This is a genomic window from Streptomyces poonensis (assembly GCF_014650915.1).
Lineage (GTDB): Bacteria > Actinomycetota > Actinomycetes > Streptomycetales > Streptomycetaceae > Streptomyces > Streptomyces poonensis.
Genome location: NZ_BMVW01000012.1, coordinates 1 through 57,671 on the forward strand (window position 1 = coordinate 1; position 57,671 = coordinate 57,671).

General features: G+C 71.2%; 30 protein-coding genes and 2 pseudogenes (1 of these 32 running past the window's edge). 18 read left to right on the top strand and 14 right to left on the bottom strand.

The window, feature by feature from the left end:
* Nucleotides 1–50: 50 nt before the first annotated feature.
* The 6 genes from cysC to IE242_RS25380 all read right to left on the bottom strand — a co-directional run bounded on the left by cysC (nt 51) and on the right by IE242_RS25380 (nt 6,007).
* Nucleotides 51–602 (bottom strand): adenylyl-sulfate kinase, encoded by a 552-nt coding sequence (gene cysC / locus IE242_RS25355; RefSeq protein WP_189863090.1) that lies wholly within the window; start codon nt 600–602, stop codon nt 51–53.
* A gap of 64 nt (nt 603–666) precedes the next feature.
* On the bottom strand, nt 667–1,974 hold the full coding sequence (locus IE242_RS25360) for a glycosyltransferase family 4 protein (RefSeq protein WP_189863092.1): 1,308 nt from the start codon (nt 1,972–1,974) through the stop codon (nt 667–669).
* The gene (locus tag IE242_RS25365; protein WP_189863094.1) at nt 1,971–2,432 is read right to left on the bottom strand and encodes a hypothetical protein; all 462 of its coding nucleotides are present in this window, start codon (nt 2,430–2,432) and stop codon (nt 1,971–1,973) included. Before IE242_RS25365 ends, IE242_RS25360 begins: the two co-directional genes overlap by 4 nt.
* The gene (locus IE242_RS25370; RefSeq protein ID WP_189863096.1) at nt 2,429–3,340 is read right to left on the bottom strand and encodes a sulfotransferase family protein; all 912 of its coding nucleotides are present in this window, start codon (nt 3,338–3,340) and stop codon (nt 2,429–2,431) included. Before IE242_RS25370 ends, IE242_RS25365 begins: the two co-directional genes overlap by 4 nt.
* Before the next feature lie 101 nt (nt 3,341–3,441).
* Entirely contained in the window at nt 3,442–4,293 is an 852-nt protein-coding gene (locus tag IE242_RS25375; RefSeq protein WP_189863098.1) for a PaaX family transcriptional regulator, read from the bottom strand.
* Nucleotides 4,294–4,348: 55 nt separating this feature from the next.
* Nucleotides 4,349–6,007 (bottom strand): AMP-binding protein, encoded by a 1,659-nt coding sequence (locus tag IE242_RS25380; RefSeq protein ID WP_189863100.1) that lies wholly within the window; start codon nt 6,005–6,007, stop codon nt 4,349–4,351.
* Nucleotides 6,008–6,531: 524 nt separating this feature from the next.
* On the opposite strand from IE242_RS25380, the gene IE242_RS25385 reads away from it, so the two are divergent.
* Nucleotides 6,532–7,056, top strand: coding sequence for a hypothetical protein (locus IE242_RS25385; protein ID WP_189863102.1), 525 nt, complete (start codon nt 6,532–6,534; stop codon nt 7,054–7,056).
* A 53-nt stretch (nt 7,057–7,109) separates the two neighbouring features.
* Here the strand turns inward: IE242_RS25385 and IE242_RS25390 are convergent, their stop codons facing one another.
* From IE242_RS25390 to IE242_RS25415, 6 genes are all read right to left on the bottom strand, one after another.
* On the bottom strand, nt 7,110–8,255 hold the full coding sequence (locus IE242_RS25390) for an RNA polymerase sigma factor (RefSeq protein ID WP_189863466.1): 1,146 nt from the start codon (nt 8,253–8,255) through the stop codon (nt 7,110–7,112).
* Between the two features lie 41 nt (nt 8,256–8,296).
* Nucleotides 8,297–8,704 carry a YciI family protein gene (locus IE242_RS25395; protein WP_189863104.1) on the bottom strand — a complete coding sequence of 136 codons (408 nt, stop codon included), beginning with the start codon at nt 8,702–8,704 and terminating at the stop codon, nt 8,297–8,299.
* A 186-nt stretch (nt 8,705–8,890) separates the two neighbouring features.
* The gene (locus tag IE242_RS25400; RefSeq protein WP_189863106.1) at nt 8,891–9,373 is read right to left on the bottom strand and encodes an SsgA family sporulation/cell division regulator; all 483 of its coding nucleotides are present in this window, start codon (nt 9,371–9,373) and stop codon (nt 8,891–8,893) included.
* Between the two features lie 13 nt (nt 9,374–9,386).
* Entirely contained in the window at nt 9,387–10,043 is a 657-nt protein-coding gene (locus IE242_RS25405) for an FMN reductase (protein WP_189863468.1), read from the bottom strand.
* A gap of 59 nt (nt 10,044–10,102) precedes the next feature.
* On the bottom strand, nt 10,103–11,188 hold the full coding sequence (locus IE242_RS25410; RefSeq protein WP_189863108.1) for an LLM class flavin-dependent oxidoreductase: 1,086 nt from the start codon (nt 11,186–11,188) through the stop codon (nt 10,103–10,105).
* A gap of 97 nt (nt 11,189–11,285) precedes the next feature.
* Nucleotides 11,286–12,122 (bottom strand): alpha/beta fold hydrolase, encoded by an 837-nt coding sequence (locus tag IE242_RS25415; RefSeq protein WP_189863110.1) that lies wholly within the window; start codon nt 12,120–12,122, stop codon nt 11,286–11,288.
* A gap of 326 nt (nt 12,123–12,448) precedes the next feature.
* Between IE242_RS25415 and IE242_RS25420 the strand changes: the two are divergent.
* Both IE242_RS25420 and IE242_RS25425 read left to right on the top strand, forming a co-directional pair.
* Nucleotides 12,449–13,577: pseudogene (locus IE242_RS25420) on the top strand (acyl-CoA dehydrogenase family protein).
* On the top strand, nt 13,577–14,005 hold the full coding sequence (locus tag IE242_RS25425; protein WP_229859430.1) for a RidA family protein: 429 nt from the start codon (nt 13,577–13,579) through the stop codon (nt 14,003–14,005). The pseudogene IE242_RS25420 and the gene IE242_RS25425 overlap by 1 nt, the downstream one beginning before the upstream one ends.
* Here IE242_RS25425 and IE242_RS25430 read toward each other — a convergent pair.
* Entirely contained in the window at nt 14,002–14,220 is a 219-nt protein-coding gene (locus IE242_RS25430; protein WP_189863112.1) for a DUF5999 family protein, read from the bottom strand. The genes IE242_RS25425 and IE242_RS25430 overlap by 4 nt on opposite strands.
* Before the next feature lie 596 nt (nt 14,221–14,816).
* Here IE242_RS25430 and IE242_RS25435 point away from each other — a divergent pair.
* From IE242_RS25435 to IE242_RS25490, 11 genes and pseudogenes are all read left to right on the top strand, one after another.
* A complete protein-coding gene (locus IE242_RS25435) occupies nt 14,817–15,539 on the top strand; it encodes a hypothetical protein (RefSeq protein WP_189863113.1) in 723 nt (240 codons plus the stop codon).
* Nucleotides 15,540–15,828: 289 nt separating this feature from the next.
* Nucleotides 15,829–16,599: a helix-turn-helix domain-containing protein gene (locus tag IE242_RS37975; protein ID WP_229859432.1), complete on the top strand. Its 771-nt coding sequence runs from the start codon at nt 15,829–15,831 to the stop codon at nt 16,597–16,599.
* 12 nt (nt 16,600–16,611) lie between these two features.
* Nucleotides 16,612–16,761 (top strand): annotated as a pseudogene (locus IE242_RS39565) (hypothetical protein); the annotation flags it as partial.
* Between the two features lie 627 nt (nt 16,762–17,388).
* Nucleotides 17,389–18,180: a thioesterase II family protein gene (locus IE242_RS25455; protein ID WP_189863117.1), complete on the top strand. Its 792-nt coding sequence runs from the start codon at nt 17,389–17,391 to the stop codon at nt 18,178–18,180.
* Nucleotides 18,181–18,254: 74 nt separating this feature from the next.
* On the top strand, nt 18,255–19,295 hold the full coding sequence (hppD, locus tag IE242_RS25460; RefSeq protein WP_189863119.1) for a 4-hydroxyphenylpyruvate dioxygenase: 1,041 nt from the start codon (nt 18,255–18,257) through the stop codon (nt 19,293–19,295).
* On the top strand, nt 19,292–21,787 hold the full coding sequence (locus IE242_RS25465) for an aminotransferase class I/II-fold pyridoxal phosphate-dependent enzyme (RefSeq protein WP_189863121.1): 2,496 nt from the start codon (nt 19,292–19,294) through the stop codon (nt 21,785–21,787). Before hppD ends, IE242_RS25465 begins: the two co-directional genes overlap by 4 nt.
* Nucleotides 21,784–22,884, top strand: coding sequence for a prephenate dehydrogenase (locus IE242_RS25470; protein WP_189863123.1), 1,101 nt, complete (start codon nt 21,784–21,786; stop codon nt 22,882–22,884). Before IE242_RS25465 ends, IE242_RS25470 begins: the two co-directional genes overlap by 4 nt.
* 205 nt (nt 22,885–23,089) lie before the next feature.
* Nucleotides 23,090–24,322 (top strand): cytochrome P450 family protein, encoded by a 1,233-nt coding sequence (locus IE242_RS25475; protein WP_189863126.1) that lies wholly within the window; start codon nt 23,090–23,092, stop codon nt 24,320–24,322.
* Between the two features lie 192 nt (nt 24,323–24,514).
* Complete coding sequence (locus IE242_RS25480) at nt 24,515–25,528, top strand: ATP-binding cassette domain-containing protein (protein ID WP_189863135.1); 1,014 nt, start codon at nt 24,515–24,517, stop codon at nt 25,526–25,528.
* Nucleotides 25,525–26,328 (top strand): ABC transporter permease, encoded by an 804-nt coding sequence (locus tag IE242_RS25485; protein WP_189863137.1) that lies wholly within the window; start codon nt 25,525–25,527, stop codon nt 26,326–26,328. The genes IE242_RS25480 and IE242_RS25485 overlap by 4 nt, the downstream gene beginning before the upstream one ends.
* 161 nt (nt 26,329–26,489) lie before the next feature.
* A complete protein-coding gene (locus tag IE242_RS25490; RefSeq protein ID WP_229859435.1) occupies nt 26,490–26,981 on the top strand; it encodes a hypothetical protein in 492 nt (163 codons plus the stop codon).
* 87 nt (nt 26,982–27,068) lie between these two features.
* Here IE242_RS25490 and IE242_RS25495 read toward each other — a convergent pair whose 3' ends face one another.
* Nucleotides 27,069–28,301, bottom strand: coding sequence for a cytochrome P450 family protein (locus IE242_RS25495; protein WP_189863139.1), 1,233 nt, complete (start codon nt 28,299–28,301; stop codon nt 27,069–27,071).
* A gap of 213 nt (nt 28,302–28,514) precedes the next feature.
* Between IE242_RS25495 and IE242_RS25500 the strand changes: the two genes are divergently transcribed.
* The 4 genes from IE242_RS25500 to IE242_RS25515 form a co-directional block, all read left to right on the top strand.
* Nucleotides 28,515–39,521: a non-ribosomal peptide synthetase gene (locus tag IE242_RS25500; protein WP_189863141.1), complete on the top strand. Its 11,007-nt coding sequence runs from the start codon at nt 28,515–28,517 to the stop codon at nt 39,519–39,521.
* 255 nt (nt 39,522–39,776) lie between these two features.
* Complete coding sequence (locus tag IE242_RS25505; RefSeq protein WP_189863143.1) at nt 39,777–51,512, top strand: non-ribosomal peptide synthetase; 11,736 nt, start codon at nt 39,777–39,779, stop codon at nt 51,510–51,512.
* A gap of 55 nt (nt 51,513–51,567) precedes the next feature.
* Complete coding sequence (locus IE242_RS25510; RefSeq protein ID WP_189863145.1) at nt 51,568–52,827, top strand: cytochrome P450; 1,260 nt, start codon at nt 51,568–51,570, stop codon at nt 52,825–52,827.
* 217 nt (nt 52,828–53,044) lie between these two features.
* A protein-coding gene (locus IE242_RS25515) for a non-ribosomal peptide synthetase (protein ID WP_189863147.1) crosses the window boundary here: on the top strand, nt 53,045–57,671 show its 5' portion. 9,644 nt of this gene lie beyond the right edge of the window; 4,627 of the gene's 14,271 nt are visible here — the first part of the coding sequence; the start codon lies at nt 53,045–53,047; its stop codon lies off the right edge, out of view.

Below are 57,671 nucleotides of genomic sequence, written 5' to 3' on the forward strand. Positions count from 1 at the left end.
CGACAGGGCGTACGGGCTGCCGGTCTCCTCGGAGACGGTCGCGACGGTCGTCATGCCAGACCCCTCGCCGCCAGCAGCGCGTGCACCGCGTCCGCCGACTCCTCGGGGGTCTGCGACTGGGTCGGGAGCACCAGCGCGGGGTCGGCCGGCGGCTCGTACGGGTCGTCGACACCCGTCAGGCCCTTCAGCTGCCCGGCGGCCTGCCGCGCGTACAGCCCCTTGACGTCCCGCTCGCTGCACACCTCCACCGGAGTGGCGACGTGCACCTCGAAGTACGGCGTCCCGCTGGCGTCGTGGCGCTTGCGCACCGCCTCGCGGCTGTCGGCGTACGGGGCGATGACGGGGACGACCGCGAGGACGCCGTTGCGGGCGAGGACCTCGGCGACCAGGCCGATGCGCTGGACGTTGGTGTTGCGGTCCTCGCGGGAGAAGCCGAGGCCCGCCGAGAGGAAGCGGCGGATCTCGTCACCGTCGAGGACCTCCACGCGGTGCCCCTCCGACCGCAGGCGTCCGGCGAGTGTGCGGGCGATGGTGGTCTTGCCCGCGCTCGGCAACCCGGTGAGCCAGACGGTGGCTCCCTGAGTCCTGGACGTGGTGGTCATACGTGCTGTCCTTTCGCGGCGCCGCCGTGGCGCCGTTGTTCGTGGGGGGATTCGCTGAGCTCGCTCAGGCCGGTGAGCCTGCTGACTCCACTGGCTCCACCGACGCCGATCCGCCGGGTCCGCCGGGTCCGCCAGATCCGTCGACTCCGCCGAGTCCGCCGAGTCCGCCGAGTTCGCTGAGTTCGGTGAAGAGGCTCTCCCAGCGCGGGTGGACGGCGTCCGGGCCGTACGACGCGGCCGTGAGGACGGCCGCGGTCCCCATCTCGGCGCGCAGCTTCTCGTCGGACATCATCCTGGCCATCGCGTCGGCGAGCGCGTCGGGGTCCTCGGGCGCCACCAGCAGGCCGTCGACCCCGTGGGTGAGGACGTCGGCGGGGCCGGTCGGGCAGTCGAAGCTGACGACGGGCAGAGCGTGGCTCATCGCCTCGATCATCACCATCGGCAGGCCTTCGAAGCGTGAACTCAGGACGTAGAACGACGCCTTGGCGAGCTCGTCGTCGAGGCGGTCGGTGTGGCCCATCAGGAACACGTGGTTGTACAGGTGGTGCTTCTCGATGAGGGCCCGCAGCTGGGCCTTCTTCTCACCGCTGCCGTAGATCCTCAGCTGCCAGTCGGGGTGTGTCCCGACGAGCTTCGCCCAGGCAGGGATCAGCATGTCGAAGCCCTTCTGGGGGGCGAGCCGGCCGGCCGCCACGGCGATCCGCGACGCCCCGGGGTCGGCGGGCGCCTGGTCGAGGGAGTGAGCGGCGTTCGGGATGCGCACCACGCGGGTACCGGGCAGGAGTTCGGCGTACTCCTCCCGGTCGCGCTCGGTGAGCACGGCCACCGTGTCGAACGTCGGGTACGTCTGCCGGATGCGCTTCTGCACGTCGCGCCGGTGCGTGCCGTGGTTCATGTGCTCCTGGGCGACGCGGATCACGCCGCCCGTGGCGTGCTCGGCGGCCAGGAAGTTCAGCGCGGGGCGGGTGGTGACGAGGATGCCGTCGGTCAGCGTCCGCAGGTACGCGATGAGTTCGTCCTCGAGGTACCGGTTGAAGTAGCGGTAGCCGAACTCGCCCTGGGGGATGTGCCGGGCGGGCTCCTCCAGCAGCCGGCTGCGGCGCCGGTCGCGCCAGCGGGCGAGCAGACCGGACGGCTGCGTCCGGGCGCCCTCGCGCAGATCGACGACCGTGGAGACCCGTACGCGCTCGTCGAGCGGGAACTGGACGTCGTCACGGCGCCGGACCGCGCTCACCAGTTCGACGTCCCAGCCCGCCGCCACGAGGGAGTTGGCCTGGTTCATCACCGTACGGATGGTGCCGCCGCGGCCGTAGGCGTGCAGCAGCAGATAGCGGATCTTCGGCAGGGGGCGGCGCGGGCGGCGATCGGTCATGCCGTGCCTCCCGTGCGGCTGCGGCACTCCAGCGACAGGTTGTCCTTCACCGTGTAGTAGGGGCGCACGGCGAGACCGCCGACGCGCTGCTCCGGGTACACGAAGATCTTCTTCTTGCCGCGGACGTCGTCGAGGTGCCGTCCCGCGCGCAGCTCGGTGGAGCCGTCGCTGAGGTGGATGTCCCACTCCTCGACGGCCGCGTAGTCGGACGCGGCCAGGTCGGCGACGGGCCATTCGCTCTCGAAGCGGTCGCCCTGGAGCCGCGCGGGGTAGTCCAGGCGCCGGCCGGGGTGGGCACGGCGGATCAGTACGAGCCGCCAGTCGCCGTCGACGCCGTCAGTGCCGTCGGTGCCGTCGGTGCCGTCGGTGCCGTCAGTGGTCCGCCCGTGAATGCGTCCGACGAGTCTGATGCGGCCGTCGCGCGGCCAGACCTCGTCTATCTCGGCGTGTGGCTTCACTTGCTGTAACCCCACGCCTGGCACATGGGACGCAGGAGTCCCGGAATCTCGTCGTCCGCCGGCAGCGCGCGGCCCGTCTGCACGGCACCGCTCTTGATCTTGTCGCGCCAGTCACCGAGGCCCTTGACGACCTGACTGTCGTTCTTCTTGCCGTACTCGAGCATGGCCGGCTCGAAGTCGATGCCGAGGAACGTGCACAGTCCCCGCATCTCCTTCTCGGGGTCGGCGGTGATCTCCTCGTAGCGCACGGTGTATCCGCCGGTGATGCCCTTGCGGGCGTTGTCGACGGCCTTCATGTAGCGCAGCGCGTCGGCCGCGGCCTCCTCGTAGGTGCGCTTGCCGGGGTCGCCCTCGTGCCAGGAGCGGGCGATGGAGACGGGGTGGCGCAGCAGGAAGACGAACCGGGCGTCGGGCCAGCAGTCCCGGATGCGCCGGTACACGAACGCGTTGCTGGGCGTCTTCTCGACGACGAAGTCCTTGCCGGACCTGACCAGCTCCCGGTGCATGACCCGGTCCCAGAGCAGATGCTCCAGGTCACCGCGTTCCAGGTCGAGGGCGCTCATCGCCTTCTGTGACAGCTTGCTGCCGTAGCCGACCTCCAGCCGGCGTATGTGGAGCTCGTGCGGGGCGTGCAGCCGCGAGTGCGCGTTGAGCAGCATCCGCAGCAGCGTCGAACCGGAGCGCACCGGGGACATGATGAAGACCGGCTGCCTCAGCAGCCGGTCGGTGGCGAGATCCTCGGAGCCGGGACATCGGTACACCGGCGTGGGCTTCTTCGCCGCGGCCTTGGACGCCACCCCCTTGGACGTCGCCGCCTCGGGCTCGGCGGGTGCCGGCGGTGCGGCCCGCCGCACCTGGAGACCGGTCGTGGCGGTCAGCGCCCGGTTCAGATTGCGCAGGAGACTCATGCGTCACGACGCTAGGCAAGGATCCTGAGAAGAGGTGCGGAGAACTCTGAGGGTTGTCTAAGTGAACGGAAATGTGCCCGGGATCACGCTTCGGGCGTCACTCACCGTGCTTCGTCCGCTCCGTCTCCCGAGACTCCGACGAAGACGGCCCCCGCATCCCTCAGGCGTCCGTGCAGCGCCCGGAAGACAGCCGCCGACCGCACCCCCGGCCAGTCGCCGGGCAGCAGCGAGGCGGGCAGCCCGGGGTCCACGTACGGCAGCTGACGCCATGAGTCCAGCATGAGCAGGTAGTCCCGGTACGCCTCCTCCGGAGGGGTGTCCGTGCGCGCCTCCCACGCGTGCAGCACGCGCGCGTGCGCGTCGAGGAACGCCTCGTGCTGCTTGGCGATCGCGGTCAGGTCCCACCACCGCGCCACCGCCTCGGCCGTCGCCGCGTACCCCAGGTGCTCACCGCGGAACAGGTCCACGTACGGATCGAGCCCCAGCCGCCGGAGGCTGTGCCGGGTCTCCTCGTACAGCCGCGCCGGGGCGATCCACACCCCGGGGGCCGCGGTGCCGAAACCGAGGGCGGCCAGCCGGGAGCGCAGCACATGCCGCTTCTGCCGCTCCGACTCCGGTACGGAGAACACGGCCAGCACCCAGCCCTCGTCCTCGCCCGGGGACGCCGTCGCGTACACGCGCCGGTCGCCGTCGTCGAGCAGCTGCCGCGCCTCCGCCGACAGCGCGTACCCGGCCGCCCCGGCCGCCGTACGGGCCGGTACCAGCAGTCCGCGCCGCTTCAGCCGCGACACCGACGACCGTACGGAGGGCGCGTCGACGCCCACCGCGGCCAGCAGCCGGATCAGCTCGGACACGGGCACCGGACCGGGCACGGCGCGACCGTACGCGCCGTACAAGGTCACGATGAGGGAACGCGGGGCGTGCTGCGCGTGCTGCTCGGACACGTTGATCATTTTAAGTGTTCAACTACGTCGGCGTGCGCCGCCGTCGAGGCTGCCGAGGATGTCATCACTGGTCGTCGCACTGGTCGACAGGCTGGTCGGCGTGCTCGATGTCACCGCCACGCAGCCGGAACCGCTGGAGCTTGCCCGTCGCGGTGCGGGGCAGCGCGTCCAGGAACACGATCTCGCGCGGGCACTTGTACGGGGCCAGTTCCTCCAGGAGACGGGCACGCAGCGCCTCCGCGTCCCGTGCCGCTCCGGGCCGTACGACCGCGTACGCCACGGCCACCTGCCCGCGCTCCGCGTCCGGCCGCCCCACGACCGCCGCCTCCACCACGTCCGGGTGGCGCAGCAGGGCCTCCTCGACCTCCGGACCCGCGATGTTGTACCCGGCAGAGATGATCATGTCGTCCGCGCGCGCGACATAACGGAAGTAGCCGTCGGGCCCGCGGACGTACGTGTCCCCGGTGATGTTCCAGCCGCCCCGCACATACTCCGACTGCCGTGCGTCGGCGAGGTACCGGCACCCCACCGGCCCGCGCACGGCCAGCAGGCCGGGCGTGCCGTCGGGCACGGGGGCTCCCTCCTCGTCCTGCACGCGCGCGTGCCACCCCGGTACGGGAACCCCGGTCGCCCCGGGCCGGATGTCCTCGTCGGCCGCGGAGAGGAAGATGTGCAGCAGTTCGGTCGCGCCGATGCCGTTGATGATCCGCAGCCCGGTGCGCTCGTACCAGGCCCGCCAGGTGGCCGCGGGGAGGTTCTCGCCGGCCGAGACACAGCGCCGCAGGGAGGAGAGATCGTACGCGCGGCCTTGCCCTGATCCTGTTCGCAACTCGTTGAGCATCGTCCGGTACGCCGTCGGCGCGGTGAAGAGGACGGACACCCGGTGTTCGGCGACAGCGGACAACAGTTGCCGGGGGCCCGCCTGTTCGAGCAGCAGGGAACTCGCCCCGGCCCGCATCGGGAAGACGACGAGCCCGCCGAGCCCGAAGGTGAATCCGAGCGGGGGACTGCCGGTGAACACGTCGTCGGCGCGCGGCTTCAGCACATGCTCGGAGAAGGTGTCCGCGATCGCCAGCACATCGCGGTGGAAGTGCACGCACCCCTTGGGGCGCCCGGTCGTGCCGGACGTGAACGCGATGAGCGCGATGTCGTCGGCCGCGGTGTCCAGGGCCTCGTACGGCTCGGCGGGCGCCGGCAGACGGAAGAGGTCGTCGGGCGCGTCACCGCCGTACGTCGTGATCCGCAGCCCGGGAACCCCGGCCCCGGCGAGGTCGTCGACGGACCGCGCGTCGCACAGGGCGTGGCCGACCCGGGCGATGCGGCACATGGTGGCCAGCTCGTACGGCCGGTGCTGCGCGAGGACGGTGACCGCGATCCCGCCGGCCTTGAGCACGGCCAGCCAGCAGGCCGCCAGCCAGGGCGTGGTGGGCCCGCGCAGCAGCACCCGGTTGCCGGGGACGACCCCGAGGACGGTGCTGAGCGTGTGCGCGATCCGGTCGACGCGGGCGCGCAGCCCGCCGTACGACCAGGTCTCGCCGGAGGGGGTACGGAAGACCGGGCGCCCTGGACCGGCCCCCGCCCCGTCGAGCAGCTCGGCCGCGCAGTTGAGCCGGGCCGGGTACCGCGGCACGGGCGGACCGAGGAGAAGCTCGGGCCACTGGTCGCGGGGCGGAAGGTGATCGCGGGCGAAGGTGTCCTTGTGGGCCGAGATCGAGGTCTCCATGGCGGTGGGCCCCCTTTGCGGTGATGGTGCAGTGGCGGGCTCGCACCTGGAGCGTAGCGAGTCGGTGACGGCGGTCAACTCTTCGCGATATGGCGATACGGTCGGAGTCGCGCGTCGGGCGGGCGTCTCAATCACCGTGGTCGGCTGGGCATTCCGGGGTCTTTTTCGCATACCGTCGGTGATACTCGGAGCATGGGTACGGCAGCGTACGAAGTACCGGCCGCGTCCCAGGCCGTACGTGTCGGCTTGCGCCGGTCGCGGTCGACGGAGGCGGACAGCTCATGCCGTATCAGCTGCACCTCGCGGAAAACCGGCGAGGAAAGGATCAGCACCGTCAGCGCCGGCTGCCCGGGAACAGCGGTTCCTTCGGCAGCCGAGGCCAGCGGAGGTCAGCGGAGGTCAGCGGAGGTCAGTGGAGAAACCGGTTGCGTGTGAGCGCGCCGGTTCCCTGTGCGGGTGGGCGCCGCCGGAGCGTGGCGCTCGCCCGCGTGACTGCACAAGACGCACGAGATCCTGGAGGCGACATGGCGAGTCACCGGGCACACTGGGCGACGGGAGCGGCACTGGCAGCGGCGGTGGCGGTGGGTGTGACCGCGCTGAGTGGCTGCTCCGACGAGGGCGGCGGCTCCGCTCCCTCCGGCCCGGCCGCGTCGGCGGCGCAGTCACTGGGCGGAGCGGCCTCCTCCGCCGCGTCCTCGCTCTCCTCGCAGGCAGCCGGGGCGCTGGAGTCGGCGAAGGCCGAGGCGGGACGCAAGCTCGACCAGATCAAGGGCGGAGTCGACGCCAAGGGGGACGTGGTGCTCGGCGACCCGATCACCGGCAGCCAGGGACCGGCCACGGTCCCGGTCACCGCGCACAACAGCGCGGACGCGCAGAAGTCCTTCGCCGTGCAGGTCGACTTCACCGACCAGGACGGCAACCTGCTGGACACGGTCGTCCTCACCATCAACGACGTCCCCGCCGGCAAGTCGGGCGAGGCCAACGCCCACAGCACGCGCGAGCTGACGGGCGAGGTGCGCGCGGTGGTGCACCGGGCGGTGCGCTACTGAGACGCCGTCAAGCGCTGCCCCGGAGCCGTCGACCGGAATCCGGGTGCGACCCGTCAGTGGCGGCGGAGGGTGTTGAGCCGGGCGGCCCGGCGCGTCAGATGGTCGCGCTCGGCGAGGCTGGGTGCCTTGTGGGCCGCCTCGGCGTACAGCCGTGCCGCCGTCGCCAGGTCGCCGTCGCGCTCGTGGAGGTACGCGGCCACCGCGGTGTGGCGGGGCAGCGAGGCGTCCAGCGCCGCGAGCGCCGCCAGCCCGGCGCGTGGTCCGTCGGCCTCGCCGACGGCGACCGCGCGGTTGAGCCGGACGACGGGGCTGTCGGTCAGGCGCGCGAGCTCGTCGTACCACTCGACGATCTGCACCCAGTCGGTCTCCGTGGCGGTGGGCGCGTCGGCGTGGAGGGCGGCGACGGCGGCCTGGGCCTGGAACTCGCCCAGCCGGTCGCGGGCGAGGGCCGCCTGCAGAATGTCGACGCCCTCGGCGATCGAGGCGGTGTCCCACCGGCCGCGGTCCTGCTCGGCGAGCGGTACCAGGCTGCCGTCGGGCGCGGTCCGGGCGGCGCGGCGGGCGTGGTGGAGCAGCATGAGGGCGAGCAGCCCCGCCACCTCGGGGTGGTCGACCCGGGCCGCGAGCTGCCGGGTGAGGCGGATGGCCTCGGCGGCGAGGTCGACGTCGCCGGAGTAGCCCTCGTTGAAGACCAGGTACAGGACGCGCAGCACGGTGGCGACGTCGCCGGGCCGGTCCAACCGCACACCGGCCACGGTGCGCTTGGCCCGGCTGATGCGCTGCGCCATGGTCGCCTCGGGCACCAGACAGGCCTGGGCGATCTGGCGGGTGGTCAGCCCGCCGACGGCGCGCAGCGTGAGCGCGACGGCGGACGCCGGCGTCAGCGACGGGTGGGCACACAGGAAGTAGAGCTGCAGCGTGTCGTCCACCGCGGACGCGGGCCCGGGCGCCGGCTCCTCGTCGACGAGGTCCTCGCGCCGGCGGCGAGCGGCGTCCGCCCGCCGCGCGTCGAGGAACCGCCGCCAGGCCACGGTGACCAGCCACCCCTTCGCATCCCGCGGAGGGGTGGCCGGCCAGACGCGGACCGCCTCGACCAGCGCGTCCTGCACGGCGTCCTCGGCCGCCGCGAAGTCGGCTCCGCGGCGGACGAGGACGGCGAGCACACTCGGCGTGAGGCTCCTGAGCAGGGCCTCGTTCATCTGGGACACCTGATGGGACACCTGATGGGACACCTGAGAGGTCACTCCGTGACGGTGGGCGGCGCGGCCAGGAACGGGCGCACCTCGAGCCACTCGTGGATCGGCTTCCCGCCCGCCCCTGGGGCTGCCGACAGCTCCCCGGCCAGCTCGACGGCGCGCTCGTGGCTGTCGACGTCGATCACCATCCAGCCGGCGATGAGGTCCTTGGTCTCGGCGAACGGGCCGTCGGTGACCGGCGGGCGGCCCTCACCGTCGTACCGGACCCACGTCCCCTCGGGGGCGAGCGCTTGCCCGTCGACGAACTCGCCGGTCTGCTCGAGCCGGGCCGCGAAGTCGTGCATGTACTGCATGTGCGCCGAGATCTCCTCGGGCGTCCACCGGTCCATGGGCACGTCGTTGACCGGAGCCGGAGCGCCGCGGTAGTGCTTGAGCAGCAGGTACTTGGCCATCGTGATACTCCTCGATGCTGATGCGGCCCATTGTGGTCGCCTTCAGTACGGGGACGGAGCCGGTCACGGGTTCTCGACATGGCTGCCCGCATCTTTTCCGAGAACTTCCGGAACTCTCGTGGACGGGCCTCGGCCCGGTCCGCCCTTCCAGCCGCTGCCGTTGCTGCCACGGCCACCGGTTCCTGCTCACTCGCTCCCCGCCACCAGTTCCGCCACGACGCGTTCCAGGTCGATGTGGGCTCCCTCCGTGCCCGGCGGCACCACCATGTGGGTTCGCTCCAGGAACGCGGTGACCGCGGACGCCGCGAGGTCCAGCGCGGCGGCTCCCGCGGCCGACCGGACGATCACGCGCACGGCGGGGGGCCGCCTGCGGTACCGCGGAACCAGCAGCACGTCTCCGACGCCGGCGGGCCGGGTCAGCCCCTCCGCCAGCAGGCTGCGGGCGAACACCCAGTCGACCGTGCCGGTCGACGACGCTCCTGCAGAACCTGCAGAACCTGCAGAACCTGCAGGACCCACGGAGAGACACACGGCGTACGGGTCCGTGCTGTCGTAGCGCAGCTCGGCGGGCAGCGGGACCGGCGGTTCGTCCGCGAGGACGACGTGCACGACGACCTCGTGGACGACCGAGATGCCGTCGGCGGCACCGGGACGATACGGCTGAGCCATGTCTCGTCGGCTCTCAGTCGAAGCGCAGATCGGAGAGCTGCCGTTCGAGCGCGGTGACGTCGTCGTCCGCCTCGTGTCCCTCCTGTTCCTCCTGTTCCTCCTGTCCCTCCTCGCCACGGCCACGGGACATCAGCTCCGCGAGCTCACCACCCGCACGCCGTACGCGGCCGGGCAGGCCCTCCGTGTAGGCGTCACCACCGCTGCCCCAGTCCTCGGAGGCCGCGTACACCCCGGTCGGGACGACGACGGCGCGCAGGTAGGAGAAGAGGGGACGCAGGGCGTGGTCCAGGACGAGGGAATGGCGGGCCGTTCCTCCCGTGGCGGCGACGAGCACCGGCTTGCCGGTGAGGGCGTCCGGGTCGATCAGATCGAAGAAGGACTTGAACAGCCCGCTGTAGGAGGCGGTGAACACCGGCGTCACGACGATCAGCCCATGAGCTCCCGTCACGGCGTCGATCGCGGCGGCGAGGGGCGGCGCGGGGAACCCCGTCACGAGGTTGTTGGCGACCGCGACGGCCAGGTCCCGCAGCTCGACGACGTGTGTCTCGGCCTCCTGCCCCCGTTCGGCGAGGTCGTCGCGGGCCGACTGGACGAGACGGTCGGCGAGCAGACGGGTGGAGGACGGGGTGCTCAGCCCCGCGGACACAGCGACGAGTCTCGTCCGGTTCATCGGGTTCATCTGGTTCACCGGGTTCATCTGGCTCATCTGGCTCATCGGGTTCATCTGGCTCATCCGGCGGTCACCGCCCGCGCGTCCCGCAGCGAGCCATGGGTGGGCGCGTCCGGCACGTCGGCCGGCCGGCCGATCGCGAACTCCTTGCGCAGCACCGGCACGACCTCCTCGCCGAGGATGTCGAGCTGCTCCAGCACGGTCTTCAGCGGCAGGCCCGCGTGGTCCATCAGGAACAGCTGGCGCTGGTAGTCCCCGACGGTCTCGCGGAAGGACAGCGTCCGCTCGATGACCTGCTGCGGGGAGCCGACCGTCAGCGGCGTCTGCGCGGTGAACTCCTCCAGCGACGGCCCGTGTCCGTAGACGGGCGCGTTGTCGAAGTACGGACGGAACTCGCGCACGGCGTCCTGCGAGTTCTTCCGCATGAACACCTGCCCGCCGAGCCCGACGATCGCCTCCTCGGGACGGCCGTGACCGTGGAAGGCGTACCGGCGCCGGTAGAGCTGGACCATCTGCCTGGTGTGGTGGACGGGCCAGAAGATGTTGTTGTGGAAGAAGCCGTCACCGTAGTACGCGGCCTGCTCTGCGATCTCCGGTGACCGGATCGACCCGTGCCAGACGAACGGCGGCACACCGTCCATCGGGCGCGGCGTGGACGTGAACCCCTGCAACGGCGTACGGAACTTCCCCTCCCAGTCGACCACGTCCTCGCGCCACAGGCGCCGCAGCAGCGCGTAGTTCTCCTTGGCGAGGTTGATGCCCTCCCGGATGTCCTGACCGAACCACGGGTACACCGGCCCGGTGTTGCCGCGGCCCATCATGAGGTCCACCCGGCCGTCGGCCAGATGCTGGAGCATCGCGTAGTCCTCGGCGATCTTCACCGGGTCGTTGGTGGTGATCAGCGTGGTCGCGGTGGACAGGACGATCCGCTCCGTCCGCGCCGCTATGTAGCCGAGCAGGGTGGTGGGGGACGACGGTACGAACGGCGGGTTGTGGTGCTCACCCGTCGCGAAGACGTCCAGCCCCACCTCCTCGGCCTTCAGCGCGATCGCGACGATGGCCTTGATGCGGTCACGTTCCGAAGGAGTACGGCCGTCGGTCGGGTCGGGGGTCACGTCTCCTACGGAGAAGATCCCGAACTGCATGGACACCTCGTGATGTCGAGAAGGAGGGCGGATGGCGAAGGCGGGAGGAGGCTGCCGGGCGCCGGGCCCCCGCAGTGGGCGGCCCGGCGCCCCTCGGTCACTTCCGGAGGAAGGCGAGGAGGGCGGCGTTGACCTCCTCGGCGTGGGTCCACAGCAGGCCGTGCGGGGCGCCCTCGATCTCCACGTAGTCGGCGGACGGGAGCGCCTTGTGGAACGGCCGTGCGGTGGCCTCGACGGGAAGGATCCGGTCGCCCGTGCCGTGCAGGATCAGGGCGGGGACGTCGACGGCCGGGAGGTCGGCCCGGAAGTCGGTGTACCAGGTCGTCGGCGCGGCGGCCGCGGCGAAGAACCCGCCGCTCGCGGCGACGTTCCAGCTGTTGCGGACGGCTTCCTCGCTGATCCGCGTGCCGAGGTTCTCGTCCAGGTTGTAGAAGTCCTCGTAGAAGCTGGTGTAGTAGGCGTAGCGGTCCGCCTTGACGGCCGCGACGACACCGTCGAAGAACTCCTGCGGGGCGGCCCCGTCCGGGTTGTCGTCGTTCTTGAGCAGCCAGGGCTCCAAGGAGGCCAGGAAGGCGGCCTTGGCGACCCGGGCGGAACCGTACGTGGACAGATAGCGGGCGACCTCACCGGTGCCCATCGAGAACCCGACGAGGACGGCGTCCCGCAGATCGAGGGTCTCCAGCACGGTGTTCAGGTCGGACGCGAAGGTGTCGTAGTCGTAGCCCGTGGTCGGCTGGCTCGACTGCCCGAACCCGCGGCGGTCGTAAGTGATCACGCGGTAACCGGCATCCAACAGCACCGCGCTCTGCCGCTCCCACGAGTGCCCGTCGAGCGGGAAGCCGTGGATGAGGACGACCGGCTGCCCGGTCCCGTGGTCCTCGTAATAGAGGTCGATGGAGGTGGAGTTCTCCTGGCCGACGGTGATGTACGGCATGTGATGTTTCCTCGCTCGTTCTGGGAAGTACCAGGCAGGGGGAGAAGCCAGGCAGGGGGAGAAGCCAGGCAGGGGGAGAAGCCAGGCACGGGGAAAAGTGCCAGGCAGGGACGCGGCCACGCTAGAGCGGACACGGCGCCGCCGGTTGCCGCGCCGTGCAGCGTCCCTTGCTCCCGAACGAACTCCCGACCGGAACGTGTCGAGTCGGTGACGGCAGTCAACCAGTCGCGATACGGTCGAAGGTGCGCACTCACAGCTCACAGCCCATAGCTCATAGCTCATGACTCACGGCTCACGGCTCACGGGCGGAGAGGGAGGAATCCGGGATGACGGCGTTCTCGCTCTCCCCGGCGCAGCTCGCCCGCCGCACCGAGCTGCGCGCCCTCGCGGCGGAACGCCTGCGGCCCCTCGCGGAGAAGGGCGAGCCGGGCCGCGTCAACCGCCCGCTCGTCGCGGAGCTCGGCCGACTGGGGCTGCTGCGCGGCCTGTTCACCTCCGGCGCGCTGGACCTGTGCCTGACCCGGGAGTCCCTCGCCTACGCCTGCACCGAGGCGGAGACGGCCCTCGCCCTGCAGGGCCTGGGCGCCCACCCGGTCCACGCCTACGGCACCGACGCGCAGCGTGCCCGCTGGCTGCCCGGGGTGACGGCCGGCGAGGCGATCGCGGCGTTCGCGCTGAGCGAGCCGGGCGCGGGCTCGGACGCGGCGGCGCTGGCGCTGCGGGCGGACCGCGACGGCACCGGCACGGGTGCCCTCCTCGGCCGCTGGCGGCTCACCGGCGAGAAGTGGGATCTCGAACGCCCCCGAGGCCGACTTCTACACCGTCTTCGCCCGGACGGCCCCCGGCGCGGGCGCCCGCGGCGTCACGGCCTTCCTGGTCCCGGCGGACCGCCCCGGCCTCACGGGCACCGCCGTCGACATGCTCTCCCCGCACCCCATCGGCACCCTCACCTTCGACGCGGTACCGGTGACGGCGGACGACGTGCTGGGCGAACCGAACAGCGGCTTCCGGGTCGCCATGACCACGCTCAACCTCTTCCGGCCGAGCGTGGGCGCCTTCGCGGTCGGCATGGCACAGGCGGCCCTGGACACGACGGTCGAACACACCTCGCGCCGGGACGCCTTCGGCGGCAAGCTGAAGGACCTCCAGACGGTGGCCCACCAGGTCGCCGAGATGGCCGTGCGGACGGAGGCGGCACGCCTGATGGTGTACGCGGCGGCCACGGCCCACGACGAGGGAGCCCCGGACGTCCCGAAGCGCGCGGCGATGGCGAAGCTGCTCGCCACCGAGACGGCGCAGTACGTGGTCGACGCGGCGGTCCAGCTCCACGGTGCCCGCGCCCTGCGCCGCGGCCACCTCCTGGAGCACCTCTACCGGGAGGTGCGGGCGCCGCGGATCTACGAGGGGGCGAGCGAGGTGCAGCGGGGCATCATCGCGAAGGAGCTGTACGGCTGATGGGCACCGAGCGGAGCACCACGGACGCGCACCGGATGAAGCGCGTCAACCCTGCCGGCCTTTCCCCGGCAACGGGCTTCTCCCACGCGGTGGTCGCGACGGGGACGAGGGTCGTCTTCCTGGCGGGTCAGACCGCACTCGACGCCGATGGCAAGATCGTCGGGGACACGCTCCCGGAGCAGTTCCAGCGGGCGCTGGGCAACTTGCTGACGTCACTCGAGGCCGCGGGCGGCACTCCGGCCGACCTGGCCCGGGTCACCGTCTACGCCACGGACGTCGCGGAGTACCGGGCCCGTACGGCTCAACTGGGCGAGGTGTGGCGGCAGATGGTGGGCCGCACGTACCCCGCGATGGCGGTCGTCGGAGTCGTACGCCTCTGGGACGAACGAGCGCTGGTGGAGCTGGACGGCTTCGCGGTGCTGCCCTAGGCGGCGGTGGCGAGTTCCTCGACGGCGGGCTGCCCAGCGGACACGCGCCGCGGGGCGATCACGGTGCCGTCAGGCAGGATCTCACCGGTGTCGTCGAAGACGATCGCACCGTTGCACAGCAGGTTCCAGCTCTGCTCGGGGTGGAAGGCGACGATGCGCGCGGAGTCGCAGTCCGGACGATCGGCCGAGGGGCACAGGGGCTGGTGGGAACACATGGCGCGCCTCCACAAGGGTGGAACGATCGGCGGGGAGGCGGATACCGCCCCGCCCTGGTGCCGTGCTGCTTCCGTACTGCCGTACTGCCGTACTGCTATATCGCTGTACTGAAGACTCTGCGCGCACCCGGAAGTCACCGCCAAGCGCTGTCGAGGAAACGTGACAGCACCCGGACGTGCTGTGACACGACGCCGACATACCAGGGACGGAGCCACCGGGCACCACCCCCGTAGCGAGCATGACCTGGCGTGGGCTCGGTGAGCATCAGACAACCGCCTTGGGGGAGAGGCTGGGGGATCATGCTGCTGACCTGGTGGTTCGGTACCTGGTAAGGCAGTCGGTGGCGCGGCCGCGGAGCATCCTCGTTGACCGTGGCTGACCCCTGTATCCGGCACGGTTGTGGCACGAGCCTCAACCGACGGCAGTCAGCTTGATCTGGTGCGTTCGTTGTGCGCGGCCAGGCCATGCGCCCGTCAGGCCTGGGATTACCGGACTCAGCCATCAGGGCAGGTCTTGAGGGGGAGGCCATCCCAGCGGGCTCTCGTGACGAGTCTGTCCCCGGCCGCTGTAGCACATGCTCGAAGGAGACAGTTGCGTGAACACCCTCTCGGTAACGCTGGTCTCGGTATTGACCTCAGGTGTCATCTCCATGGGCCTCGTGTGGCTGACCAGCCGACAGCAACGGCTGGATATCAAGCGAACTCAACGCGAGACCCACAACGGTTCATACCTCAACCCCCTAAGGTGGCACACTGCTGAAGTGCACCATCGGCTCTCTCTCTACGCCACTGCCATCGATCGCCACGGCTGCTACCGACCTGCTCAGGTCCTCACCAAACCGCAGGACATCGATGACAAGAACGCCGACTGGTTCGCCGGAACAGGCGTCGCCCTGATCTCCAGCATCTGGATGACCGCATGCCTGTTTGCCCAGATGACTCGTACCCGCCACGACATACCGTTCCTGCGTCTGTCGGCGAAGGACGACACGAAGCTGGCTGCCCTGATACTGAAGGTCCATGTAGCGTTCGCTGCCTGTGACATTTACTACGCGACCCAGACCAGCCTCGGCACCGACGTCATCCTCGAACCCGATGGACGGGTGCGCAGTTACAGAGAGTTTTGCGAGCTCCTTTCGCAGCCGGATCGAAGGGTGTGGGCTGACCCCCTCATCTGGTTCCACCTCACCATCGCCAATGGTGAACGTCGTTCCAACCTTCAACGCGTCTTGGGCGCCCTTCAAGAGCTGTCCGGCTTCCTCGACGACAGCCTCGCCGGTGGTGCGTCACTGCGAGCCCGCTGGGATGCGGAGTTGTAGAGCAGGCCCGTGTGAAGGCTGGTCCGTGACGATGGCTTCTAGGCCCTGAGCTTGGGAAGCGACGGCGCTTGGGCGGGAGTGAGCCCGTGACTCGCGGTTTCGTGGAGTGCGGTCCGCAGTGCAGGTGACCGGAGACACTGCTGTAGACCGCTGTTCACCATCCGTAACGGCACGCGTAGGACACGACGCCCGGACGGCCGACCGGGGGAGGGGTGGGTGACCTGAAACGCCAGGCCCGAATGGGTAGGCGGCAGACCTGTGGTGCCGGGTTTGCGGTGGCGCACGCGTCGTGCGGGTCGTTTTCGCCTTCGACTCGACCTACTACTCCTCGACCGCGGCTACCGAGCTCGCCCACCGGGGTGTGCTCAGGGAGGCAAGTCGTCTGGGTGCCGACGACGTCCAGGCGGTGTTGCGGACGGCCGACGGTTCTGAGCTGGTGTTGCCTTCCGAGCTGGCTCGGATACTGATCGCTTCCGCCGGTGAGCTGGCTGCCGGGCATGCGGTGACCGTTCTCGCGTCGGAGACCGAGTTGACCCCGAAGGAGGCTGCTGAGCTGCCCGGCCTGTCCCGGCCGTTCGTGGTCCGGCTCCTGGACTCTGGTGGGATTCCCTCGGCCCACCTGCCTGGCAGTAGCCACCGGGTGGTGCGTCTTGCCGATGTCCTGGCGTTCCAGGCGCGTAGGGAGCGTGTGTTCGTCCGTGAGCAACGGCGTTCGGCCGCTTCGGCCGCTTCGGCCGCTTCGGCCGCTTCGGCTGCTTCGGCCGCGGCGGTCACCGGGCCGATTCGACAGTTCTTCGCGGACTGCGAGATCGACGAGGTGAGTACGTACATCTCGTCGACCTCATGCCCGGGGGGTGACCCCGATGACCGGCATCACGCGGCAGCCGCAATCGCGGGGAGCGCCGGGGCACTGATCACCTGGAACCTCGACGACTTCCCTGCTGGAGAGTCGGCCGAGCGTGGTCCGCGTGTCGTGGGTCCGGACAGTTATCTCTGCGAGCTCTACGAGGAGTGGCCCTGTGAGGTGCGTGAAACCGTCATCCGGCTGGCGGCGGAGTAGCGCAACCCACCCGTCACTCTTCACGACGCGCTCTCCCGCTTGGCCAAGGCCGGTGTCCCGCACTTCGTCGACCGCTTCGGGGAGTCGACAGTTAACCCCGCACCAGGTCGCCGCGTCCATGGAGGTCTCGGCGCCTCGCGTCTTCGCGCTCGAGCACGGTGAGACGGACCGGGCCGAGGTGGTGAGGCTTCGGGCCTCTGCGGAAGCACTGGGCTATCGGCTGCGTGTGGTCGCGGGCTTCGGGGACGCGGAGTAGACCGTGGCCTGAGCGGGATGCCGCTTCCGCTCGCCTGGCACGGGCAGCAGGCCGAGCACCGTCTCCACGAGTCGGCATCACGGTCAACCGCAACGCCGTCCCGAACGACCCGCGCCGCCGATGGTGACGTCCGGTCCGCGGATCGGTACGCCGGGCAGGCCGGCTCGCACAAGGTGTCCCTGGGAAAGGTCATCAAGACGATGAAGGAGACCGGGGCGGGCATGAGCGTGAAGTGCAAGGAGACCGCCCGGGGTGGGTCGGCGGTGAACATCATCGAGTGTTGAGGGATCACGAATTCGATAAGCTGTTGACTACTCCGCTCCTGTTGTTTCCACAGGCCACCGAACCCGCCCGAAAAAGGGTTGGTTGTCGTCTTCGGTACGGGTTCGTGCGAGCGTTTTCCGCATGGCGTCGGAGCGTATGTCTCACTGGCCCGCCGAAAAGCCATTGAAGAATTCACGGCACCTGCTCCGCCGCCCGGTGCCGCCGGGTACGGTCTCCTGCGTCAGCCGCAGACGTCGAGGGAGTCCAAGGTGTCCAGGTCTCTGCTCCGCCCCCTGCCGCGCCCCCGGGCCACCCGGACCCTGCTGTGCCTCAGCTTCTGCGGCGGCGGCACGGCCCTCTTCCGGCCCTGGGCCCATGCCCTGCCCGACGACGTGGAACTCGCGCTGTACTGCTATCCCGGGCGCGAGAGCCGCTTCGGCACGCCGTTCGCCGCGGACTGGGACGGTTTGATCAGCGATGCCCTGGAGGGGGTGCGCTCCGTCGCCGGCCGCCCGTACGCACTCATGGGCCACAGCATGGGTGCCTGGGTCGCCTTCGACCTGGCGCGCCGCGCCCCGCGCGCGGCCGTCGCCCCGCCCGAGGCGCTGATCGCCTCCGGCGCGGACGCGCCCTCGCACTGGCAGCAGGTGAAGCACACGGTGCCCGGCCCCGACGACACCGACGGGGTCCTGCTGGACTGGATGATCGGCAACGAGCAGATCCCCGAGGAGTTGCGGGGCGTCCCGGACGTGCTGCGGATGGCCGTCGACCTTCTCCGCGCCGACATGCGGGTCATGGACAGCTACCGGTACCGCGACGGTGAGCGGGCGCCGGTTCCGGTCCAGGTGCTGTACGGCGAGCAGGACGGGACCGAGGAGGGCGCCGAGCGGTGGCGGCTGCTCAGCCCGAAGGGGTTCGAAGCGACCCGACTCCCGGGCGGCCACTTCTACACGCCCGAGGTCTGGCCCCGGCTCCCCGAACACGTCACCTGGCTGCGGCCACATGGCTCCGGAACCACCACCGGCGGAGTCGCCCCCCACAACGGTATGCAATTTATTTAATCTGGCCTCCCTCGCGCCGACACCCACTGCCTAGGCTGCTTTTCAGCGAGTTGTACACGCGAGGCAATCGTCGGATGGGGAACAAAGTGACCGCGCACGACGTAGAGTACATAGAGATCTACACCAGCGACCAGCAGAAGACCACGGACTATTTCGTGTCGATGTTCGACTTCCGCGAAAAGGCTAAAGGTGTCGCGGAAGGATTGGATTCGGTACTTCTCGTCCAGAACGAACTCCATCTCATCGTCTCCGCGGGGCCGCGAGCCGCCGAGTTCCTCACCGCGCACGGGGACGGCATCTGCGACATCGCCTTCTCCTGCGCGGACTCCGCCGAGGTGCGGGAGACCGCGATCGCGGCCGGAGCCGTCAGCCTGGCCCCGGCCGGCTCGCCGACGCCCGTCCTGTCCGGCTTCGGCAACGTACGCCACACCCTCGTCCAGCGCGCCGCCGGCCAGGAGCGCGGGCTGCCCGAAGGCTGGTCCTGGACCCCGGTGCCGACCCCGGCCACCCCCGTCGGCGCCGCCCCCAAGCTGCGCCTCCTGGACCACATCGCGATCTGCCTGGAAGCGGGTCGGCTCCACGACGTGGTCCGCTTCTACATCGACGGATTCGGCTTCGAGCAGTACTACAGCGAGTACGTCACCGTCGGAGAGCAGGCCATGGACTCCATCGTGGTCCGCAGCCCCTCCGCCGGGATCACCTTCACCATCATCGAGCCCGACCCCACCAGGGAGGCGGGTCAGATAGACGCGTTCCTGCGGCGCAACGGGGGCGGCGGTGTCCAGCATCTGGCGTTCCTCGTCGACGAGATCGTCCCCGCCGTCCTGGATTTCGAGTCCCGCGGCGTCCAGTTCCTGCAAACGCCGGGCACGTACTACGACGCCCTGACGGAGCGGATCAGCGACCTCGACGAGGCGATCGCCGACCTGCGCAAGGCGAACGTCCTCGCGGACCGCGACGAGTGGGGCTACCTGCTCCAGCTCTTCACCCGGTCCCCGTTCGAGCGACGCACGCTCTTCTTCGAACTCATCCAGCGGCAGGGCGCCCAGGGTTTCGGCAGCTCCAACATCCGAGCGCTCTACGAGGCCGTGGAGCGTGCCCGGGAGATCTCGTGACTGCTCACCCCATCGAGCCGTCCGCACGACCCCCTTTGTCTCTCGACGACTTCCAGACGCGGGCCCGCGCCCGCGTGCAGCCCGACGTCTGGGACTTCATCGAAGGCGGGGCGGGCGAGGAGCGCACCCTCGCCGCCAACCGGGAGGCGTTCACGCGCACCTGGCTGCGCACCCGCGTCCTGACCGGTGCAGCGGAGAGCGATCCGCGCACCGCCCTCCTCGGGCGGCAGTGGGCGGCACCGCTGGCGATCGCCCCAATGGCCTACCACACGCTGGTGCACCCCGAGGGAGAGATCGCCACCGCCCGGGCGGCGGGCGCCGCGGGCGTCCCCTTCATCGTCTCGACCTTCGCCGGGACGTCGTTCGAGGACATCGCCCGCGCCACCGACTCCCCACTGTGGCTGCAGGTCTACTGCTTCCGCGACCGCGAGATCACTCGCGGCCTCGTCGAGCGTGCCGAGCGCGCGGGCTTCGAGGCCCTGGTGCTCACCGTCGACACCCCGCGCCTCGGCCGCCGGCTGCGCGACCTGCGCAACGGCTTCCGGCTGCCGCGGCACATCACCCCCGCCAACCTCCCGGCGGAGAGCGGCGACTACTCCTCCCCCTCTGAGCACAGCCGTACCGGCCTGGACCCCTCGCTCGACTGGTCGGTCGTCGGCTGGCTGAGGTCGGTGAGCCGTCTGCCGGTGCTCGTCAAGGGCGTGATGACGGCGGAGGACGCCGCGCTCGCGGTCGCCGCGGGGGTCAACGGCGTGGTCGTCTCCAACCACGGTGGACGCCAACTTGACGGCGTCCGACCGACGTTGGAGGCTCTCGGCGAGGTCGCCTCCACGGTCGACGGCCGTTGCGCGCTCCTGCTGGACGGCGGAGTACGTCGCGGCGCCGATGTCCTGACGGCCCTGGCGCTGGGCGCCGACGCCGTCCTCCTGGGGCGCCCCGTCCTGCACGGGCTCGCCGTCGCCGGCCAGGAGGGCGTGGCCCAGGTGCTCGATCTCGTCGTCGACGAGCTGACCGAGGCGATGACGTTGACCGGGACCGCCACGGTCGCCGCCGCGGACGCCTCGCTGCTGACCGCCCCGGGCGGGCCCGTCGCCGCGGCGCGCGCGCCCGCCTCCGCTCCAGGTGCCCTGCCCGTGTCCGGATCCCCCACTCCCGTCTCCGGAGAGGCGGAGCTGCGCCGGGAGCAGCTGCACAGCAGCGTGTCCGACCCGGTTCTGGACACCATGACCTTCCTGAACGAGATCACGGGCCGTTTCCCCGAGGCCGTCTCCTTCGCCCCCGGCAGGCCGTACGAGGGGTTCTTCGACACGGAGGAGATCTTCGGGCACATCCGCCGCTACGTCGATCATATGGCGGCCGGTGGCGCGACACCCGACGACATCAGGACCACCCTCCACCAGTACGGTCCGACGGCCGGGATCATCCGTGAACTCATCGCCGATTCGCTCCGCATCGACGAGGGCATCGACGCGGCGCCGGAGTCCGTCGTCGTCACGGTGGGCGCGCAGGAGGGGATGCTGCTGGTTCTCAGGGCGCTCTTCGGTGACCCGCGGGACGTCCTGCTGGTCGCCGGCCCCTGCTACGTCGGCATCACCGGAGCCGCCCGGCTGCTCGACATCACGCTCCGGTCGATCGAGGAGAGCGAGGCGGGCATCGACTGCGCCGTGCTGGAGGCCGCCGTCGTCGCCGAGCGGGCGGCGGGACGGCGCCCCCGGGTTTTCTACGTGGTCCCCGACCACTCCAACCCCTCGGGCAGCACCATGTCCCGAGCGGCACGTGAGGAACTCCTCGCGCTCGCCGCGCGGTACGACCTGCTCATCCTTGAGGACAGCCCCTACCGGCTCGTCAGCCCGGGCCGTCGGCAGCCCACCCTGAAGTCGCTCGACAGGGCACGCCGGGTGGTGCACCTGGGCTCGTACTCCAAGACGGTCTTCCCCGGTGCCCGCATCGGGTTCGTCGTCGCCGACCAGCCCGTCGTGGACGAACGGGGCAGCAGCCTCCTCGCCAACGAACTCACCAAGATCAAAAGCATGGTGACGGTGAACACGCCGGCGCTCAGCCAGGCGGTGGTGGCCGGGGCGCTGCTGGCCTCCGGGGGTAGTCTCGCCGTGCACAACGAGATTCCCGCGAAGCACTACGGCGAGGCCCTGCGCGTCACGCTGGAACAGCTCGAGGAGCAGTTCACCGCCGCGGGGCTGCGGGAGCGCGGCGTCAGCTGGAACCGGCCCAGTGGCGGCTTCTTCCTCTCGGTGCGCGTCCCGTTCACCGTGGACAACGCCTTACTGCTGCGCTCGGCCCAGGAGTTCGGTGTCATCTGGACGCCCATGTCGTACTTCCACCCGGAGTCGGGCGGCGAGCGCACGATCCGGCTCTCCTTCAGCTATCTGGGCCACGCGGAGATCAAGGAGGGCATCAGGCGGCTGACCGCCTTCCTCCGCGCACAGACAGAGCGGTCCGCGAACGACCGGCACACGGCGGGACGTGACACATGAAGAACGCGCTGATCGTCGGGACGGGGCTGATCGGTACGTCGATCGCCCTGGCACTGAGCAAGAGCGGGGTCACCGTCTACCTGGACGACCGGGACACGACGGCGGCCAGGACCGCGGAGGCGCTCGGTGCGGGATTCCTGGCACCGCCACCGGACCGGGTCGACCTCGCCGTGCTCGCCGTGCCACCCGCGCACGTCGGCGCCGTGCTCGCAGTCTGCCAGCAGAAGGGCCTGGCACACGTCTACACGGACGCCGCCAGCGTCAAGGCGCGGCCGCACGACGAAATCCGGACTGCCGGCGGCGATCCGGCCACGTATGTCGGCGGTCACCCGATGGCGGGCGCCGAGCGCTCCGGGCCGCTCGCCGCCCGGCCCGACCTCTTCGAGGGCAGGCCATGGGTCCTGACACCCTCGTCGCAAACGGACCGCGCGGCCCTCAACCAGGGCTTGGAGCTGGTCTCGCTCTGCGGCGGTGTACCCATCCTCATGGACACCGACGCCCACGACCAGGCCGTGGCCCTGACCTCGCACGCCCCGCACCTGGTCTCCGCCATAATGGCCGCGCGGCTGGCGGAGGCGCAGGGCGAGTACATCCGGGTGTCGGGCCAGGGGCTGCGGGACGTCACCCGCATCGCCGGGGGCGACCCCGCTCTGTGGAGCGACATCCTGACGGCGAACGCCGACGCGGTCGCCGACGTCCTGGAGGCGTACGCGGGCGACCTGGACCGGATCATCTGCGCGCTGCGCGCCCACGACAGCGACGAGGAGCCCGCGCGCGCGAAGGCTCTCGCGGACCTGGAGGAGCTGCTGTGGCGGGGCAACCGCGGCCACGCCAGGGTCCCGGACAAGCGCAGCGCCCTTCCCACCGAGTTCATCGCCGTTCCGGTGGCCGTCCCCGACCAGCCCGGCGCTCTCGCCCGGTTGTTCTCCGCGGTGAGCGGCGCGGGGGTCAACATCGAGGACGTACACATCGAGCACTCCCTCGACCAGCCTCGCGGTCTGGTCGAACTGCTCGTGGACTCCGGGTCGGTGACGAGCGTGCGGCGGTTGCTCGACGAGAACGGCTGGGCCTGGCAGGAGGACGTCCCGCTGGTCTAGGACGCGTCCGGTGCGGACCCGCGTGGCCGGCCCCGTACGGGGCGCATCGAAGTCCTTGATGCAGGCTCCGCACGCCGTCGTGGGCGCTGCTATCAACGGTTCGACGGGGTCACCGCCACGTTGCCGCGCGGCAGCGGAACATCACCGCCGTCGCCCACTCATGTCCGCGCCACGCGGGGCGGACCGACCGGAAGGAACCCGCACCATGTCCCAGGAGACCCTGCAGGCGCCGGAACCCGAGGTACTGGCAGAGGACTTCCTCCTAGACCCGTACCCCACGTACGCCCGGCTGCGCGAGCGGACCCCGGTCGCGCACCTCGTGCTCAACGGCATGCCGATGTGGCTGGTGGTCCGCTACGCCGAGGCGCGCGCCGCGCTGACCGAACCCGGCCTGGTCAAGGACGCGGAGCGGAGCGCCCGGGTGATCGCCCGGCGCATGGGCGTCGAGCCCGCCGAGCAGCCCGAGAAGTCACTGGGCGAGCGGATGCTGGTGAACCACATGCTCAACATGGATCCGCCGGACCACACCCGACTGCGCAAGCTGGTCGCCAAGGCGTTCACGGCCCGGCAGATCCAGGGCATGCGTCCGCGGATCGAGCGGATCGTGGCCCAGCTCCTCGACGGCATCGCCGGGCAGGAGGAGGTCGACCTCCTCAAGGTGCTCGGGTACCCCCTGCCGATCACCCTGATCTCCGACATGATCGGCGTTCCCAAGGCCGACCAGGCCACCTTCGGGGCCTGGTCGAACATCCTGACGATGGCGGGCCGGCCGGAGGAACTCCAGCAGGTCGCCGACCAGATGGCCACCTATCTGGTCGGGTTGATCGCCGACAAGCGGGCAGCTCCGGCCGACGACCTGATCACCGGGTTGATCGAGGCCCGCGACAACGGCGACCGGCTCAGCGAGAACGAGCTGGTGTCCATGGTCTTCCAGCTCCTGGTCGCGGGTTATGAGACGACCACTCACCTCATCGGTAACGGCGTGCTCGCTCTGCTGCGCCACCCCGACCAGCTCGCCGCGCTGCGGGCCGACCGGTCCCTGCTGCCGGGCGCGGTCGAGGAGTTCTGCCGGTACGACAACTCGCTGCACCTGTCCACCATCAGCATCACCGCGCAGCCGGTCGAGATCGGCGGGGTGCGCATCCCGGCTGACGAGTTCGTCCTGGTCTCCTTCGGCTCCGCCAACCACGACGCGTCGCGCTTCCCTGACCCGGAGCGCTTCGACATCCGTCGCCCGACCGGCGGGCACCTGGCCTTCGGACACGGTCTGCACCACTGCATGGGGGCGCCCCTGGCCCGGTTGCAGACCGAACTCGCCCTGGGCGCGCTGCTGGACCGTTTCGAGCGGATCGAACTGGCCGTGCGGCCGGACGAACTGCGGTACCAGATGAACGCGACACGTGGCCTGGAGGCGTTGCCCGTACGGCTGGTCCGGTAATTCCTTTTCCCGCACTGCCGGTTGGTTAGAAGAAATTGAAGTCCGGTGGTTCTCGGACCCTGGCGCACATAGTTTCGACACTGATCGTATGAGGTCTTTGAGGTAGCGGGCGATATTCGCTGCGGGCCACTCGAACGGGATCTCGCGTTCCTGGGTTGCCTCGGATCTCGCCGACGCGTGGTGAGGAGTCTGATGGATATCGCAATCTCCGCGGAAGGCCTGCGGAAGCGCTATGGAGACAACGAGGTGCTCAAGGGCGTCGGCTTGTCCGTCGAGGCCGGCACGGTGTACGGGGTCCTCGGGCCCAACGGCGCCGGCAAGACGACCATGGTGCGCATGCTGGCCACCCTGCTCCAGCCCGACGCGGGCTCGGCCCGGGTGGCCGGCTACGACGTGGTGACCCAGGCCCACGAGGTGCGGCAGCGCATCGGCCTGACGGGTCAGTACGCCGCCCTGGACGGCGAACTGACGGGACGTGAGAACCTGGTGCTGCTGGGCACGCTGATGCACCTGGGCCGCAAGCAGGCCCGTATCAGAGCCGAGGAGCTGCTGGAGAGGTTCGGCCTCACGGACGCCGCAGACCGGCCCGTACAGACCTACTCGGGCGGCATGCGCCGTCGGCTCGACCTCGGCGCCAGCCTGATCGCCAGCCCTCCGGTTGTCTTCCTGGACGAGCCGACCACCGGGCTCGACCTGGTCAGCAGAACGGCGCTGTGGGACATGGTGCGCGAGCAGGTCGCCGCGGGCGTGACAATCCTGCTCACCACGCAGTACCTGGAGGAGGCCGACCAGCTCGCCCACCGCATCGCGGTGATCGACCAGGGGAAGCTGGCTGCCGAGGGCACCCCCGACGAGCTGAAGAGCGCGGTGGGCGGCGAGCGCCTGGAGATCACCGTGCGCACCCCGGAGATGGCACGCGCCGCGCTGGCCCCTCTCTCCTCCGTGGGCTCCGCCGCGCCGGTGATCGACGACACCGGGCTACGGGTGTCGGCGGCGTTGGAGACCGGATTCGCCGGTGTATCCAAGGCCGCGGCCGAACTGCAGCTCAGCTCCGTGGAGGTGCTCGACTTCGTGGTGCGCCGCCCCTCGATGGACGAGGTGTTCCTGGAACTCACGGGCCACCGGGGCCTGTCGAGGCCCGACGGGTCGAACGCGCCGGACGAAGCCGCCCACGACGTGGGCGAACTGGAGGTGACGCAGCGATGAGCAGCACGTACTCCTACCTGCTGAGCGATTCGGCCGCCCTCGTCGGGCGGCACATGACTCACCTCAGGCGGACGCCGCAGAAGATCATCGCGGTCACGCTGATGCCGATCATGTTCGTAGTGGTCTTCGGCTACCTCTTCGGCAGCTCCATGCAGGTGCCCCAGGGCGACTACCACGAGTACATCATGGCGGGCATCTTCGCCCAGATGATGCTCTCCAGCGTCATCAACACCGGTGTGGGAGTGGCCGAGGACCTGAACAACGGCCTGGTCGAGCGGTTCCGTTCGCTGCCGATGGCGCAGATCTCGGTCCTGATCGGCCGCACCCTGTCCGACCTGGTGCTCAACGCGATCTCCTGCGTGGCCATGCTCCCGGTCGGCTTCCTCATCGGCTGGCGGCTGCACGCGGGGCCCTTCGAGGTGCTCGCGGGCTTCCTGCTGCTGTTGCTGCTCGGATACGCCATGGCCTGGCTCGGTGTGCTGATCGGGCTGGCCCTGCGCCACCCGCAGGCGGTGAACTCGGTGGCCATGGTCATCGTCATGCCGCTGGCGTTCCTGTCCGCGACGTTCTACCCGCTCAACAACCTCCCGGGCTGGCTTCGGACCGTCGCCGAGTGGAACCCGGTGACCACCGTGGTCACCGCCATGCGGGAGTTGTGGGGCAATCCCACGGGCATGGGCGACGATCCGGCGTTCCCGCTGCGCTACCCGGTGTCCTGCTCCCTGATCCTGATAGCCGTGCTCCTGGTCGTGGTGGTCCCACTGACGAACCGCGCCTACCGGCGTGCCACGGCCCAGTGAACCGTACTTCGGCCTCCGGCGGCAGACGCGGCCTCCTGAGCAGGCTTTCCTTCTCCGGAGGCCGGCCGCCGGCGGCCCGGTTGGCCCCGAAGCCGCTGCCGGCCGAGCTCCCGTCGTCCTCGCCGGCCGGGGCGGCGCGCCACGTGGCCGGGGAACCGGGCGTGCCCCCGTCGGACGTGCCGCGTTGGGCCAGGACCACGGCGCACATCACCGCGGGCATCACCGTGCCCTCGGGGCTGTGGCGCGTGGCCCTGGTCGCCGGGGTCCCCAAGGTGGTCCCCACGATCGATGCCAGCCCCGGGGAGCGGACGTACATTCTCGGCCTCTCCGTCATGGGGGAGGGACTCGCGCTGGCGACCCTGGGGCTGGTGCGGCCGTGGGGCGAGATGGTGCCCCGCTGGGTTCCCGGCCTCGGTGGCAGGCCCATCCCGGTCATGGTGCCGGTGATGATCGCGGGGGCGGGCTCCGTCGCGACGACGGCCGTGTGCGGGTACGCCGCCTACCAGTGGGCGGTCCGCCCGCCGCTCGGCAACCGGCTGCAGAACACGGTGGTCACCGTCTGCTACGCGCCCCTGCTGGCCTGGGGCCCGCTGCTGGGTGCCGTGACCGTCTCGTACTACCGGCGCCGTACCCGGCGGTGCTCCGGGGCCTGACGCACCCGGTCACGGCACACGAAGAGGGCCCGGGATCCACTGTCGCGGATCTCGGGCCCAAGTCTGTGGGTCGACGCCGGCGTGGTGCTACGCGGGAGGTCCGAAGACCACCGGCAGTGAGGCCAGCGGGCGGACGACCAAACCGGGCTTGTAGCGCAGTTCGGACGGGTCCACGGCCAGCCGGACGCTGGGGAAGCGCTCGAAGACCCGCTGGACGGCGACCTCGGTGAGCGCCCTGGCCATGTGGTTGCCGAGGCAGTAGTGGATGCCGTGCCCGAAGCTGACGTGCTGGGAGGGCCTCGGGCGGGTGATGTCCAGCTCCTCCGGGCGGTCGGGGAAGGCATCCGGGTCGTGATTGGCCGACGCGAGCGAGATGATGACGATCTCGTCCTGCGGAATCCGCACCCCGCTCAGCTCGACCGGCTCCAGTGTGACCCGCTGCAGTGAGGTGATCACCGGTGCTGTGTAGCGCAGCAGCTCGTCCAGAGCGCTTGGCAGGAGGCTGAAGTCCGCCGCGATCCGCGCCTTCTGATCCGGGTGGGTCAAAAGCGCCGTGAACGTGCTGTTGATCATGGCCGTCGTGGTGTCGTTGCCGCCGGTCATCAACCCGAACGACGTCGACAGCGCCTCCTTGGCGTTCAGGCGTTTGTCCTCGTCGGCGTGGACCAGGGCGGAGAGCAGATCGTCTTCGGGACGGCGCTGCTTGCGGGCGATCAGATCCTGGAGGTACTCCGAGAGCTCCTTGGTGTGCTTGGCCTTGACCCCGGTCGGGTCGGAGGCATCGACGACACGCAGCGTGTTCGTCCACACCAGGAAGCGCGGCCAGTCGCTCGCCGGCACCCCCATCAGTTGGGCGATGGTGACGATCGGCAGCGGCTCGGAAAGGCCGGTGTTCAGATCCCGGTTGCCCGTGCTCTCCATCTCGTCGAGCAGGTCGTCCACGACCTTGGGCCAGCCCTCGCGCAGCCCCCTGACCCGCTTCGGGGTGAAGGCGAAGCTGAGTGCTTTGCGCAGCGGCGTGTGCCGAGGCGGGTCGGAGTTGGCCAGGTGGTTGCTGATCTCGTCGGTGGTCTTCAGCTCGACACCGAGTTGTCTGCCGAGCGATCCGTACAGCTTGCCGATGTCGCGACTGAGCCGGGGGTCGGCGAGGGCTGTGCGCACGTCGTTGTAGCGGGTCACCACCCAGGCCCGTACCCCGTCCGGTGTCTCGACCTTGGCCACCGGCTGGTCCCGGCGCAGCTGGGCGAGAATGGGATAGGGATTTTGAGTGTACTCATCGCTGAACATCCAGTACTTGGACAGTGTGCCGGAGCCCTTCACCCGAGCCCCTTTCATATTGTCGATATCTGGCAATGGTCGATGCTGCCACGGCGCCGGGGCAGAGACATGCGCACAATGAATTCTTTGCAGCGCCGTTGATGCCGTGGCTGCGTGGGACAAGACTCGCCGTTCAAGGTGACCGCCCGGACCAGGACGTTGCGCGCCGGGGGCAGAACGAGTTCCGTTCCGGAAAACGATGTGGAGAGTCCCTCAATGACGCGAGCAGCCATCGAAGACGTCCTTCCGCTGTCACCGCTGCAGGAAGGAATGCTGTTCCACGCCCTGTACGAGGAGCAGAACCTCGATGTCTATGTCGCCCAGATCGTCATCGACCTCGAGGGCGAGCTGGACGCCGAGGCGATGCGGGAGTCGGCGGCTGCGCTGCTGCGCCGGCACGCGAATCTGCGGGCCAGCTTCCGCTACGAGAAGCTGAGCCGGCCCGTGCAGGTCATTCCGCGCGAAGTGAAGGTGCCCTGGCGCGAGTTCGATCTCACCGGGCTCGACGACGCGGACCGCCACGCCGAGGCGGAGCGGCTCGTCGCCGAGGACGCCGCCCACACGTTCGACCTCTCCGCAGGGCCGCTGCTGCGCTTCACGCTGGTGAAGTGCGGCGAGCGGCGCAACCGGCTGATGTTCAACTCCCACCACATCCTGCTCGACGGCTGGTCCACCGCACAGCTGCTGCACGAACTCTTCGAGATCTACGAACGCCGCGGCGACACCTCGGGCCTGGCGAAGCTCACCCCCTACCGCGACTACCTCGGCTGGCTGACCGCTCAGTCCAAGCCCGCCGCCGAGGCAGCCTGGCGCACCGTGCTCAGCGGTCTGGAGGAACCCACCCTGATCGCCCCGGGCGACTCGGGGGCCACGGTGCCGCCGGCCCACCTCACCTTCACCATCCCGCGGGAGCTGACGGACCGCGTCCGGGAGACAGCGCGCCGCCACGACCTGACGCTCAGCTCCGTGTTCCAGGGCTGCTGGGCACTGCTGCTCGCCCAGCTGACCGGCCGCACCGACGTGGTGTTCGGCTCGACCATCTCGGGCCGGCCCGCCGAGTTGCCGGGCATGGAGACCATGGTCGGCCTGTTCATCAACACGGTGCCGGTACGGGTCCAGGTGCGGCCGCAGTGGAGCCTGCTCGACACCGTGGCCGACGTCCAGCACCAGACCACCGGGATGGTGCCGCACCACCACCTGAGCCTCCCGGACATCCAGCGCGCCGCCGGGCTCTCCACCCTGTTCGACACCCTCACCGTCACCGAGAACTACCCGATGGGCGGCGAGGACCTGAAGGAGCTTCCGGGCGACCTCACCATGGTGGGCGCCAAGGGCACGGACGCCAACCACTACCCGCTGAGCATCGCCGCGCTCCCCGACGACGCGCTGCGCCTGCACTTCGGCTACCGGCAGGAGATTTTCCGGCGCGCGGACATCGAGGCGATCGGCGAACGCTTCCGACGCCTCTTCGAGGTGTTCGCCGACACTCCCCGGTGCCTCGTGGGCCGTCTGCCCCTGCTGACGGACACGGAGGAGACCGGGCTGCTCGGTTTCGGCAGTCCCGCTGAGCCGTTCCCGGCCGGAGAGGTCGTCCCCGCGCTTTTCGCCGAGCAAGTGCGCCGGGACCCGGAGGCCCCCGCGCTCGCCTTCGAGGGCACCACCCTGTCGTACGCCGAGCTGGACCGGCGCTCCAACCGGCTCGCCCGCGCCCTGATCGAGCGGGGCGCCGGGCCCGAGCGGCTGGTCGCGCTCGCCCTGCCCCGCTCCGTCGACCTGGTCGTCGCCACACTGGCGGTGCTCAAGGCGGGCGCCGCCTACCTGCCGGTCGACACGTCCTATCCGGCCGAACGGATCTCCTACCTGCTCACCGACTCCGCCCCCGCCCTGGTCCTGGCCACCTCCGCATCGGCCGCCGTCCTGCCCGAGACGTGCGGCGCGCCGCGCCTGCTGCTCGACGACCCGACCGCCGTGCGCGCGATCGACGCCCACACCGACACGGACATCGCGGCGGACGAGCGGCTCGCGGAGCTGTCCCCGGCCAACGCCGCGTACGTCATCTACACCTCGGGCTCCACCGGGCGGCCCAAGGGCGTCGTGGTCCCCCACGCCGGCCTCGCGGGCCTCGTCGCCGAGCACATCGCGCGGTTCGGCGTCGGCCCCGGCAGCACGGTCCTGCAGTTCGCGTCCCCCAGTTTCGACGCCGCGGTCTGGGAGATGTGCATGGGGCTGCTCACCGGTGCCACGCTCGCCCTCGCCCCGGCCGAGCGGCTGCGGCCCGGCCGCGCGCTCGTCGAGCTGGTCGCCGAGCACCGGGTCACCCACATCCTCATCCCGCCCGCCGCGCTGGGCGTGCTCTCGCCGGGCGATCTGCCCTCGGTGCGTGTGCTCATCGTCGGGGGCGAGGCGTCCGCGCCGGAGCTGGTCGAGGCGTGGGCGACCGGTCACAGCATGATCAACGCCTACGGGCCTACCGAGGCCACGGTGGCCGCCTCGATCAGCGGCCCGCTCTCGGGCGCCGAGACCCCTCCGATCGGCACCCCCGTCGGCACCGCGCGGCTGCGCGTCCTCGACGACGCGTTGCGGCCCGTACTGCCGGGTGTCACAGGCGAGCTGTACATCTCCGGAACCTGTGTCGCCCGCGGTTACCTGGGCAGGCCGGGGCTGACCTCGGAGCGTTTCGTCGCCGATCCGTTCGCGGGCGACGGCGCGCGCATGTACCGCACGGGTGACCTGGTGCGTTGGAAGGCCCAAGGCACCGGCGCCGTCCTGGAGTTCGCGGGACGCGCGGACGACCAGGTGAAGATCCGCGGTTTCCGCATCGAACTCGGTGAGATCGAGTCGGTGCTCGCCGCACACGAGCAGATCGAGCGCGCGCTCGTGGTGGTGCGCGAGCCGGATCCGGGCGACAGGCGGCTCGTGGCCTACCTGGTGCCCGCCGAGGGTGCCAAGGCGCCCCGGCCCGCGGCGCTTCGCGAGTACGTGGGGGCCTCGCTGCCCGAGTACATGGTGCCGTCCGCGTTCGTCACGCTGGACGACTTCCCGCTCACCCCCAACGGAAAGCTGGACCGCAGGGCGCTGCCTGACCCGGAGATCGCCGCGGAGCTGTCGGGGCGCGCGCCGCGCACCCCGCAGGAGGAGATCCTGTGCGCGCTCTTCACCGAGATCCTCGGGGTCGGCGCGGTCGGCGCCGACGACAACTTCTTCGAGCTCGGCGGCCACTCCCTGCTCGCCACGCGACTGGTCACCCGGGCCCGTGCGGTGTTCGGGGCCGAGCTGTCGCTGCGCGCCGTGTTCGAGACGCCGACCCCTGCGGCCATCGCCCGCCGGCTGAACGAGGCCGCCGCCGACCGGCCCGCGCTCCGGGCGGGACCGCGCCCTGAGCGCGTCCCCCTCTCCTTCTCCCAGCGCAGGCTGTGGTTCCTGGACCGCTTCGACGGCTCGAAGTCCATCTACAACGTCCCGCTCACGGTGCGCGTCACCGGCGATCTCGATGTGGACGCGCTGCGGGCCGCTTTCCACGCCGTGATCGAACGGCACGAGAGCCTGCGCACGGTCTTCCCCGATGCCGACGGTACGCCCTACCAGCGCGTCCTCGACCCGTCCCAGGTCAGGCTCGACCTCACCGTCATGGACCTGGGCGAGGACCCCGGCCGGCTCACCGAGACGCTCGCCACCGAGGCCGGGGCCGGCTTCCGCCTCGCCGAGGAGATCCCGCTGCGGGTACGGGTTCTGCGCACCGGCCCCCGGACGCACGTGCTGCTGGTGCTGATGCACCACATCGTCGGCGACGCCTGGTCGCTCGGTGCCTTCGGCCATGACGTGTCGGTGGCGTACGCCGCGGCGCTGGAGGGCGCCGAGCCCGAGTGGAGCCCGCTGCCGGTGCAGTACGCGGACTACACGCTGTGGCAGGAACGGGTACTCGGCGACGAGACGGACCCCGACAGCACGGTCTCCCGCCAGCTCGCCTACTGGAAGAAGGCCCTGGACGGCATACCCGACGAGCTGAACCTGCCCACCGACCGCTCGCGCCCGGCGGTGGCCGGCTACACCGGCGGCACCGTCGGCTTCCACCTCCCCGAGGAGGTGCACCAGCGGCTGCTCACCCTCGCCCGGACCTCCCAAGCCAGCCTGTTCATGGTGCTCCAGGCCGGGCTCGCGGTGCTGCTCTCCCGTTTCGGAGCGGGCCAGGACGTCCCGATCGGCACGCCGATCGCGGGGCGTGGTGACGACGCGGTCGACGATCTGATCGGCTTCTTCCTCAACACGCTGGTGCTGCGCACCGACACCTCCGGCAACCCGACGTTCCACGAGCTCATCCATCGGGTGAGGGAGACGGACCTGGCGGCCTACGCCCACCAGGACCTGCCCTTCGAGCGGCTCGTCGAGGAGCTGAATCCCGACCGCTCGCTCGCCCGGCACCCGCTGTTCCAGGTCATGTTCACCGTGCAGAACAACCGGCGGGCCGAACTCCGCCTGCCCGGGCTGCAGGTGGAGCCGTACGACTACTTCGCTGACACCGCCAAGTTCGACCTGTTCGTCGGGCTGACCGAGCAGCACGGCGCCGACGGGCGCCCCGACGGCATGACCGGCTGGATCGAGTACAGCGCCGACCTGTTCGACCGGGAGACGGCCGAGCGGCTCGCCGACGGCCTCGTGCGGGTGCTGGCCGCGGCGGCCGAGGACCCGAAGCGGGCCATCGGTTCGCTGGATCTCCTCGACCCCATCGAGCGCCACCGCCTGGTCATCGGCCACAACGACACCGCGCGCGACATCGACGAGGCACACCTGCCGGAACTCTTCGAGCGCCAGGTGCGGGCGCTGCCGGACACCCTGGCCGTGGTGGCCGGCACCGACCGGCTGACGTACGCGGAACTCAACACGCGGGCCAACCGGCTGGCCCGGCTGCTCATCACGCGCGGCGTCGGCCCCGAGGACACCGTCGGCATCGCCCTGCCGCGCTCGGCCGAGCTGCTGGTCGCGGTGATCGCCGTGCTCAAGGCGGGAGCCGCCTACCTGCCCGTCGACGCGCAGTACCCGGCCGACCGCATCTCCTTCATGCTCGCCGACGCGGAGCCCTCGGTGGTGCTGACCACCACCGGGGTCCTGCCGGACGGGCACGCCGCTCCGGTCCTGAACCTCGATGCCCCGGACACCGCGCGGGCGCTCGCCGCGCAGCCGGACACCGACCCCGGCGACGCCGACCGCGTCCGCCCCCTGCGGGCGCAGAGCCCGGTCTACGTCATCTACACCTCGGGGTCCACCGGCCGTCCCAAGGGCGTCGTGATGCCGGCGGCCGCGATGGCCAACCTGATCTCCTGGCACCACGCGGAGGTCGGGGGCACCGCCGGGACGCGCGTCGCCCAGTTCACCGCGATCAGTTTCGACGTGTCCGCGCAGGAGATCCTCTCCACGCTGCTCACCGGCAAGACGTTGGTCGTGCCGGAGGACGACATCCGTAAGGACGCGGTCGCCTTCGCCCGGTGGCTGGACGAGCAGCGCGTCAACGAGCTGTACGCCCCCAACCTCGTCCTCGACGCCCTGGTGGAGGCCGCGCTGGAGAACGGCGTCGCGCTCACCGAGCTGCGGGCCGTCGCCCAGGCGGGCGAGGCGCTGGTCCTCACCCCCAGGCTGCGCGAGTTCTGCGCCGCCCGCCCGGCGCTGCGACTGCACAACCACTACGGGCCCACCGAGAGCCACGTGGTCACCGGGACCACGCTGCCCGCCGAGCCCGGCGACTGGCCGGCCACTGCGCCGATCGGCCGACCGGTCTGGAACGACCGGGTCTACGTCCTGGACGACACCCTCGGCCCGGTCGCCCCCGGTGTCGTCGGCGAGCTGTACCTGGCCGGCACCGGACTTGCCAGGGGCTATCTGAAGCGTCCGGCCCTCACCGCCGAGCGTTTCGTCGCCGACCCGTTCGGCCCGGCCGGTTCCCGCCTCTACCGCACCGGTGACCTCGTGCGCTGGGGCAAGGACGGCCAGATCGAGTACGTCGGGAGGGCGGACCACCAGGTCAAGGTCCGCGGCTTCCGCATCGAGCTGGGCGAGATCGAGTCGGTGCTCGCCGCGCACGAGTCCCTCGCCTCGGCGGTGGTTCTGGCCCGGAAGGACCGGCCCGGTGTGCGCCAGCTCGTCGGCTACGTCGTCCCCGCCTCGGACCGCACGGCGCCCGGCGTCGCGGAACTGCGGGCGCACGTGGCCGCCGCACTCCCCGAGTACATGGTGCCCTCGACATTCGTCACCCTCGACACACTGCCGCTGACCCCCAACGGCAAGCTCGACCGCAGGGCACTGCCCGCTCCGGTGTCCGGCGAGACCGCTCGGCGAGCCCCGGCGACACCGCAGGAGGAGGCCCTCTGCGGGCTGTTCGCCGAGGTGCTGGGCCTGCCAGAGGTCGGCGTGGAGGACAGTTTCTTCGAACTTGGCGGCCACTCCCTGCTCGCCACCAGGCTGATCAGCCGGATCCGCACCACCCTTGGGGTCGAACTGGCGGTGCGCGACCTGTTCGAGTCCCCGACCCCCGCCGGCCTCGCCGTCCCGGTCGCCACCGCGGGCCAGGCCCGTACGGCGGTGACCGTGCGCGAGCGGCCGGAGGTGGTGCCGCTCTCCTTCGCCCAGCGCAGGCTGTGGTTCCTCAACCGCTTCGAGGGGCCGAACTCCACCTACAACCTGCCGGTCCCGGTGCGGCTGACGGGCCGTCTGGACCGTACGGCGCTGGCCGAGGCGGTGGCGGACGTGGTCCGCAGGCACGAGAGCCTGCGGACCGTCTTCCCTGAGGTCGACGGCCGCCCCTGTCAGGTCGTCCTCGACGTGTTCCCGGAGCTGACCGTCGTCGAGACCGACGAGGACGGGCTCGCCGCCGCCCTCGCCGAGGCAGCCGCGTACCGGTTCGACATCCGTTCCGAAACACCGGTGCGGGCCTGGCTGTTCGCTCTGGGCGAGGACGACCACGTCCTGCTGCTCGTGGTGCACCACATCGCCGGGGACGGCTGGTCCATGGCCCCGCTCGGCCGGGACCTGTCCGCCGCCTACGAGGCCAGGGCGGCGGGCCGCGCGCCCCGGCTCGACCCGCTGCCGGTGCAGTACGTGGACTACACGCTGTGGCAGCACTCCGTACTGGGTAGCGAGGAGGACCCCGACAGCGTCATCGCCCAGCAGGCCGCCTTCTGGCGTGCCGCGCTGGAGGGGGCCCCGGAGGAACTGGCACTGCCCACCGATCACCGGCGCCCGCCGACCCCGAGCTACCGCGGCGGCACCGTGCCCTTCACCGTCGACGCCGAGGTGCACCGCCTGCTGCTCGGCCTGTCCGGTGAGCGCCGTGCGAGCCTGTTCATGACCGTCCAGGCGGGGTTGGCCGCACTGCTCAGCGGTCTCGGCGCGGGCCAGGACATCCCGATCGGCACGGCCGTGGCGGGCCGCACCGACGACGCGCTCGACGACCTCGTCGGGTTCTTCGTCAACACCCTGGTCCTGCGCACCGACCTCTCCGGCTCGCCCACGTTCACCCAACTGCTGGACCGGGTCCGTGAGACCGACCTGGCGGCGTACGCCAACCAGGACGTGCCGTTCGAACGGCTGGTGGAACTGATCAACCCCGAGCGTTCGCTCGCCAGAACCCCGCTGTTCCAGGTGATGCTGTCCTTCGAGAACAACGCCCGGGCCGTGCTCGACCTGGACGGGGTGACGGCCTCCACCCAGGAACTCGGTTTCGACGTGGCCAAGTTCGACCTGTCCTTCAGCCTCGCCGAGAATCACTCGGCCGACGGGGCCCCGGCGGGCATCGAGGGCGTGCTCTCCTACAGCTCCGACCTGTTCGAGCGGGAGACCGCGGAACTCCTCGTCCGCAGGCTGGTGCTGGTGCTCGGCGAGGTCGCGGCCGACCCGGACCAGCCGGTCGACCGGATCGACGTCCTGTTCCCCGGCGAGCGGGCACGGCTGCTCGAGGAGTGGAACCGGACGCCGCGCGAGGTGCCGCGGGCCACCGTGCCCGAACTGTTCGCCCGGTGGGTGGACACCACTCCGGACGCGCCGGCCCTGTACTTCGGCGACCTCGAACTGTCCTACTCCGAACTCGACGCCCGAGTGACCCGGTTGGCCCGGCTGCTGACGGCGCGTGGAGTGGGCGCCGAATCGATCGTGGCCGTGTCGATGCCGCGCTCGCCCGAGCTGATCGTGTCCCTGCTCGCGGTGATGCGAGCGGGCGGCGCGTATCTGCCCATCGACCCGGACTACCCCGCGGAGCGCATCGCGCACATGCTCCGGGACAGCTCCCCCGCCCTCCTGCTCACCGTCGGCGAGGTCGCGGACCGGCTCCCGCCCTCCGACGTCGAGCGGGTGCTGCTGGACACCCAGAACCTCGATGCCGAGGAGGCGGTGGGATGCCCGTTCCTCTCCTCCGGTGACCTGCCGGTTCCCTCATCCCTGGACAGCCCCGCCTACGTCATCTACACCTCGGGGTCCACCGGTCGCCCCAAGGGCGTCGTGGTCACCCACCGCGGTGTGTCCAGCCTGCTGGAGTCCCAGATCGACCGGTTCGGGGTGGGCCCCGGCGACCGGGTGCTGCAGCTCTCCTCGTCGAGCTTCGACGCCGCGTTCTGGGAGCTGTGCGCGGGGCTGCTGTCCGGCGCCGCCCTAGTCGCCGCCCCTGCCGAGCGGCTGGCACCCGGCGACGACTTTGTCGCACTGCTGGCCCACCACTCGATCACCCACGCGCTGATCACGCCGGTCATGCTGTCTGCCCTCCCCGACGACGCACTGCCTGAGCGCATGACTCTGGCGGTGGGGGGCGAGGCGTGCTCACCGGAGCTGGTGGGCCGGTTCGCTCCCGGGCGACGCATGGTCAACGCCTACGGGCCGACCGAGGCCACCGTCGCCGCGACCATGAGCTCCCCGCTCGTCGACGCGGTCGTGCCGCCCATCGGCCGCCCTGTCGCCAACAGCAGGCTGTACGTCCTGGACTCGGCGCTCCGCCCGGTGCCGCCCGGCATCTCGGGCGAACTGTACGTCGGCGGGCCCGCCCTGGCGCGCGGCTACCTGAACCGGCCCGGTCTGACCGCCGAGCGGTTCGTGGCCGACCCCTTCGGACCCGCGGGGAGCCGGCTCTACCGCACCGGCGACCTGGTCCGCTGGGGCGACGACGGCGAGTTGCGGTACGTCGGCCGCGGTGACGCGCAGGTGAAGATCCGGGGCTTCCGCATCGAACTCGGCGAGATCGAGGCGTGTCTGCTCGCCCGGGACGAGATCACCGCGGCCGTGGTCCGGGTCCGGGAGGACACGCCCGGCCGCAGGCAGCTCGTCGCGTACGTGGTGGCGGGCGATCGCGGGCCGGACCTGGCGGAACTGCGCGAGCACGCGGCACGGTCGCTGCCCGACTATATGGTCCCCGCGGCGTTCGTGGAGCTGGACGCCCTGCCGCGGACCGTCAACGGCAAGCTTGACGAACGCGCCTTGCCCTCCCCCGACTTCGGTGAAGGAGTCTCACTGCGCGAGCCGGCCACCGAGCCGGAGAAGGTGCTGTGCGAGGTCATGGCTCAGGTGCTGGGACTGCCGGCGATCGGTGTCGACGACAACTTCTTCCACCTCGGCGGCGACAGCATCGTCTCCATCCAGCTGGTGGCCAGGGCCCGCGCGGCCGGGCTCGTCCTCACCCCCAAGGACGTCTTCCGCCACCAGACGGCCGCCGCGCTCGCGGCCGTCGCCACCCCCTTGCCCGAAACCCGGGCCGAGGACCCGGACGGGGGCATCGGGGAGGTCCCCGCGACGCCGATCATGCGCTGGCTGCGCGAGCGGAACGGCCCGATCGACCGGTTCAACCAGTCGATGTTCCTCCAGGCACCCGCGGCGCTCGACGAGGAGCGGCTGACCCGAACCGTACAGAGCCTGCTGGACCACCACGACGCCCTGCGGGCCCGGCTGGAACGCACCGATGACGCCTGGACCCTGGTGGTGCCCGAACGCGGTGCCGTCCAGGCCGGAAAGCTGATCCACCGGGTGGACGTCGCCGGGCTGGACGACACGGCCCGTCGAGCCCGCTACGCGCAGGAGTGCGATGCGGCGCTCGGCCGGCTCGCTCCCGACGACGGCACGATGGTGCAGTTCGTCTGGTTCGACGCCGGTCCCAAGGAACGCGGCAGGCTGCTCTTCGCGGCACATCACCTCGTCGTCGACGGTGTCTCCTGGCGGATCCTGCTGCCCGATCTCACGGCCGCCTGGGCGGCGGTGCGGGTGGGACGCACACCGGAACTGGAGCCGGTGGGCACCTCGCTGCGCCGCTGGTCGCAGTCACTTCTCACGGAGGCGGCGCGACCGGAGCGGGTTGCCGAACTCTCCCTGTGGCAACGGCGGCTGGCCGACGCCCCCGAGCCACTGGCCGAGCTCGTCCTCGACCCTGCCAGGGACCTGAGCGGCACCCTGCGCTCGCTCAGCGCCCAGCTGCCCGCCGGGACCACCACGGACCTGCTCACCCGGCTTCCGGCCCTGTTCAACGGGTCCGTCGACGACGTGCTCCTGTCCGGTCTGGCCCTCGCCGTCACCGACTGGCGTCGGCGCCGCCACGGGAGCGCCGGGCAGGGTCTGCTCGTCGCCCTGGAGGGGCACGGCCGTGAGGAGATCGTGGAGGACTGCGAACTGTCCCGTACGGTCGGCTGGTTCACCAGCCTGTACCCGGTGCGCCTGGATCCGGGCCGGATCGACTGGGTCGACGTCTGGAAGGGCGGGCCTGCGGTCGGGGACGTGCTCACCCGGGTCAAGGAGCAACTGCGCACCGTGCCCGACAAGGGCGTCGGCTACGGACTGCTGCGCCACCTCAACCCGGACACGGCACCGTCGCTCAGTGGACTGCCCGAACCGCAGATCGGCTTCAACTACCTCGGCCGCTTCGAGACGTCGGCCGCGCCCGACGCCGCGGACTGGGCGCTGGCGCCCGAAGCCGGGGCCGTGGGCGGCGAGGACCCGGACATGCCGGTCGCGCACGGCCTGGAGATCACGTCGTCCGTCCAGGACGGCCCCGACGGGCCCGTGCTCCATGTCCTGTGGCAGTGGCCGGCCGCGCTCCTCGACGAAGCGGTGGTACGCGACCTCTCCGACACCTGGGTCCGGGTGCTGGAGGCGCTCGCCACGCACGCCGAGGCTCCGCAGAGCGTCCGCTTCACCCCGTCCGACGTGGATCTGCTCGACGTCAGCCAGGCGGAACTGGACGAGCTCGCCGGCGAGCTCGACGGGTGACCGGACCCGTGGTCCGGCACTGCCCCGACGCCGCCACTTCGGAGTTGTTTATCTGCGGCCTGCTCCTGGTCGTGGGGCGGCTAGCGTCACATTCACCACCACGAATCCTCTTTTCCCACGCATGAGTCCGAGGGAGTGATCAGGCGTGCCCGAGTGGCGGGGCTTGACAGCCGGCGTGTGGCCTGCGCCGCCCGGCCGACCCGACCAGACCTTCAATTCCTACCGCACCTCGAAGAAGCTCAGGGAGCATGTGCAGTGAAGCCGTCACGCATCGAGGACCTTCTGCCCTTGTCGCCGCTCCAGGAGGGGCTGCTCTTCCACGCGCAGTACTCCGAGGACTCACTGGACGTCTATACGGTGCAGTTGGCCGTCCGCATCGAGGGTCCCGTCGACTTCACGGCACTGCGCGCCGCCGCCACGACGCTCATGCGCAGGCATGCCAACCTGCGCGCCGGCTTCCGTACCCGCAAGAGCGGGGAGCCGGTGCAGGTGATCCTGCGTGACGTCGAACTCCCGCTGAACGTGCTGGACTTCAGTGAGAGTCCGGCCGACGAGCAGCTGGCCAGGGTGAAGGAGTACGCCGCGCACGACCGCGCGGAGCGCTTCGACATGGCCAACCCGCCGTTGCTGCGCCTGGCCGCGATCCGTGTCGCTCCCGACGCTTTCTGGCTGTTGGTGACCGGGCACCACATCCTGCTCGACGGCTGGTCGTCACCGCTGGTCATGCAGGAGCTGTTCCAGCACTACCGCGCGGGCGGCGAGGACACGTCCCTCCCTGCCGTCACCCCGTACCGCACCTACCTCGCCTGGCTGAGGCAGCAGGACAAGGATGCCGCCACGGAGGCGTGGCGTGCGGCGCTCGACGGCGTCGACTCCGCGACGCTGCTGGTGCCCGACGCCGACCCGAGCACCGCCGTCCCGCCTCAGGATCTGGTCGGCGAGGTACCCGAAGACCTCACCCGCCGCCTGGGCGACGTGGCACGCCGCCTCGGTGTCACCCTCAACACCGTGGTGCAGGGGGCCTGGGGTGTGCTGCTCGGCAGACTGACCGGCCGCACCGACGTGGTGTTCGGCGCGACCGTGTCCGGGCGCCCCGCGGAGATCGCGGGTGTCGAGTCGATGGTCGGCCTGTTCATCAACACTCTTCCGGTACGCGTCCGCATCGACCACGGCGCGTCCTGGGCGGAGCTGCTCAGCGCGGTCCAGCGGCAGCAGACCGCACTCCTGGACCACCACCACCTGCCGCTGTCCGCCGTGCAGGAGACGACGAAGGTCAGCGGAGAACTCTTCGACACGCTGGTCGTGTTCGAGAACTACCCCCTCGACTCCGAGGGGATGGTCGAGCAGACCGAGGGCCCGCGCATCACCGACGTCACCGGCCAGGACGCCACGCACTATCCGGTCACGCTGTTCCCGACGCCCGGGCCCACCCTGCGCCTGCGGCTGGGCTACCGGCCCGACCTCTACGACCGGGGACGCGCCCAGGAGCTGCTGGACACCTTCTGCCGCGTCCTGGAGCAGATCGAGGCCGACGCCTCGCTGCCGGTCAGCCGCACCGAGGCCCTCTCGCCCCGGCGGCTGCGGACCGTCCTCGCGGACTGGAACGACACGGCCGCCGCGGTCCCCGCCGCGTCCGTGCCCGAGCAGTTCGCCGCGGCCGTCGCCACCGACCCGGACGCCACCGCGCTCGTCGTGGACGGCACCGAGCTGACGTACGGCCGGCTGGACGACCGCGTCAACCGCATCGCCCGGCTGCTCACAGAGCTCGGTGCGGGCCCGGAGGCACGCGTCGCCGTGGCCCTGCCACGCGGCGCCGACCTGGTGGCGACGCTGCTCGCGGTCGGCAGGACGGGCGGCGCGTACATCCCGCTCGACCCCGAGTACCCGGCCGAGCGCGTTCAGTACATCGTCGAGGACGCCTCGCCCGCCGTCGTCGTCACCGACTCCACCGTCACCTCGGTTCCCGCCACCGAGGGTGTCGCGCGTGTGCTGCTCGACGCCCCCGAGGTGTGCGACCGGCTGGCCGCGCTGTCCGGCGCTCCCCTGGAGCCGGTGGCGGTACCGGGGGGCCATCCGGCGTACACGATCTATACCTCCGGCTCGACCGGCAAGCCCAAGGGGGTGGTCGTCACCCGCGACAACCTCACCAACTTCGTCGAGGACATGCGCAAGCGGTTCGAGGTGCGGCCGGGCGACCGGCTCGCCGCCGTCACGACCATCGCTTTCGACATCGCGGGCCTGGAGCTGTACGTCCCCCTCGTCGCCGGCGCGAGCGTCGTCCTGGCCACCCGGGACGAGGTCATCGACATCCCGCGCCTCGCCGAGCTTGTGAAGAACACCGGCGCCACCCTCATGCAGGCCACCCCCACGCTGTGGCAGGCGCTCGTCGCCCAGCGCCCCGAAGCGCTCGCCGGCCTGCGGGTGCTCGTCGGTGGTGAGGCCCTCCCCGCGGGACTAGCGAACCGGCTCACCGAGCTGGCCGAGCAGGTGACCAACGTCTACGGCCCGACCGAGACGACGATCTGGTCCACCGCCGCCCGCCTCCACGAGGTGGACGGTCCGCCGGTCATCGGCAAGCCCATCGCCAACACTCAGGTGTACGTGCTGGACGGCGGGCTCTCCCCTGTGCCGCCCGGCGTCCCCGGCGACCTCTACCTCGCGGGCGACGGCCTGGCACGAGGCTACTTCGGCCGCCCCGATCTGACCTCCGAGCGGTTCGTCGCCTGTCCGTTCGGCGCCCCCGGCGCCCGGATGTACCGCACCGGCGACGTGGCGCGCTGGACCTCGACCGGCGACCTGGAGTTCGCGGGCCGCACCGACGACCAGGTGAAGGTGCGCGGCTTCCGTATCGAGCTCGGCGAGATCGAGAGCGTCCTCTGCGAACTGCCCGAGGTCGCTCAGGCCGCCGTCGTGGCGCGCGAGGACACGGCGGGCGAGAAGCGCCTGGTCGCCTACGTCGTCGCCGCGCCCGGCGCGAAGGTGTCGGTGCCCGTGCTGCGCGAGGGCGTCGGCGCCCGGCTCCCCGAGTACATGGTGCCCGCCGCCTTCGTCACCCTGGACAAGCTGCCGCTCACCCCGAACGGAAAGACCGACCGCAAGGCACTTCCCGCCCCGGACTTCACCGCCCTGTCCACCGCGACCGCCGGTCCCCGCACCCCGCAGGAGGAGATCCTGTGCGGGCTGTTCGCGGAGATCCTCGACCTGCCCTCGGTCGGCGTCCACGACGACTTCTTCGACCTGGGCGGGCACTCCCTGCACGCCACCCGGCTCGTCAGCCGGATACGTGTCGCCTTCTCGGTCGAACTCCCGCTGCGCCTGCTGTGGGAGGCGCCCACCGTCGCCGAGCTGGCGGCCAGGCTGCGGGGCGCCGACGACGCCCGCCCGCCGGTGGTGCCCGTGGAGCGCCCGGAGCACATCCCGCTCTCCTACGCCCAGCGCAGGCTCTGGTTCCTCAACCGCTTCGAGCACGGCGCCGCCGCCCACAACATCAGCCTGGGCCTGCGGCTGCGCGGCCCCTTCGACGTGGACGCCCTGCGCGCCGCCGTACGGGACGTGTCGTCCCGCCACGAGGTGCTGCGCACCGTCTTCCTGGAGGGCGACGGCGTGGCCCGGCAGCTCGTTCTCTCCCCCGAGGAGGGCGCGACCGAGCTGGTGGTCAGCGACGTCGCGGAGCAGGACCTGGACGCGGTGATCGCCGAGCACGCGGCGCGTGACTTCGACCTGTCGACCGAGACCCCGCTGCGCGTGTCGATGCTGCGGATCGCCCCGGACGACAACCTCCTGCTCATCCTGCTGCATCACATCGCGGGCGACGGCTGGTCGGCGGGCCCGTTCGCCACCGATCTCACCGCGGCCTACGAGGCCAGGGCGGCGGGCCGGGCTCCGGACTGGGAGCCGCTGCCGGCGCAGTACGCCGACTACACGATGTGGAACTACCGGGTGCTGGGGGAGGAGAGCGACCCCGAGAGCCTGGTCAGCAAGCAGCTCGACTTCTGGCAGCAGCGTCTGGCCGGTGCGCCCGACGTCCTGGCGCTGCCCACCGACCGGCCCCGGCCGCCCGAGGCGGACTACGCGGCGCAGACAGTGGTCGTGGATGTGGACGCCCGGCTTCACCAGGCGCTGACCGGCGTCGCCCGCAAGACCGAGACGAGCCTGTTCATGGTGCTGCAGGCCGGTCTGGCGTCGCTGCTGTCCGCGCTGGGCGCGGGCGACGACATCCCGCTGGGATCCCCGATCGCCGGACGCAACGACCAGGCGCTGGAAGCGATGGTCGGGTTCTTCGCCAACACCCTGGTGCTGCGCACCGACACCTCGGGAGACCCGACCTTCCGCGAACTCCTGGGCAGAGTGCGGGAGTTCAACCTCGCCGCGTACGCACACCAGGAGGTGCCCTTCGAGCGGCTGGTGGAGCTGCTCAACCCCGAGCGCTCCTTGTCCTGGCACCCGCTGTTCCAGGTCTGGCTCAACGTGCAGAACGTCGAGGCCTCGGCCGGCGCCTCCGTCGGCATCGCCGGCATCGACGCCCAGGCGTACCCGGTGCCCGTCAACGCCACCCAGTTCGACCTGGCGTTCACCATCAACGAGCGGACCGCGGCCGACGGCAGCCCCGAGGGCCTGCGCGCTCTGATCGACTTCCGGCTCGACCTGTTCGACCGACAGACCGTCGAGGCCCTCTTCGGCCGCCTGCTGCACCTGCTGGAACGCGTGGCGGCCGACCCGGACCTGCGCGTCAAGGACATCACGCTGCTCACGGACGACGAGCGGGCCCTGCTCGCGACGGCCAACGACACCACGCGCGACGTCCCCCGGGGCACCTTCCCCGAGCTGTTCGCCCACCGCGTCGCCACAGCTCCCGACGACCCCGCGGTCGCCTACCAGGGGGTCGAGCTGAGCTACGCGGAACTCGACCGCAGGGCCAACCAGATCGCCCATGTCCTGCGCGCGGAAGGCGCCCGCCCCGAACGGTTCGTCGCCTTGGCCCTGCCCCGTTCCGCCGACTGGCCCGCCGCCGTCCTCGCCACGCACAAGGCGGGCGCGGCCTATCTGCCGGTCGACCCCGCCTACCCGGCCGAGCGCATCGCGTACATGCTCTCGGACGCCGCACCGGCGTTGATCGTCACCACCGGGGAGATCGCCGCAACCCTGCCGGACACCGGGACGGCCACCGTCCTCGTCCTCGACGACGAGACCACCGCCGCCCGCGTCGACGCGGCGCCCGCGACAGCCCCCGAGGTCACGCTCGACCCGCGCAACCCGGCGTACGTCATCTACACCTCCGGTTCCACCGGCCGGCCCAAGGGGGTCGTCGTACCCCACTCCGGCTTCGGCTCGCTGCTCACCGGCTACGTCGAGGCCCTCGGCCTCGGCCCCGGCAGCCGCGTCCTGCAGTTCGCGTCCCCGAGCTTCGACGCCGCCTTCGCCGAACTGTGCAAGGCACTGCTCTCCGGCGCGACGCTGGTACTGGCCCCGCCCGCCCGCCTGGACCCGGGGGCCCCGCTCGCGACGCTCCTCGCCGAGCAACGCGTCACCCAGGCGACCATCCCGCCCGCCGCGCTCGGAGTACTCGCCGACGACGAACTGCCCGCCGGGATGACCCTGCTCGTCGCGGGAGAGGCCACGCCCGCTGAGCTCGCGGCCCGCTGGTCCGCGGGCCGTCGCATGGTGAACGCCTACGGTCCCACCGAGACCACCGTCTGCGCGACCATCAGCGCCCCGCTGGCCGGCGCCGTCGAGCCACCCATGGGCACCCCCGTGCCCAACAGCCGGGTGTACGTCCTGGACGCGGCGCTGCGCGAGGTCCCGCCGGGCGCCTCCGGGGACCTCTACGTCAGCGGCGAGGGCCTGGCCCGCGGCTACCTGGGGCGTCCCGGCCTGAGCGCCGAACGCTTCGTCGCCGACCCGTTCGGCGCTCCTGGCTCCCGCATGTACCGTACCGGTGACATCGCCCGGTGGACACGCGACGGCGTGCTCCGGTTCCTCGGCCGCGCCGACGAGCAGATCAAGCTGCACGGCTTCCGCATCGAGCTGGGCGAGGTCCGCTCCGCACTGCTGCGTCGGCCGACCGTCGCCCAGGCCGAGGTGCTGGTCCGCGAGGACCGCCCCGGCGACCGGCGTCTCGTGGCCTACGTGGTCGGCAAGGCCGGCGCCGCTCCCCTGCACGGCGCGGACCTGCGGGCGCTGCTCGCCGCCGAGCTGCCGGAGTACATGGTGCCCGCGGCGGTGGTCGTGCTCGACGCGCTGCCGCTCACCCCGAACGGCAAGACCGACCGCAAGGCCCTTCCCGAGCCGGGATACGGGGCCGCCGTCGAGTCCGAAGAGCCCCGCAGCGCCCACGAGGAGCTGCTGTGCTCGCTGTTCGCCGAGGTCCTCGGTCTGGAGACCGTCGGCGTCCACGACAGCTTCTTCGACACCGGCGGCGACAGCATCATGTCGATCCAGCTGGTTCGCAAGGCACGCAACGCGGGCATCAGAATCACCCCGCGAGACGTGTTCGAGCACAAGACGGTGGCGGGCCTGGCCAAGGCCACCGCCGACCAGGGCGCGGCGACCGGGCCCACCGCGCCGGCCCCCGCCGGGGCGGAATCGGCCGCCGCGGGCGTCGGCACCCTGCCGCTGACGCCGATCATCCACTGGATGCGTGAGCGGGGCGGGCGGGCCGACCGGTTCAGCCAGACCAACATGATCGTGGTGCCGGCCGGCCTCGGTGCGCCGCGCATCGAGGCCGCCCTCCAGGCCGTCCTCGACCACCATGACGCGCTGCGCATGCGGCTGATCCGCACCGGCGGAGTGGTGTGGAGCCTTCAGGTCCCCGAGCGCGGAGCGGTCCGCGCCGCCGATTGCCTGCGCCGCGTCGACCTGTCCGGTCTGGACGCCGAGGGCGTCCGGGAGCGGATGGCACGGGAGACGCGCGGCGCCTGGGACCGGCTCGACCCGGAGGCCGGGGTGATGCTCCAGGCCGTCTGGTTCGACGCGGGCCCCGATGCCTCGGGCCGGCTGCTGCTCACCGTCCACCACCTGGTCGTCGACGGCGTCTCCTGGCGCATCCTGATGCCTGACCTGCAGCAGGCGTGGGCCGAGTCGGCCGACGGTGGCACACCGCGGCTGGACCCCGTGGGCACGTCGTTCCGGGAGTGGGCGCAGTTGCTCACCGACGACGCGCAACGGCCGGAGCGGATCGAGGAACTGCCGTACTGGCTGGATGCCCTCTCCGACCCCGGCCCGGCTCTCACCGACCGGCCCCTGGACCGGGCGCGCGACCTGACGTCGACGACCAGGCGGGTTGTCCTGGAGCTGCCCGCCGAGCAGACCGCGGCCCTGCTCACCACGGTGCCCGCGGCGTTCCACGCCCGGATGAACGACGTGCTGCTCACCGCGTTCTCGGTCGCCGTGGACCGGTGGCGTGCCGGGCGCGACCGCGGTGACGGGCCGGTGCTGGTCAACATGGAGGGACACGGCCGCGAGGAGCTCCATGACGATGTCGACCTCTCCCGGACCGTCGGCTGGTTCACCAGCCTGTTCCCGATACGCCTGGATCCCGGCACGTACGACTGGGAGGAGTTCCGTTCCGGAGGCCGTGTCGTCGGGGACGTGCTCAAGCGGATCAAGGAGCAGCTGCGTGCCCTGCCCGACAAGGGCCTCGGCTACGGCCTGCTGCGCTACCTCAATCCGCAGACCTCGGCGGCGCTCGCACAGCTCCCCGGGCCTCAGGTCAGCTTCAACTACCTGGGCAGGTTCGCCGGAGCGGCGGACGATGCCGGTCAGACGGGGGCGGCCGACTGGGGGCCGGCGCCTGAGGGCTTCGACCTCGACGGCGGGAGCGACCCGGATCGTCCGATGGCCCATGCCATCGACGTCAACGCCATGACGCAGGACCTGCCGGACGGACCGCGCCTCATCGTGGACGTGACCTGGGCGGGGGAGCTGTTCGGCGAGGAGGAGATCCGCGAGCTCGGCGAGAACTGGCTCACCGCGCTCTCGGCGCTCGTCGTCCACGTCGAGCGCCCCGAATCGGGCGGCTACAGCCCCTCGGATCTGACGCTGGTCCCGCTGACGCAGCAGGAGATCGACGCCGTGGAGTCCGCCGCGTCGACCGGGCTGGAGGACATCCTGCCGCTCACCCCGATGCAGGAGGGTCTGCTCTTCCACGCCCAGCTCGACGAGGACCAGCCGGACATCTACACGGTGCAGCTGGGCATCGACATAGCCGGCGAGCTGGACACCGACCGGTTGCGTGCCGCCGCGGCCACTCTGCTGCGGCGTCATGCCAACCTACGGGCCGGCTTCCTCCAGCAGGGCCTCAGCCGCCCGGTACAGGTCGTCTTCGGTGACCTCGAACTGCCCTGGGTCGAGCTGGACTTCACGCACCTGCCGGAGGCGGAGCGGGCCGCGCGGCTGGATGCGCTGATGGACGAGGACCGGGTGCGCAGGTTCGACCCCGAGCGTCCGCCGCTGCTGCGCTTCACGCTGGTGCGCATGGGCGACGCCCTGGTCCGGTTCCTGATGACCAACCACCATCTGCTGCTGGACGGCTGGTCGGGTCCACTGCTGGTCCGCGAGCTGTTCGCGCTGTACGAGGCAGGCGGAGACGAGTCCGTCCTCCCGGAGCTGACGCCCTACCGGGACTACCTGGAGTGGCTCGGCAGGCAGGACAAGCAGGAGGCCCGCGAGGCGTGGCGCGAGGTCCTGAGCGGGGTGGACGGAGCGACACTGGTCGCCGCCGACAGTGGTGGCACGAGCGGAGACCTTCCCGGCGACCTGCTCGTCGAGCTGCCCGAGACGACGGTGGCGGAGCTGACGAAGCTGGTCAGCCATCACGGCGTCACCTTCAACACCGCTGTCCAGGCGGTCTGGGGGGTGGTCCTCGGCGGGCTCACCGGCCGCGACGACGTGGTCTTCGGCGCGACCGTCTCCGGACGCCCCGCCGACCTGCCCGGCGTCGAGACGATGGTCGGTCTGTTCATCAACACCGTCCCGGCGCGCGTCCGGCTCGCCCCGGGCGACACCTGGGCCGCTCTGCTGGAGAAGGTGCAGCGGCAGCAGACCTCCGTCATGGACCACCACTACCTCGGGCTCCAGGACATCCTGCGTCTCGTCGACTCGGACCAGTTGTTCGACACGATCGTCGTCACGGAGAACTTCCCCGTGGGCGGTGACGGGGCGCCCGGGGGAGAGGACGGGCTGCGGATCGTCGTCGGCTACGGCTCGGACGCCAACCACTATCCGATCAGCCTGGTCGCCATGCCCGGCCGCACCCTGCGGCTGCGCTTCAGCTACCGCACCGACCTGTTCGACCGGGACGCCGTGCAGGCCATCGCCCAACGCGTCGAGCGGGCGTTCCACGCCCTGATCGACGCGCCCGGACAGCGGCTCGACCACCTCGACCTGCTGTCGGCCGAGGAGCGGGAAACCCTGCTGGGCGGCTTCAACGCCACGGCGGCGCCCACCCCGGAACTGCTCGTCCCCGAGCGCTTCGAGGCGCAGGCGGCCCGCACGCCGGACGCCCCCGCCCTGCGGCTCGCGGGCGGTGAGGAGGTCGACTACGCCACGCTGAACGCCGCCGCCGACCGGCTCGCCGGTGAGCTGGCCGCCGCCGGGGTCGGCCCCGAGCGGCTGGTGGCACTGGCGTTGCCTCGCTCGGCCGACCTGGTGACCGCCGCGTTGGCGGTCCTGAAGGCGGGGGGCGGCTATCTGCCCGTCGATCCGGCCGATCCCGGCGACCGGCTGGAGTACGTGCTCCGCGACGCCGCGCCGGTGCTCGTGCTGACCCGCTCCGACATCGCGTCCACGCTGCCGTCGACCCCTGCCCCGGTGCTGCTGCTCGACCAGCGGGACGACGTGGCGGACGGCAACGCGCCCGTGGCGGGCAGCGGCTGTCGCCCACATCCCAAGAGTCCGGCGTACGTCATCTACACGTCGGGTTCGACGGGGCGGCCGAAGGGCGTCGTGATCGAGCACCGCTCCCTCGCGCAGTACACCGACCAGGCCGTCGACGCCTGGCCGTCGCTCGCGGAGCGAGCCCTGCTGCACTCGCCCGTCTCCTTCGACATGGCGGTGACCTCGTTGTTCGGGCCTCTGGTGAGCGGCGGCTGCGTGCACATCGCCGAGTTGGAGCAGCCGGACGAGGGCCGCCTGCGGCCGCCGTTCCTGAAGGCCACCCCCTCCCATCTGGCGCTGCTGACCGGCTCGGACCGGGAGAACTCCCCCAGCCGCGAACTGGTCATCGGCGGCGAGCAGCTGCTGGGCGAAACACTGGACGAGTGGCGCGCCGCCCATCCGGATGTGGCCGTCGTGAACGAGTACGGACCGACCGAGGCCACCGTGGGCTGTGCGGTGCACCGGCTGGAGCCGGGCGACCCGGCCCCCGCGGGCGCCGTCCCGATCGGCCGGCCCACGCCCAACACCCGGCTCTACGTGCTGGACGCACGGTTGCGGCCCGTTCCGATCGGCTGCACGGGAGAGCTGTACATCGGCGGCGACCAGCTGGCCCGTGGCTACCTCGGCAGGCCGGGGCTCACCGCGTCCCGCTTCGTCGCCGATCCGTTCGGCGCTCCGGGCACCCGCCTCTACCGCACGGGCGACCTGGCCCGCTGGAGCGCCGACGGCGACCTGCACTACCTGGGTCGCGTGGACGACCAGGTGAAGGTACGCGGCTACCGTGTCGAACTCGGCGAGATCGAGGCCCGCTTGACCGCCGACCCCGCCGTCGGCCAGGCCGTCGTCGTCCTCCGTGACGACAGCGGAACCGGGCGCCGTCTGGTCGCCTACCTGGTGGCCGCGGCGGGCGGTGCGCTCGATGTGGCAGCCGTGCGCGAGCGTCTCTCCGCGGCCGTACCGGACTACATGGTCCCCGCCGCGTTCATGACGCTGGCGGAGATCCCGCTCAACGCCAACGGCAAGGTGGAGCGCAGAGCGCTGCCCGCCCCGGACTTCAACCCTCGGGACTGGGCGGGACCGCGCGACCCCCAGGAGGAGATCCTGTGCGGTCTGTTCCGCGAGGTGCTCGGGCTGGACGTGGTGGGAGTCCACGACAGCTTCTTCGACCTCGGCGGGGACAGCATCATGGCGATGAACCTCGCGCACCGGATCCGCTCCGTGTTCGGCGCGCAGCTCAACATCCGCACGGTGCTGACCTCACCGACCGTCGCGGAGCTGGCCGAGCGTCTCGGCGGCGCGGACGACCAGAACTCCCTGGAGGTGCTGCTCCCGCTGCGCGCCCAGGGCACGCGCACCCCCGTGTTCTGCGTGCACGCCGCGGGTGGCCTGAGCTGGAACTACGCCTCGCTGCTGCGCCACGTGAACCCCGAGCACCCGGTCTACGGCCTGCAGGCACGGGGCATCGACGGCACCGGCGAGATTCCCGCGACGCTGGAGGAGATGGCGGCCGACTACGTCGAGCAGATCCGAACCGTGCAGCCTGCGGGCCCCTACGTACTGCTCGGCTGGTCGTTCGGTGGGCAGGTCATCCACGCGATGGCGGTCCTGCTGCAGGCTCAGGGTGAGGAGGTCGCCCTGCTCGTCAACCTCGACGAGTACCCCCTCGATCACAGCCTGCCGCGCCCCGACCGGACGCCGGACGAGCAGGACGCCCTGCGGATGATGCTCGACCACGTCGGCTACGACGTCGACGCGCTGGGCGACGGGCCGCTGGACCACGACGAGGTCGTCACCATGCTGCGCGCCCGGCAGTCCGTCCTCGCCAGCCTCGACGCCGGGAACATTGCCGCGCTGGCAGCGGCATTCGCCCACAACCGACGCCTGTTCGAGACCTATGAGCCCGCCCGCCACAACGGGGACCTGCTCGTGCTGGTGGCCGAGGAGGACAAGTCCGTGCCGGCCTCGGAACTGGCCGCCCGCGCCGAACGGTGGCGGCCCTTCGTCACGGGACGCCTCGAGCACCGGGTGATCGGCTGCAGCCACCCGCACATGCTGCATCCGGAATCGGCCGCCGAGATCGGCCGCGTCCTCAACGAAAAGCTCCGGGAAATCAAATGACGCGGCCGCCCGCCGGTCAGGCGACGACCCGCATGATGCGAGAAACGGTGGAGACATGAGCGTGCAGACCACGGAAATCCAGCGGGAGAATCCCGCCGGTCCGGCTTCGCTTGATCTGGTGAACCCGAAGACGTATCTGGAAAACGACATGGCGGCCTACTGGCGGCGGCTGCGTACGGACCATCCCGTGTTCTGGCACCCTGAGACAGCGGACCGGCGCGGTTTCTGGGTGGTCAGCAGGTATCCGGACGTCCAGGCGCTGTTCCGCGACAACAAACGGCTCACCTCCGAGAAGGGCAACGTCCTGGTGACGCTGCTGGCGGGCGGTGACTCGGCCGCGGGGCAGATGCTCGCCGTGACGGACGGCCGCCGTCACAAGGACCTGCGCAACGTGATGCTCAAAGCGTTCTCGCCGCGTGCCCTGGCCAAGGTCGCGGGCATCGTGCGGGAGAACACCCGCCGGCTGATGGCCGAGGCGATCCGCCGCGGTGAGGGCGACTTCGCGGCCGACGTCGCCTCCGTGATCCCGATGACCACCGTCGGCGGTCTGCTCGGTATCCCGGTCTCCGACCATCCGTACCTGCTGAAGCTGACCAAGTCGTGCCTCAGCTCCGACGAGGCGGACCAGGCGCCCGAGGAGGCGTTCCTGGCGCGCAACGAGATCCTGCTCTACTTCAGCGACCTGGTGGCCGAGCGGCGTGAGAACCCGCAGGACGACGTGATCTCCACGCTCACCCGGAGCGACATCAACGGGGTGCCGCTGACCGACCAGGACATCGTCTTCAACTGCTACAGCCTGATCCTGGGTGGCGACGAGACCAGCCGCCTGTCCATGATCGAGGCGCTTCACGCGCTGAGCAGCGAACCCGGCGAGTGGCGGCGCCTGCGCGACCACGAGGTGGACCTGGAGACCGCCACCGAGGAGATGCTGCGCTGGGCGACGCCGGCCATGAACTTCGGCCGGCACGCCACCACCGACTTCGAACTGCACGGCGAGCAGATCAAGAAGGGCGACATCGTCACCCTCTGGCAGATGTCGGCCAATCGCGACGAGACGGTCTTCCCCGACCCGTACACCCTCGACCTGGCCCGCACCCCCAACAAGCACATCACTTTCGGCTACGGTCCGCACTTCTGCATCGGCGCCTACCTGGCCCGGGTGGAGGTCAAGGAGATGCTCGACGCCCTGCGCACCTTCAGCACCGGCTTCGAGATCACCGGCGAGCCACACCGCATCCACTCCAACCTGATGCAGGGCATGTCGTACCTGCCCATGCGGTACTTCCCCGACGAGCAGGGTCTCGCCGCCGGCTGAGCCCTCCCCGACGCAGCCGCCGTCCCCGGAAGCGCCGCAGCGCGTTTCCGGGGACGGCGCGCTCGCGTTCTGCCGCGTGCCGCCAGGGCAGGGTGCGTTTCCGCACAGAGGAGAATCAATTTTTTGCACTGTCGTTGTCCGCGCCGAAAAACATCGGAGAGGCTGCCGACTGGCCAGCATTTCCGTTCGGTTGACCGATCGAGTGTGGAGAGAGTGAATGTCTGACCCCGAGGGTATTCGTTTCCGCTTGACCGCCGGACAGCAGGGAATCTGGTACGCGGTCCAGAAAGACCCCGCCAATCCGCTGTTCGGCCTGGCGGAGCGGGTCGATATCGAAGGACCGGTCGACGCGGGGCTGTTCGAGTCGGCGCTGCGGCACGTGGTCGCCGAGAGCGAGTCCCTGCGGCTGCGGTTCGGCCAGGACGCCGACGGCCCGTACCAGCTCGTCCTCCCCGACCTCGCATGGCCTTTCCACGTCTTCGACGTCTCCCGTGAGAGCGACCCCGAGGCGGCAGTACGCCAGTGGATCGCGGCGGACCTCGACCGTCCGGTCGACCTCGCCGAAGGCCCCCTCTTCACGTTCGCCCTCTTCACCGTCGCCGCCGACCGCCACGTCTGGTACCGGCGCCACCACCACATCGCGCTGGACGGCCGGAGCACCGGCCTGGTGTCCCGCCGCGTCGCGGAGGTCTACTCGGCGAAGGCAGCCGGCGAGCCGGTGCCCGAAGCCCCCTCCTCCGGGCTCGCCGAGCTGATCGATGCCGACGCCGCCTACCACGGCTCCGAGGCCTTCACACGCGACCGCGCCTACTGGACCGAGCAGTTGGCGGACCGGCCCGAGGGGTTGGGCCTGGCCGAGCAACCCACCCGCTACCCGACCACCCCGCTGCTGCGCTCGGTGGCCACCCTCACCGCGCGAGAGGCCGAGTCGATCCGTGACCTGGCCCGCGAGTCCGGCGCCGCCTGGCCGATCGTCATCGTCGCCGCCCAGGCTCTCTACCTGCACCGCGTCACCGGCCGCACCGACGTGGTCCTCGCCCTCCCCGTCGCCGCCCGCCCGGGCGGCCCCGCCGACCAGGTGGCCGGCATGGTCGCGAACGTCGTTCCGCTGCGGCTGACCGTGCGCCCCGACACGACGCTCGCCGAACTGCTCCAGCACACCGCGCGGCAGATGCACGGCGCGCTGCGCCACCAGCGCTACCGCTACGAGGACCTGGTCCGCGACACCGGCGGACTCGCCGACGGCAGGCGGCTGGTCGGCCCCCGGGTCAACCTCATCATGTTCGACTCCGCCCTCGAGTTCGGCGGCGCCAGGGGCACGGTGCACAACCTCGCCATCGGCCACGACGACGACCTGACCCTCGTCGTCGACAACCGCGTCGCCGACGGCGGACTGCGTCTTGAGTTCAACGCCAACCCGGACCTGTACTCCCCCGACGACCTCGACCGGCACTGCGCCCGGCTCCGCGCGTTACTGGGCGCGTTCGGCTCCGCAGACCCCGAACAGCCCGTCGGCCGCCTGGACATCGCCACGGAGGACGAGCGCCACCAGGTCCTCGTGGAGTGGAACGGCGACGCGACCGCCGTCGAACCCGCCACGCTGCCCGCGCTGTTCGAGTCCCGCGTGCGCACCGCTCCCGACGCCCGCGCCCTCACCCTCGGCGCGGAGCACCTGACGTACGCCGAACTCAACGCCCGCGCCAACGCGCTGGCACGCCTCCTCATCGACGGCGGTGCAGGGCCCGGCCGCTTCGTCGGCCTGGTGCTGCCCCGCTCGATCGACCTGGTGGTGGCTCTGCTCGCCGTCGTCAAGACCGGCGCCGCGTACGTGCCGATCGACCCGGCCTACCCCGCCGACCGCATCGCCTACACCGTCTCCGACGTCGACCTCGCGCTCGCCGTCACCGACCGGCGGTCCCAGTCCGTGCTCCCCGAGGGCACACCCCGCGTGGTCCTCGACGAGGCCGGGACCGCGGAGCGCGTCGCCGCCCGGCCGGCCACCGACCTCACCGACGCTGACCGCCTCTCCCCGCTGCCGCCCGAGGCGCCCGCGTACGTCATCTACACGTCGGGTTCCACCGGCCGCCCCAAGGGCGTCGTCGTCTCCCACCAGAACGTCGTCCGGCTGTTCTCCGCCACCGACCACTGGTTCCACTTCGGTGCGGACGACGTGTGGACGCTCTTCCACTCCACCGCGTTCGACTTCTCCGTCTGGGAGCTGTGGGGACCGCTGCTGCACGGCGGCCGGCTCGTCGTCGTCCCCCATGACGTCTCCCGCTCGCCCGAGAGCTTCCTGCGGCTGCTCGCCGACGAGGGCGTCACCGTCCTCAACCAGACGCCCTCGGCGTTCTACCAGCTCTCCCACGCCGACAGCGAGGACCGCGCGACCGGCGACCGGCTCGCCCTGCGGTACGTCGTCTTCGGCGGCGAGGCCCTTGACCTCGGGCGCCTCACCGACTGGTACGACCGGCACCCCGAGGACAGCCCGGTACTGGTCAACATGTACGGCATCACCGAGACCACGGTGCACGTCAGCTATCTGCCGCTCGATCGCGATACCGCGGTCGCCGGCGTGGGCAGCCTCATCGGCCGGGGCATCCCCGACCTGCGCATCTACCTGCTCGACAGTGCGCTGCGTCCGGTGCCGACCGGTGTCGCGGGTGAGCTGTACGTGGCGGGCGGTGGTGTCGCCCAGGGGTACCTCAAGCGGCCGGGGCTGAGCGCCGAGCGCTTCGTCGCCGACCCGTTCGCGGGCGACGGCACCCGCATGTACCGCACCGGCGACCTCGCACGGTGGCACGACGGCGGCGTCCTGGAGTACCTCACCCGCTCCGACGACCAGGTCAAGATCCGCGGCTTCCGCATCGAGACCGGCGAGATCGCCGCCGCCCTCGCCGCCTGCCCTGGCGTCGCCAACTGCGCCGTGGTGGCCCGGGACGACCGGCAGGGCGAGCGCAGGCTCGTCGCCTACGTGGTGCCGAGGGACGCCGCGGACGTGCCGGACGCGGCGGTGCTGCGCGAGACGCTCGCCGCCTCGCTGCCCGACTACATGCTGCCCGCCGTGTTCGTCCCGCTGGCCGACCTGCCCCTCACCCCGTCCGGCAAGCTCGACGAACGTGCCCTGCCCGCACCGGAGGCGGCGCACGTCGTCGGCGGCCGCCCGGCCCGCACCCCCAACGAGCAGGTGCTCGCCACGCTGTTCGGCGAGACGCTCGGAACACCCGCGGTCGGCGTCGACGACAACTTCTTCGCCCTCGGCGGCCACTCGCTGGCCGCCACCCGCCTGGTGAGCCGGGTCCGCGCCGTCCTCGGTGTGGAACTCGCCGTCCGTGACGTATTCGAGGCCCCGACGGTGGCCGGGCTCGCGGAGCGCGTCGACACCGCGCTCGCCGCCAGGACCGCGCTCGCCCCGGTCGAGCGGCCCGACCCCGTCCCGCTCTCCTTCGCGCAGGCACGCCTGTGGTTCCTCGACCGCCTCGACGGCCCGAGCCCGACCTACAACATTCCCTTCGTGCTGCGCCTCACCGGCGGCCTCGACGTCCCGGCCCTGCGTGCCGCGCTGCGCGACGTCCTGCTGCGCCACGAGAGCCTGCGCACCGTCTTCCCCCAGGACGGCGGCGTGCCGCGCCAGCACGTCCTCGGTGCCGGCCAGGTGCCGGACGCGCTCACCGTCCGGGACGTCACCGCCGGGGAGCTGACCGGCGCGCTGGCCGCCGCCGCGCGCCACAGCTTCGCGCTCGACACCGAGCTGCCGCTGCGCGCGGACCTGTTCCACCTCGGCGGCGAGGAGCACGTGCTCTCCCTGGTGGTGCACCACATCGCGAGCGACGGCTGGTCGCTGCCGCCACTGGTGCGCGACCTCGCCACCGCCTACGCCGCCCGCCGTGACGGTGATGCCCCCGGGTGGGCGCCGCTGCCGGTGCAGTACGCGGACTACGCCCTGTGGCAGCGCGAACTCCTCGGCGAGGAGGCCGACGCGGACAGCCCGCTCGCCCGCCAGCTCGCCTACTGGAAGGCGGCACTCAGCGGCCTGCCCGACGAGCTCGGCCTGCCCACGGACCGGACGCGGCCCGCCGTCGCCGACCACCGGGGCGCGGTGCTCGACTGCGAGCTGAGCCCCGAGCTGCACCGTGCCCTCCTCGCCGTGGCACGCTCCTCGGGCGCCAGCGTGTTCATGGTGCTCCAGGCCGCGCTCGCCACCCTGCTGTCGCGTCTCGGGGCGGGCGACGACATCCCGATCGGCAGTCCCATCGCGGGTCGTACCGACGAGGCGCTCGACGACCTGGTCGGATTCTTCGTGAACACGCTCGTGCTGCGCACCGACACCTCGGGCGGGCCGACGTTCACCGACCTCGTCGACCGCGTGCGGGAGACCGACCTCGCCGCCTACGCCCACCAGGACGTGCCGTTCGAGCGGCTGGTGGAGGTCCTGAACCCTGACCGCTCGCTCGCCCGCCACCCCCTCTTCCAAATCCTGCTCAGCATGCAGGACGACCTCGACCGCGCCCCGGAGCTGCCCGGCCTGACGGCGACGGTCGCGCCCGGCGACCTCACGATCGCCAAGTTCGACCTGCAGTTCGACTTCAGCGAGCGGTACGGAGCCGATGGCGAACCCGCAGGGATCCGCGGCCAGATCCTCTACGCCACCGCCCTGTTCGACGCCGCCACCGCGCGTACCCTGGCCGACCGCTTCGTGCGCGTGCTGGAGGCCGTCACCGAGCGGCCCGAGGCCGGCATCGCAGACTTCGAACTGCTGCGGCCCGACGAGCGCGCGCTGCTCACCGCCCAGGGCACCGGCACCGTCGGGGGCCTCGCCGCCCTCGACACGACCGTGCCGGAGCGCT

Bases quoted from the DNA above. Each gene is read 5' to 3' on its own strand.
- cysC (WP_189863090.1), bottom strand. From the start codon at position 602: ATGACCACCACGTCCAGGACTCAGGGAGCCACCGTCTGGCTCACCGGG.
- IE242_RS25360 (WP_189863092.1), bottom strand. From the start codon at position 1,974: ATGACCGATCGCCGCCCGCGCCGCCCCCTGCCGAAGATCCGCTATCTG.
- IE242_RS25370 (WP_189863096.1), bottom strand. From the start codon at position 3,340: ATGAGTCTCCTGCGCAATCTGAACCGGGCGCTGACCGCCACGACCGGT.
- IE242_RS25375 (WP_189863098.1), bottom strand. From the start codon at position 4,293: ATGATCAACGTGTCCGAGCAGCACGCGCAGCACGCCCCGCGTTCCCTC.
- IE242_RS25380 (WP_189863100.1), bottom strand. From the start codon at position 6,007: ATGGAGACCTCGATCTCGGCCCACAAGGACACCTTCGCCCGCGATCAC.
- IE242_RS25385 (WP_189863102.1), top strand. From the start codon at position 6,532: ATGGCGAGTCACCGGGCACACTGGGCGACGGGAGCGGCACTGGCAGCG.
- IE242_RS25390 (WP_189863466.1), bottom strand. From the start codon at position 8,255: ATGAACGAGGCCCTGCTCAGGAGCCTCACGCCGAGTGTGCTCGCCGTC.
- IE242_RS25395 (WP_189863104.1), bottom strand. From the start codon at position 8,704: ATGGCCAAGTACCTGCTGCTCAAGCACTACCGCGGCGCTCCGGCTCCG.
- IE242_RS25400 (WP_189863106.1), bottom strand. From the start codon at position 9,373: ATGGCTCAGCCGTATCGTCCCGGTGCCGCCGACGGCATCTCGGTCGTC.
- IE242_RS25405 (WP_189863468.1), bottom strand. From the start codon at position 10,043: ATGAACCGGACGAGACTCGTCGCTGTGTCCGCGGGGCTGAGCACCCCG.
- IE242_RS25410 (WP_189863108.1), bottom strand. From the start codon at position 11,188: ATGCAGTTCGGGATCTTCTCCGTAGGAGACGTGACCCCCGACCCGACC.
- IE242_RS25415 (WP_189863110.1), bottom strand. From the start codon at position 12,122: ATGCCGTACATCACCGTCGGCCAGGAGAACTCCACCTCCATCGACCTC.
- IE242_RS25425 (WP_229859430.1), top strand. From the start codon at position 13,577: ATGGGCACCGAGCGGAGCACCACGGACGCGCACCGGATGAAGCGCGTC.
- IE242_RS25430 (WP_189863112.1), bottom strand. From the start codon at position 14,220: ATGTGTTCCCACCAGCCCCTGTGCCCCTCGGCCGATCGTCCGGACTGC.
- hppD (WP_189863119.1), top strand. From the start codon at position 18,255: ATGGGGAACAAAGTGACCGCGCACGACGTAGAGTACATAGAGATCTAC.
- IE242_RS25470 (WP_189863123.1), top strand. From the start codon at position 21,784: ATGAAGAACGCGCTGATCGTCGGGACGGGGCTGATCGGTACGTCGATC.
- IE242_RS25475 (WP_189863126.1), top strand. From the start codon at position 23,090: ATGTCCCAGGAGACCCTGCAGGCGCCGGAACCCGAGGTACTGGCAGAG.
- IE242_RS25480 (WP_189863135.1), top strand. From the start codon at position 24,515: ATGGATATCGCAATCTCCGCGGAAGGCCTGCGGAAGCGCTATGGAGAC.
- IE242_RS25485 (WP_189863137.1), top strand. From the start codon at position 25,525: ATGAGCAGCACGTACTCCTACCTGCTGAGCGATTCGGCCGCCCTCGTC.
- IE242_RS25500 (WP_189863141.1), top strand. From the start codon at position 28,515: ATGACGCGAGCAGCCATCGAAGACGTCCTTCCGCTGTCACCGCTGCAG.
- IE242_RS25510 (WP_189863145.1), top strand. From the start codon at position 51,568: ATGAGCGTGCAGACCACGGAAATCCAGCGGGAGAATCCCGCCGGTCCG.